Raw genomic sequence first — 42,496 nt, forward strand, 5'->3', positions numbered from 1 at the left:
CTAAACACGGGGGCTGCGCGGCGGACACGCCGACGTCACAGCTACTGCCACGCCATTTTTGCAGAACTTGACGCACACAACTCGGGTTCTGAGAAATTTCCGATATTCAGTTAGATCGGCTGGAGCACCTGCCGACACTGCGACCGTGCGTGGTTCCCGTTTGTCGTCTCTCCGTCATACACCCTGCCTATAGGCTGTGCGAAAGACCCGCTTCCGAGCAAACCGGAACAGGCGGGCAAACAGCCAGATTAGGACATGACCGGGACTTGGAATCGCATCGACCCCATCCGTCAGATCGAGTTTGCAAACGCCGTCGCTGTTGAGATCGAGCGCGTGCTGGCGCGGCAAGGCAAGGTGACGAACAGCGATGCGGTCGTCGCAGCGGGCAGGGTCGCCGGGGCCGTTGCCGCCGCCGTCGCCCTGCTTGCGCCGACCGACATCAGGGCGATCGACACCATGCAGGAAAGATTGCCCGGCATGGCGTCGCGGTTCGTGCGGATATTGGCGGCCGAAGCGACGGAACGCCGTACCCGGACGCCTCTGTCGACGGCGCACGAAGGCCAAGGGGCAGACATCCAACCCCTGGCCGGAACGGGCGACCTCGACGCGATGCGGGTCGAGGACTGGGCCGGTCGGGTCGCCGGGTCGACCTTCCTGCAGGAAAATCTCGGCATATCGCGCTCGACCCTGCATCGCTGGCAGCGGAGCGGCACGGTCGTTGCGTTGCGCACCGGTGGCCGCAAACATGTATTTCCTCTGGCGCAGTTCGTCGACGGCAGGCCGGCTCCGGGTATCAACGAAGTGTTATCCGCGATGCCCGATCCGCGGCGTGCCTGGTCGTGGCTGGTCGGCCCTGCGCCCGGCCTTGCCGGACGTATTCCCATTGAAATGCTCAAACAGGATCTGGTGGCGGAAGTCGTTCTTGCCGCACAGAACGCAGCGATGGCGAAGTTGGCTTGATTTTCGCCGCCAACGTTAGAAGTCTATTCCAAAAAATAACACGTAAAAGGAATGTCAACCGGACTATGACCGGTTTGCCGGCTAATGGAATAAGTATAGTTTCGTACAATTGTGACAATGTCTCGTTTGTGCCGGGAGCAAACGTGAATAAAATATGAAGTGATATTTGTGCAACATGGATTTCTTCTGTTATTCAAACATTGATTATTTTTGGAATCGTCATTGAGACTGGAATGCGGATGAGTATGTTCGCCGCCTGAAGAGGGGGTGCGGTGCGCGCCTTTTTCGACGTGGGTGAGGCGTTCAGCCGTTCAACCCATGAATCCAAAGCCATTTTTAACTTTGACTGGAGAGGTCAGAAAATGAATATCAAGAGCCTTCTTCTCGGCTCAGCCGCGGCATTCGTCGCGGTCTCCGGCGCGCGCGCCGCCGACGCTGTTGTGGTCGCCGAGCCGGAACCCGCTGAATACGTCAAGATCTGCGACGTCTACGGCGCCGGCTACTTCTATATCCCCGGCACCGAAACCTGCCTGCGCATCGGCGGCTATGTCCGCTATGACGCCAGCTTCGGCGACGGTGGCCGCGTTTTCGACGGCGCGACGACCCACGACCTTATGGACGGTGACGAACAGCAGACCTGGAACAAGAATGCCCGCTTCAATTTGAAGACGTGGACCGGCCAGGAAACCGAGCTCGGCACGTTGAAGACCTACACCGAGACCCGTTTCAACTTCGGCAATACCAAACACACCGTGAGCGGTGTTGATTTCAGCGTGCAGGACAACAAGGCGGTTACCCTGAACTTCGCCTGGATCCAGCTTGGAGGTTTCCGCGTCGGCAAGGATGAAACTGTCTATGATTCGTTCATCGGCTACGCCGGCAACGTCGTCCAGGACACCATCATCCCGTACGGCACCAAGGACACCAACCTGATCAGTTACTATTTCGACGGCGGTAACGGCTTTACGGCAGTCGCCTCGGTCGAAACAGGCTCCGGCGCTGACCAGTCGATCGACAGCTACGTTCCGTTTGTCGTCGGCGGCGTGAAATACAAGGGTGACTGGGGTGCGATCACCGCCGTCGGCGCCTATAACAGCACGTCGGAAGAATGGGCCGGCAAAGCTCGCCTCGACGTCAAGCCGATTACTGACCTGACCCTGTTCGTGATGGCGGGCTACGGCAGCGACGACAACGTTGCAAAGAACTTCTACAAGCCGTGGACTGGCAACTTTGCCGTCTGGGGCGGCGGCAGCTATGCCGTCAACAAGAAGACCTCTTTGAACGCCCAGGTCTCCTATACCGACGACAAAGATTTCGCCGTTGCGGCCAATGTCGCCTACACCATCGTTCCTGGTTACACGATCACCGCCGAAGTCGATTATTACGACAATTTCGATGCCGACGATGCCGACGCAATCGGCGGCATCTTCCGCTTCCAGCGCTCGTTCTGATCAAACGACGATCTCGCCAAAACGGCCCGTAGCGATACGCTACGGGCCGTTTTGGCTTGCGGCGGATAAGTCGCTCATCTTGATTTCGCCATGCAACCGGTGACAAGCTCTGGTCATGGAATGGCGCGACGAGGGAATCATTCTCGGCACCCGCAAGCATGGCGAAACCAGCGCCATTCTCGAGGTGATGACACGTGCGCATGGCCGCCATCTCGGTCTCGTGCGCGGCGGCCGTTCGCGCAAGCAGCAGCCGGTCTTGCAGCCCGGCAACCGCGTCGACCTGTTGTGGCGGGCGCGGCTCGACGAACATCTCGGCACCTTCCAGGCCGAGGCCATCGAAATGAACGCCGCCCGGCTGATGGACAGCGCCGTTGCCGTTTACGGCTTGCAGACAATGGCCGCGCATTTGCGTCTTCTGCCCGAGCGCGATGCCCATCGCGGTCTCTATGAGACGCTCGCGGTCATGATCGCCCATCTCGACGATGCCGATGCCGCCGGCGAGCTGGTGGCCCGCTTCGAGCTGCTGGTTCTCGACGAACTCGGTTTCGGCCTCGATCTCAGCCAGTGTGCGGCGACCGGCACCAGGCAGGACCTTGCCTACGTCTCGCCGAAATCCGGCCGCGCCGTGTCGCGGGCGGCGGGCGCGCCGTGGCGCGACAAGATGCTGGCGCTGCCTGCCTTCCTGCAGCGCGGTTCGGGCCTGCGCGCCGATCCGGCGGCGATCGACGACGCCTTCCGGCTGACCGGCTTCTTTTTGACCCGCCATGTCTACGAGCCGCGCGGTATCGAACCACCCGGCGCCCGCGCCGGCTTCCTCGCCGCCTTGCGCAAGCATTATGCGGGCGGCAAGGCATTTGCCGGGGAAACCGCCATCGGCGAAGCCATCAGGTGAGCGAAATGGAACTCCTATCCCGGTCGGGTTTCGCTGCTCGGCCTCGACATCATTTGACGCGGCCGATCACCCCAGGGACCGGCGAGGTGGTGTGCGAGGGCAAAGTGGTGCACAAGGGCCGCACGCTGGCGGTTTCGGAAGCGGCGCTGAAGGATGCCAACGGCAAGCTGCTGGCTTTCGGCACCGAAACGTGCTCGATCTTTCCGGCGGCCAATCTGGCGGCACGTTGAATGGACCGGCCGTCTGGCCGCCGCATTTGAATGTCACTGAACATTGAATGTCAGTGACGACTGGCCTGGTTTGGGGGAACCGCCATGTTTGAAAGCCTGATTGGCCTCGTCGCCATCATCGCGCTGTTCGTCATCATTTCACGCCAGCAGAGCCGTATCGGCCTGATCGAGCGCGAGCTTGGCGCGTTGCGCAGCCTCGTGCTTTCGGGCGCGCCTGTCCTGCCGCCGCAAGCCAAGGAACCGGCTGCAAACGACAGCAAACCGGCGGATAGCGCAATCCCGCCGGCGGCGGCAGCCGACATGGCCGCATCGCCAGGGGCCGAGACCGCAGCGGTCGCATCAGCTGCAGAGGCAGAAGCCGATACCGCGGCGCCGTCCGCACCGGAGCCGGCGCAACCGGCGGCAGCGGCGAAAGCCGCCCGCCAATCCGACGTCGAAACGGCGCTCGGTACCCGCTGGGCGGTCTGGGTCGGCGGCATCGCGCTGGCGCTGGGCGGCCTGTTCCTGATCCGCTACACGATCGAGGCCGGCATTTTCGGGCCAGGCGTGCGGCTTTTCATGGCGGCGGCACTTGGGCTGGCGCTGGTCGGCGGCGGCGAGTTCATCCGGCGCACCGGCTTCAGGGTGCCGGTGCAAGGTGCCGCCGGTGCCTATATCCCGGCGATCCTGACAGCGGCCGGCGCCTTCATCCTGTTCGGCACGGTCTACGCCGCGTACAGCATTTACGGTTTCATCGGCCCGGCGCTCGCTTTCACGCTGCTCGGCGCCATCGGCGTGGCGACGATCGCGGCAAGCCTGGTCCACGGTCAGGCGCTGGCCGGCGTCGGCCTGCTCGGCGCCATGGTGACGCCGCTACTCGTCGCCTCGCAGGCGCCCAATCCGTGGGCGCTGTTTGGCTATCTGGCGATCGTGCTCGCCGCCACCGGCGTCATTGCCCGCATCCGCGACTGGAGGCTCTTGATGGCCGCAGCCTTCGTCGCCACGGGCATCTGGACCATCTTCTACATGACCGAAGCGCCGGGGACGAACCTTTCCGTCATCCTCTTTATCGACGTGGTGACACTGGCCGTGCTCGCCTTCGTTTGGCTTGGCCGTCGCAGCGAAGCGGTCGCCGACACCGGCTTCGACTGGCCGTCGATCGCGCCGGGGTTCTTCGTCGCTCTTTCAGCGCTGGCCCTGTTCGTCGATCCGGTCTTTGCCGCCGCCGGCGATGCCTTGCAGGGAGCAGCCCTTATCGTAGCCCTGGTGGCGATAGCGCTCTACCGGCCGCGAGCGCTTGCACTGCTGCACGCCGCCGGGCTGGCGACGGTGCTGGTCTATCTCGGCATCATTCCGCCGACCACGGTCGCCGCCGATTTTTCGGGCGGCGCTCTCGGTGTCGATGGCGTGCCGGTTGTGGCGTCTGATGCCTTGATGCTCAGGATCGGCATCGCGCTGGGCCTGGTCTTCATCGGCGCCGGCTTTTGGGCAGCGCGCCGTTTTGCGGCTCCTGGCTGGCTGCGCGCCGCCACATGGGCGGCCTGGAGCGCTGTCGCGCCACTGGTCATCCTGCTGGCGCTCTGGTTCACCTTCGGCAATCTCGACCGTGACCTTGCTTATGCGGCCGCAGCGGCCGTTTTGGTCGGGATCTTCGTCGCCGGCGGCGAATGGATAGCGCGCGGCGAAGCGCCGCCGCTGACCGGCGGCGCTGCCGTCTCCTTCGCGCTCGCCGGCGCGGCGATCGCCGGCCTGCTGATGCTGCACATGGCCTTTGGCTCCGGCTGGACAACCGTCCTGCTCGGAGCAGCCGCCGTTGTGCCGGCACTGGCGACGCGCTGGCGTAGCTATCCGGTGCTTGGCTGGATTTCGGTCGGTGCGGTGATCGCAGTGCTCGGCCGTGCCGCCTTCGACCCGACCATCGTCGGTGCCGAGTTCCTGTCGAAAACACCCGTGTTCAACTGGCTGCTGCTCGGATATGGCGTGCCGGCGCTCGCCTTCGGCTTTGCCGCCTGGCAACTCGCCCGCACAACCAATGGCCGGCCGCGCCTCGCCATGGAGGCCGGCGCCGCGCTGTTTGCTCTGCTCGCCGTTGCCATGCTGGTGCGTCATGCCATGCATGGTGGCGTCATCGACAGCGGCTCGATGACACTTGCCGAACAGGCGATCTATACGCTGATCGCCATCGGCGCCGGTGCAATCCTGGTCGCCATCGACATGCGCTCGCCAAGCTCGGTGCTACGTTACGGCTCGATGGCTGCTGGGGTGCTCTCGGTCGCCTTCATCGTCATCCGGCATTTTGTGGTGCTGAACCCGCTGCTGACGGATGAATCGACCGGCGGCATTCCGGTGTTCAACCTTCTGTTCCTCGCCTATCTGTTGCCGGCAGTCGCGACAGGCGCACTGGCGCTCTATACCCGCGACAAGCGGCCGAAATGGTATGCGGCCATGCTTGCGGTTGTGGCGGCGGTGCTCGCCTTCGTCTATGCCACGCTGTCGGTCAGGAGGCTGTTCAAGGGCGAGTTCATCGGCCTGTGGAGCGGCCTCGGCCAGGTCGAGACCTATACCTATTCGGCGCTCTGGTTGGCCATCGGCGTGGTGCTGCTCACCGCCGGTGTCTGGCTGAAGTCGCAGGTGCTGCGCATAGCGTCTGCGGCGCTGATCGCGGTCGCCGTGCTCAAGGTCTTCGTCTTCGATATGTCGGAGCTGGAAGGCGTGTTGCGGGCGCTGTCCTTCATCGGCCTCGGCGCGGTGCTCATCGGCATCGGCTTGTTTTATCAGCGGCTGCTGACAAGGGCGGCGAAAGAAAAGCTCGAGACGAGCAATAGCTGACGATTTCAATTTGGCCGGGAATAAAGCTGGCATCGGCAGCGTTATTCAGTTGCTTGGGTGACCGGGGCGGCGGACCGCTTCGCGCTGGCCGCTTGCGCCGCGCCGCAAAGGCGCGTTCAATCACCACGGACAGGGGCTCCAGAACCAGCGGTCATGGACGAAAAGAAGGCAGCAATCCTTGGTGAAATACCGCGTTTGCGCCGCTATGCACGCTCGCTGTTGCGCGACCGCGATTCCGCCGACGATCTCGTCCAGGATTGTCTCGAGCGGGCGCTTGTGCGGCTCGACAATTGGCAGACAGGAGAAAGCCCCAGGAGGTGGCTGTTTACGATCATGCATCATTTGTTCATCGACCAGATGCGCAAGGTGAACCGGCGCGGCGAGGCGGCGATGCTGCCGCTCGAGGCAAGCGAGGCGCAGGCAGCACCCGCCGAGCAGGTCGAGAGCATCGCCTCGCGCGAGATCGTCGACGCGCTGCAGGCGATCAGCCCTGACCGGCGCGCGGCACTTGTGATGGTCGCCATCGAAGGGTTTTCCTATGCCGAAGCCGCCAACATCCTTGGGGTTCCCGCCGGCACCTTGATGTCCCGCATCGCGCGCGGGCGTGAGGAACTGCGCGCGCTGCTGGATGATACCGCGCGCCGCCGCTCGATAAGGATCGTCGAGAAATGAGCCGGCGCGATTTCTCCGAACGCGACATCCACATGGCTCTCGATGGCGAGTTGCCGGGCGACGAGCGGACGGCCTATGAGGCATGGCTCGAGGCCAATGCCGAGATGAAGGCCAAGAGTGCACGCTACGCCGCCGACCGGGCAGCATTGCGCGCAGCCTTTAACGGCGTGCTGGACGAACCCGTACCGGTGCGGCTGAACAAGGTGGTGCTTGGCGAGGCGTCGGTGGTCAGAGCGGCGCCGTCGCGCTCGCGTTGGTGGCTTGCGGTCGCCGCTGCCGCCATGCTGGTGATTGGCGGTGCTGGCGGCTATCTTGCCGGCATCGGCGGCCTCGGCCTGGAAAATACGGCCGAGGACCAGCTTGCCGAAGAAGCGATCGCCGCCCACGTCATCTATGCCGCCGAAAAGCGGCATGCGGTGGAAGTGCCGGCAAGCGACAAGGATCATTTGCAGAGCTGGTTGTCGAACCAGGTGGGTTTGAAGCTCGTCGCGCCGGATCTGGCAGCGCAGGGATTCCAACTGGTCGGTGGCCGGCTGCTGCCTGCCGGCCAGGGCAAGGCCGCGATGCTGCTTTACGAGGACGACAAGGGCGCGCGCATTTCGCTCTTCGTCACCGCCGAATCGGCTGCCAAGGCCAAGGGCACCTATGGGTCGGAAGAAGATGGTCCTGCGGCTGTCTACTGGCTGGACAAGGGTTATGGCTGCGCCGTCGTCGGCTCGCTGCCGCGCGAGCGGCTGGCCGCGGTGGCCAAGAGCGCCTATGGCCAGCTTCTGGCGGCCTTGCAAAGCTGAGCAGGATCTCATTTTTCCGGAGCCGCGCCGATGCCGAAACACGGAGGTCGCTCAAAGCCTTTGCGCGACCTGCCTGCTGTCAAAACTGTCACAATTCGGCCCTAATCGAGGTGCGATAGCGCTTGCTTAATGCTGGCACTTCGGCTGGTGTGACCGATGTTTAGACTAGGGTCGTTTCCACAACCCAATCGAGGTTTTCTGAGCCCGCATGCCTGCCGAGATTCGCAAGGCCCGCGCGTCCGACGTCGATGACCTCGCCGCCATCGAAAAAGCTGTTTTCTCGAGCGACCGCATTTCTCGCCGTTCCTTTCGCCAACTGATCGAACGCGACACCGCCGAACTGCTGGTTGGCGAAAGCGATGGCCGCGTCGCCGGCTATGCAGTCGTGCTGTTTCGCAAGGGCAGCGGCGTCGCGCGGCTCTATTCGATCGCCGTCGGTCCATTTTTCGGCGGCCGTGGCGTTGGCCGCCTTCTGCTGGAAGAGGCCGAGACCGCTGCTTTCGAGCACGGCCGCATGATGCTTCGTTTGGAAGTCCGCGAGGACAACCCGCGCGCGATCCAGATCTACGAGCGGAGCGGCTACCGCAAGATCGGCCGCGAACCGGACTATTACGAGGATGGCGCCACGGCGCTGCGCTATGAAAAGACCTTGCGTGGCGACATTCCGGTCGCCACCGAAGTGCCGTTTTATCAGCAGACTTGCGAATTCACTTGCGGACCATGCTGCCTGATGATGGCGATGGCTTACTTCGGCCCCGGCTTCGTGCCGGACCCGGTGATGGAAATCCGGCTGTGGCGTGAGGCGACGACTGTTTTCATGATGTCCGGCCCCGGCGGCTGCGAGCCGTTCGGGCTGGCCGTCGCCGGCTATGAGAGCGGGCTTGCTGCTGAGATCTATGTGTCCTTCTATGGCGCGCTTTTCCTGCAATCGGTGCGCAGCGAAGACAAGCGCCGGGTGATGGAGCTGGCGCAGGTCGACTTTCGCCGCCGCGCGGAACTTTACGGCATCCCGGTGAATTACCGTTCATTCGGGCTTGACGACATTCGCACCGCGATCGCAGAGGGAAAACTGGTACTGGTCCTGATCAGCGGCTTCCTGATGTTCGGCAAAAAGGTTCCGCACTGGGTATTGGCCATCGGTGACGACGGCGATCACATCCTGATCCACGACCCTTGGGTCGAGGACGAGCGGCAGGAGACGATCCTCGATGCTGCCAACATTCCCGTGCCTTACGGCATCTTCATGAACATGGCGCAATTCGGCCGCGACGGATTGCGCGCCGCCATCACTCTCGGAAAGCGCGACAGCCAATGACCTGGGTCATCCTTACCGGCCGGCAGAACGATCTCGACCAAGTGGCGACGCCGCACAAGATCATCACCAATCGCGACTACCTTGCCCATCCGGCACTGTTTCGCGGGCAGCGGCCGAAGGTCATCAACCTGTCGAACAATTACGGCTACCAGAGCCGCGGCTATTACGCCTCGCTGCTCGCCGGTTCGCGCGGCCATAAGGTCATCCCGACGGTCGAAACGATGATCGACCTGTCGGAGCGCAAGCTCTATGAGCACGCGTTGCCGGAACTCGAACTCGCACTCAACAAGTGCCGCAAGGACCTGGGCGGCGCTTTCCCGCAGAAGGTCTGCATCTTCTTCGGCATCGGACCGTCCAGGATCTGGGACCGCTTCGCCAAACTGCTGTTCGACTGGTTCCGTGCCCCGGCGCTTGAGGTCCACATCAGGGACAGCGCCGAATGGGCCTCGATCCGCAAGATTGGCTTCCATCCCCTGGCCAGGATGACCGAGGACGAGGAAACGCACTTTCTCCAGTGCCTGGAGACCTACACCAACCGCGAGTGGCGTGACACCAAGGGCCGCACGCCGGCGCGCTACACTTTCGCCACGCTGGTCGATCCGCATGAGGAACTGCCGCCGTCGGAGATTTCGTCGCTGCGCCACTGGGCCAAGATCGCTGAAAAGATGGGCGTCGAAATCGAGCCGATCACCAAGCGGGATCTGGCCAAGCTCGCCAACTACGACGCGCTGTTCATCCGCGAGACCACCTCGATCTCCAACCACACCTACCGCTTTGCCCGCCGCGCCCAGCAGGAAGGTATGCCGGTCATCGACGATCCGCTGTCGATGATCCGCTGCACCAATAAGGTCTATCTCAACGAGCTGATGACCTACAACAAGGTACCGGTGCCGCCGACGGTGATGATAGCCGGCATCTCGGATCTGGAAGTTGCGGCGCAGACGCTGGGCTTCCCCCTGGTGCTGAAGATCCCGGACTCCTCGTTTTCGCGCGGCGTCAAGAAATGCGGCACCTTCGAAGAGTTAAAGACGCTCGCAACCGAATGGCTGGAGGATTCCGACCTCCTGATCGCGCAAAAATTCATTCCGACGGAATATGATTGGCGCGTCGGTGTCCTCGGCGGCCAACCCTTGTTTGCCGTCCATTATCTGATGGCCAAGAAGCATTGGCAGATCGTCAATCATAAGGCCAACGGCAAGCCCGACCAGGGCGGCATCAAGACCTTCACCCTGAAGGAAGCGCCGGCCCATGTCGTCGAGACGGCGGTGAGCGCGGCGCGCTGCATCGGCGACGGCCTCTACGGGGTCGACCTCAAGGAGACCAGGGACGGCGTCTTCGTCATCGAGGTCAACGATAACCCCAACCTCGACCACGGCTGGGAAGACTCCGGCGAAAAAGACGAGGTCTGGGTGCGGCTGACGCAGTGGTTCCTGGAGCGATTGGACCGGCCGGGCCGATGACATCCGAATTGAGGGGAAAAAGATGCTGTTCTTCGTAACCGAGGATTTTCGCGGCTGCGACCGTAAGGAGATCTACCGCCGTTTCCGCGACCAGGGCCGCCTGAAGCCGGACGCGCTGCTCGTGCACCACAGCTGGATCGCAGCGGATATGAGCCGCTGCTTCCTGCTGGTGGAGGCCGATGACGTCACACTCCTGCAGCGGTGGGTCATCGAATGGGCGGATCTGGTCGAATTCGAGATCGTTCCCGTGGCGACGAACAAGGATATGGTGGAGGCGTTGAGCGGACATCTCTGACCTGCGCGCGCTTCGACGAGGTATATCCAGACATTGTATTGATGGCAGATGTCCAGGCTGAGCCGATGACTGGCTCGCCCGGCTGTCGCACTTAGCCGGATTGCCTGATCGTCGCGTTCGACGTCAGCAGCCGGTTGATGTCCGACGCTTTCGATGGCACGCCGATCAAATAGCCCTGGGCCTCGACGCAGCCCTCCTTTTGCAGGAATTCAAGCTGCGCTTCGGTCTCGACACCCTCGGCGGTGACGGTGATGCCCAGCTGTGCGCCAAGCCCGATGATGGTGCGCACGATCGCCGCGGTATCGCGACTGTCGATGTCACGGGTGAAAGAGCGATCGATCTTGATCTTGTCGACGGGAAAGCGCCTGAGGTAGCCGAGCGAGGAATAGCCGGTGCCGAAATCGTCCAGCGCTATGCGGACACCCAGATCGCGCAGCTGCCTCAGTGTCTTGAGCACCAGATCGCTCTCGTCCATCAGCACCGTTTCGGTGATTTCCAGTTCAAGCCGGTTGGCCGGCACGCCCGAGAACGCCAGCGCCGAGATGACGCTGCGGGCAAAGGTGCCGCTTTTGATCTGCACGGCGGAGACATTGACTGCGATGCGCAAAGGCGCCCAGCCTGCCGCGGTCGTGCAGGCTTTCCGCAGCGCCCATTCTCCAAGCGGCACGATCAGCCCGGTCTCCTCGGCGGCCGGAATGAAGTCGTCCGGACGCACCAGGCCGCGCACTGGCGAACGCCAGCGCATCAAGGCTTCGGCACCGACGATTTCGCCGGAGGCGATGTTCATGATCGGCTGGAAATCCAGCTCGAATTCCCGGCGTGACAGCGCCGCCCTGAGATCGATTTCGAGCGCCCGGCGCGCGCGCACCATCGCATCCATGGCTGGTTCGAAGAAACGGTAGAGGTTGCGCCCTTCGCTCTTTGCCCGATAGAGCGCCATATCGGCGTTTTTCAGCAAAGTGTCGGTGTCCTTGCCGTCATTCGGAAACAGCGCGATGCCAACACTGATGCCGACGCGCATGTCGTGTCGCTTGTCGCGAAACGGCTTTCCGATGATCTCGACGATGCGTTTGGCCAGTTTTTCCGCATCGCCCGGGCTTTTGAGATTGAACTGGATTATGACGAATTCGTCGCCGCCGAAGCGAGCGACAACGTCCGTTTCATTGCGCAGGCACCGTTGCAGCCGTTCGGCCACGCATTTCAGCAGCCAGTCGCCGGAAGGGTGGCCCCAAGTATCGTTGACCGCCTTGAAGTGATCGAGGTCGAGCGAGAATATCGCCAGCGATCCGTCTTTCGTCTCGCTAAGGGCTTGGTCGAGCCGTTCGCGAAGCATCGAGCGATTGGGCAGGTTGGTCAGTGTGTCGTGATGCGCAAGGTGGGTCATGCGCTCTTCCACGCGCCTGCGCTCGGTCACGTCGTCGAATGTCGCGACCCAGCCGCCGCCGCTCATCGGCCGGCGTGCAACCAGCAGCGTTCTGCCATCGGCAAGATGGCGATGCGTTACGTGTGTTTTGCCCGCCCGCAGGCAGGCTTCGATTTGCGAAATTTCGCTGTCGGGGTCGAGCTTTGTGTAAATGCCCAGTTCCAGCAGCCGCTTAAAGGCATCACGGTGGCTCATGCCAAGCGGGAGGTCGGCCGGCCTGACATGGTAAAGTTCCAGAAAACGTTCGTTGCGCACGATCAGCTTGCCGTCCGCGTCGTACATCAAAAGTCCTTGCGACATGTTGGCAAGTGCCGCGTCGAAACGGCGGTGCTGCTCCTTCAACTCCTGCTCGGCGCGCCGTTGCTCGGTGATATCCTCGTAGATCGATACCCAACCGCCCGACGCCAGCGGCCGGTGCGAAATGTTGACGATACGCCCGTCTGCAAGCGTTTCCTCATAGGTGGAAGGTTTTGCCTGGTCGATATAGGGCTTGCGAATGGCATAGAGTTGCTCAGCGCTTTGCGAGGCGATGCCGATGTCCACGCTGTGCTGGAGGATGTCGAAAAACCGGATGCCGGGCCGTACCACTTCGGCGTCGAGGCGAAAGATACTGATGTAGTTCCTATTGCAGATGATCATCCGTTCATCGGCATCGAACATGCACAGGCCATGCGACATGTTCTCGACCGCTGCCGAAAAACGCTCGTTCTGTTCGCGCAGTTCGTCTTCAATCCGTTGCGGCAGACCAACGCCTTTGACCCGTCGTCGGCGGACGGACGAACCTGCCTTGATACCGGCAACGGGCATGTAGCGCGCCTATGGACCGTGGTTAACCACGGCACTCTTGTCCTTGCCGGTTAATTTACCGTTTTCAGCCGGCTGGAACGGCAGTCTGGCGTCGCGACTTCTCGATCGCCGCAAACCGTTTGAGAAAGGCATTCTGCGCCCAGGTCACCGAGCGCGGCGTGACATCGAAGCGCTCGGCATTGAAGCCGCGCGGCCGGCCGAAGAACTCCGTCGCCTCTGCCGTTGAAAAACCCGCAAGCAGCGTCGCTTCGAAATAAGCGGCGATCTGATCCGCTCGCTTGATCTCCTTGCGCAGTCCCGCGTCGAGTTCCGCTGGCAGCGAAAAGCGCAGATGGATGGCGCGCTGCAGCCTGATCTCGCAGTCCCTGTAGCTGCCGCCCATCACGGACTTGAACGGCGAGATCATGTCGCCGATGACATATTCCGGCGCGTCGTGCAGCAGCGCCGCCAACCGCGCATCGGCGTCGGCATCCGGCACCAGCTCGCCGACAAGCGTTTCGACCAGCAGCGAATGCTGGGCGACCGAAAAGGCGTGCTCGCCTCTGGTCTGGCCGTTCCAGCGCGCGACGCGGGCAAGGCCGTGAGCGATATCTGAGATCTCGATGTCGAGCGGCGAGGGGTCGAGAAGATCGAGCCGTCGCCCGGACAGCATGCGCTGCCAGGCGCGCGGCGGCGCCCCGGCGCGATCGGCCGCCATCAGGCCTCCTCCGCGCCGACGGCTTCCAGCGGAAAGCTGAATTTCGCCCAGGGCGGGATGGTGAGCGACACGGCGACGTCGTCAGCCAGGATCGGCAGGCCGGCGTCGAACGCTGCCTTGACCCGGTCAATGCGGGCAATGGCGAGGCCTGTCGTGCCGGCGGTCGAGCCAAGCGTGCCGACAGGCCGCCCCTCCACGGTCAACTCTGCGCCCGAGGCGGGCAGGGAGCGTCCGGCCGAGACAATCAACACCCGGCGCCGGGCAGTGCCGCGATGCTGCATGCGCGAGACGACCTCCTGGCCGACATAGCAGCCCTTCTTGAAGCCGACGCCGCCGATCTCGTCGAGCAGCACGTCATGCGGAAACGCATCGCCGAGCTGATAGTCGCTGCCGCTTTCGGCAATGCCATGGGCGATGCGAAAGGCTTGCCATGCGGCAAGGTCGCCTCCTTCTGCGGTGCCATCATAGAAGCGCTTGACGATAGCATCGACGAACCGCGCATCAGCAAACGGTGCCGATTCAAATTGCGAGGCAGTTGAAGCGCTTTCCCATAGGACGGTCACAACCGGGTGATCTAGCTTGGCAATTTGGACTTTGGCGCGCAACTTGTAGAGCGTCAGCCGGCGCATGAAATCGTCAGCGGTCTCGGCACGGCATTCGAGGCGGAAAGCATTTTCGCCGGCGCGCGAGATCAAGAAGTCGAAAAGGATCTTGCCTTGCGGCGTCAGCAGGGCGCCGGGCTTTGCTTCGCTGCTCCCGAGCACGTCGAGGTCGGTAGTCAGGATGTTCTGCAAAAAGTGCGCGGCATCCGGCCCGGACACGGAAACGAGTGCGCGATCTCTGAGCGAGGCAAAGGACATGGTGGGAAAACGAGCCTGATCTTGCAAAACTGTCGGCCATTACGTAAGCCGCTGGCACTTCCCCCGCAAGAGACCTGATCCGCATGGCCCCCATCTACGATCTCATCCTGACAGGTGGCACCGTGGTCAACCACGACGGCGAGGGTTTTCGCGACGTCGGCATCAATGGTGGGCGCGTCGCTGCCATCGGCGATCTCCGCCAGGCGTCGGCCGGCGAGACAATCGACTGCCGCGGACTGCATATCCTGCCGGGCGCCGTCGATAGCCAGGTGCATTTCCGCGAGCCGGGACTGGAGCACAAGGAAGATTTGGAGACGGGCTCGCGGGCAGCGGTGCTTGGCGGCGTCACCGCCGTCTTCGAGATGCCGAACACCAATCCGCTGACCACCAGCGAGGCGACTCTTGCCGACAAGGTGCGGCGGGCCACCGGCCGCATGCATTGCGACTTTGCCTTCTGGGTCGGCGGGACCCGCGACAATGCAAAAGACGCCGGCGATCTCGAGCGGCTGCCGGGTGCGGCCGGCATAAAAGTGTTCATGGGCTCGTCCACCGGCGACCTGCTGGTCGAGGACGACGAAGGCGTTGCCTCGATCCTGAGGAACACACGCCGCCGCGCCGCCTTTCACTCCGAGGACGAGTTCCGGCTGCGCGAGCGGCTCGGCGAGCGCATCGAGGGCGATCCGTCCTCACATCCGGTGTGGCGCGACGAGATCGCCGCATTGCGCTGCACCGAGCGCCTGGTGCGCATCGCGCGCCAGGTCCGTGCCCGGATCCATGTGCTGCACATCTCGACCGCCGAAGAGATAGGCTTCCTCGAACAGCACAAGGATGTCGCGACTTGCGAGGCGACGCCGCATCATCTGACGCTGAGCGCAGATGACTATGCGCAGTTAGGCACGCTGATCCAGATGAACCCGCCGGTGCGCGCCGCGCGCCATCGCGAGGGGGTCTGGCAGGGCATTGCGCAAGGCGTTGTCGATGTCCTCGGCTCCGACCATGCGCCGCACACGCTGGCCGAGAAGGCAAAACCTTATCCGGCGTCGCCGTCAGGCATGACCGGCGTGCAGACTTTGGTGCCGATCATGCTGGATCATGTCAACGCCGGCCGGCTGACGTTGCAGCGCTTTGTCGACCTGACCAGCCATGGCCCACAGCGCATTTTCGGCATCGCCAGGAAAGGCCGTATTGCCGCCGGCTACGATGCCGATCTGACCATCGTCGACCTGAAGCGCCGCGAGATCATCGCCAACGCCCAGCAAGGCTCCAAGGCCGGTTGGACGCCTTATGACGGCAGGCAGGTGACCGGCTGGCCGGTCGGCACTATCGTTCGGGGCCGGCGCGTGATGTGGGAAGGCGAGATTGCCACGCCAGGCCAAGGCAGGGCGGTGGAGTTTTCCGAGGCGTTGGCGGGCTAAGCTCCCTGCCTCAATAAGGGCCAGGCCTGACCACTCAATCCCCAGCGACGAAGAACGTCCATTGCCCGGTCGGCGTGATGCCGACGCGGTAGAAAATGTAGGCGCCGAACTGCTTCATGTTGTCATAGTCGCTGGCAGTGACGATCTTGAATAACTCGACCCGCTGCCTGGCATCGAGCTTGTCCAACGGCAGGGCGAAAAAATACGGCCAGACGTAGAGATCCTGCGGCGTGCCTGCATCGACATGGACATAGCCGGCATTGAGCACCTCTTCCAGGATGGCGAGGATTTCCTGGCCTTCCGTGTCGCCTGAAAGCCCTTTCAGGAAGGCGATCGGGTCGCCCTCCATGTCGCCCAGCGACAATTGGGTCATCATGTCGCCCGTGCCGATCAGCGGCCGCAGTCTTTCGATGTCGCCGCTTTTGCACGCCTCGACGATCAGATCGTGCATGCGCCTGACCGGTTCCGGCAACTTGGCAAGGTCGTAAACGACTTCGGGCACAGGCGCGTCCGGATCGACATGCGGATTGGCCATGCCGCCATCGTCCGCTGGCCCTTTCGGTTCGGTTTGCCTTGGCTCGTCGGACGGAGTCGGCTGGCTGGCTGCAGGTGGCGTCGTGCCGAGCGGGCCGGGCATCGGCACGGTACTTCCGGGCGGCGACATGTCGCCGTCGGGCGGCGGCGTGACCGGCGAAGGCAGGTCTTCGCGCTTGATCTCGCTGAGGGCGTGAGCGGGACTGCTCGCAAGAAACAGTGCAAGGGGAATCGTGGCGCAGGAGGCGATAAGCCAAATGCTGAGGACCAGGCCGCGCGGCTTGCCTGATATCGAAAAATTCACCGCCTGCTACTCCCTGGTTCCAGGCCCACTCATGTGCCCGGACATGATGTGCCCGGACATGATGTCCGGCGACGCGCCGTCGTCAAAGAACCGGGGTCAGTGCCGCAGCCTTTCGGGCTCGAAGGCCCCGGCAATCACCTTTTCGCGCATGCGATCGAGCAGGGCAAGCGCCGAGGTCTCGCCATTGGTTCGCAGCATCTCGCCGAATGCCGTTTCGAGGGCTGCCTCGGCGATGATTTCCGGCTCGATCCCCGCCGACAATCCTTCCGCCCAGGCTTCGCTGTGGCTTTCCACGGCGGTCAGGCGCTTTTCTTCCCTGACCAGCGCGTCGATGTCGTTGACGCCATGTTCCATTGCGATGTCCACCCTTTCAAGCGGTGATCCGTTGGATAGGGATCAAGCTTGAGTTGTCCCTTTTACACGCAGGCGAAGTAAGTACTTGTAAATGCGACTTTTTTTGGTCGTTTTCTACAAAACCCGTCGCATTAAGCAAACCTGCGTCCGATCCGTTTCAAACTTAGCCGATTAGGCCGGCCAAGGGGACGGAAACCTTCAGTTTGAGTTAATTTCACATCTGCGCGCTAACGTTTCGTTAACATAGTTGCAAAAGTGCAACATCAGGTTTGCACCAAGACCTCACCCGAGGCAAGCGGAGAAGTGTCGAACGCGTCCGCCGCCAACAGCGCCGACGCTTGATTCCGCTTTGCCGGAACGGCAGCTGCCGCCGTCAGTTCCCGTAGCGCGAGGCGATGTCGCGAGACAGCGTCTCGCCTTCCTTCATGTAGCGGCTGATGGCTTCCGTCGCCGAGGCGGTGCATTGCGTATAACTGCCGCCGAAGGATCGGTAGCCGCGGTTGAAGCTGGCGATGAAGCGGGCGCGCCGCTCAGGGTTCGGATTTTCTGATGCGATCAGTTTTTCCATCTCGGCCCGCCACCGGTCGCCCTTCTCGCCGCATAGATTGCGCAGGAAATGCAACGAGCCGAGCACTTCCGCCAGCCGCAACAGCCCGGGCTCGAACGGCGCCTCGGCGGCAATGGCAGGACGCAAGCCGACAACCACACTAACGGCGAGGCAGGCGGCGAGAAACGGTGATGTGCGGTTCATGAGCCCTTGTGCTGAAACAATTTGTTGCCTGCAAGGCGATTCTCAAGCTCAGTTCGCGCCGCCCTTGCTGGTGGCCAGCAGGTCGTCGGCGATATCAAACACTGCATCGGCAAGCTGCATCGCTGTCATTTCGGCCAGTGTATAGAAGGCGGCGGTTTCGGCGTCGTCACTGGCCACCGCCTCGCCGCCGGCATAGTTGGCCCCAAACACCGTCAGCCGGTAGTCGACCGGATGCCCGTCGCCGCTGCCGTCGATGTGGATTTCCCGCAGCGGCCGGTAGTTGCGCGCCTGCAATCCGGTCTCTTCCAGCAATTCGCGCCTTGCTGCCTGTTCCAGCGTCTCGCCGGCTTCGACCTTGCCACCGGGAAAGGCATAAAGGCCCTGCGAGGGCGGTCTGGCCCGCTTGACCAGCAGCACCGTGTTCTCGCGCACGACGCAGACCGAGACTGCCGGAATGATCTTACGTGCTTCCATGGGTTCCCGATCGCTCGATTGGCATAGCCCGTTGTGGACCGGCCGTCGGCGAACAGCTTTAGCGGTTGCGAAAGGCAGGTTCCATGGTCACTTTCACATGTCACCCATTCGAGAGTTGAATTCATGTGCGGACGCTTTGCCTTGACCGCCACTCCGGACCAGACCGCCGCCCTTCTCGGTCTGGCGGAGTTGGAGGAGTTTCCGCCCCGCTACAATATCGCGCCGACGCAGCCGGTGCTGATGGCGCTCGCCGGATTGCCGCAGGCGCCGGGCTCGAACCTGCCCGACCGCCGCTCGATGCTGGTGCGCTGGGGCCTGATCCCGGCCTGGGTCAAGGATACGCGTAACTTCCCGCTGCTGTTCAACGCGCGTTCTGAGGGGGGCTTCGGAAAAGCCGTCGTTTCGCGCTGCCATGCGCCATCGCCGCGCCCTGGTACCGGCTTCGGGATTCTACGAATGGCACCAAACCGCTGGCAGAAGAGGGCAGCCCTATTGGATGCGGCCAAAGCATGGAGGGCTTGTCGCCTTCGCCGGGCTGATTGAGACGTATGCCGAGCCGGGTGGCTCGGAAATGGACACCGGCGCCATTCTGACCGCCCACGCCAATGCCGATACTGCCCATATCCACGACCGCATGCCGGTGGTGATCCATCCCGAGGATTTCGCGCGCTGGCTGGATTGCCGCACGCTCGAGCCGCGTGATGTGGCCGATCTGCTGAGACCCACCCGGCCCGATTTCTTCGAAGCGATCCCGGTTTCCGACCTCGTCAACAAGGTCGCCAATACCGGGCCGGAGATTCAGGAGAAGGGCGTCGTCGAGCCTGAGCCCGAGAAGGTCAAGCGCCAGAAGTCCGGCGCGAACGACAGTCAAATGACATTATTTTAGCGAAAGCTACTATTTCCAGGACACCGTGAGCGCCTCAATCTTCACCCGACGGCATTCTCAGGCAGCGCGTGGCGACACGATCTTCTGTGCCGGCTTCTTCTTCTTCGCGGTGTGCAGAAGAGCTGCGACGATTGCTGCCGGGCCGATCGCCCGGTAATGGCTGGCGAGCGCCGGTTGCTTGGCGCGGTTGGATTCTTGCTTAGGCATTATTCTCTTCCCTGGTAACGTCTTCGTGTCTGCGTTTGCTGGCCGAATCCGACCAAATCGTGACGCTTGCTGATCTAGCCGGCGAATGTTTCATGACAGTGCCGATCTGTTTAATAAAATGTTTCAGTGGCTCATTTCCTGTGAGCCAACGATATTTTTGGCGAAGGTAGCGACTTGACGGCAACACCGGGCAAGGCGATAAAGCCGGCCATGAAAACGTCTTTCGCCATTTGTGGCATTTGCATTATCGACTAGCCTCGCGCTGGTCCTGGACGTTTTCGCCTCATCTCCTCCCAGATTGGACAAACGCCCCGGCCAGCAGGCTGGAGCTCGATTTTGCGCCTCGGCGTGACCGACTCCATCCAGAGCACGATCCCAAAAGATCATGCTCAAACAAAGTAACGCACCGGAACGCACGTATGTCTGAAGCATCGAAGAGCCTGCGCCTCTACAACACGCTAACGCGGAGCAAGGAGGATTTCTTCCCGATCGATCCGCGCAACGTGCGCATGTATGTCTGCGGCCCGACGGTCTACGACTTCGCCCATATCGGCAATGCGCGGCCGGTGATCGTCTTCGACGTGCTGTTCCGTTTGCTGCGCCATCTCTACGGGCAAGCGCATGTCACTTACGTCCGCAACATCACCGACGTCGACGACAAGATCAACGCTCGCGCGCTGCGCGATTTCGGCGGCGAGATTGCCTTGGGCAAGCTGTCGCTGAACGAAGCGATCAGGCGGGTCACCGAAAAGACCGCCGATCAGTTCCACAAGGACGTGGCGGCGCTCGGTTGCCTGGAACCGACGGTCGAGCCGCGCGCCACCGAGTTCGTCGAGCCTAGGCCCGACGGCAAGGTCGACATGATCCTCTTGATTCAACGCTTGATCGAACGCGGCCATGCCTATGTCGCAGCTGGAGAAGTCCTGTTCGACACCGCTTCCATGCCGGACTACGGACAGTTGTCGAAGCGCAATCTCGACGAGCAGCAGGCAGGCGCCCGCGTCGCCGTCGATGCGCACAAGAAGAACCCGCAGGATTTCGTGCTGTGGAAATTGTCTTCGCCCGAGGAACCGGGCTGGGAGAGTCCGTGGGGCAGGGGTCGGCCGGGCTGGCACATCGAGTGCTCGGCGATGTCGGCCGCCTATCTCGGCGAGGTGTTCGACATCCATGGCGGTGGTCTCGACCTGATCTTTCCACACCACGAGAACGAGATCGCCCAGTCACGTTGCGCCCACGGCACCGAAACGATGGCCAAGGTGTGGATGCACAACGGTTTCCTGCAGGTCGAGGGCCAGAAGATGTCCAAGAGCCTGGGCAATTTCTATTCGATCACCGAACTGCTGGAGACGGAGACTTTTGGCGGCCGCAAATGGCCGGGCGAGGTGCTCAGGCTGGCGATGCTGATGACGCATTATCGCGAGCCGATCGACTTTTCCGTACGCAAGCTGGAAGAGGCGGAGAATACGCTGCGCAAATGGAAGCGAGCGGCCGATCTGGCGCCGCCAACGGCAAAATCGGTGCCGGCGGATGTGATCGAAGTGCTGTCGGATGACCTCGCCACCTATCCCGCATTCCAGTTGCTGACCCAGTTGGCTGGCGATGCTGTTGATTTCGACGCTGGTAGCAGCAACGCAGCCGCCGAAGACAACGATGCTGCCACTTTGCTGAAGGCATCGCTGCTGTTCCTCGGCTTCGACGTCGCAACAGCCAAGGTGGATGAAGACGCCATTGCCAAAGCGATCGCCAAACGCCTCGCGCTGATCGCCGCCAAGAACTGGGCCGAGGCCGACCGCATCCGCGACGAGTTGCTGGCGCAAGGCATCCAGTTGAAGGACGGCAAGGACCCTGTCACCGGCGAACGCATCACCACCTGGGAGGTAAAAAGATGATCGATCATCTCGGCATCACCGTTTTTGATTTCGACGTGTCGAAAGCTTTTTACGACAGGGCGATGGCGCCGCTTGGTGCCTCGCTGCTCTACATGGTGCCGCAGGAATATACCGGCGGCGCCAAGGTCGGCGGCTACGGCCGCGACCGGCCAGTGTTTTGGCTGCATGCCGGCAAGGACAAGCCGAAGGATCATCAACACGCCGCTTTCACGGCGCGCAGCCGTGCCGAGGTCGATGCCTTTCACGCGGCGGCAATCGCCGCCGGCGGCAAGGACAATGGCGGGCCGGGCCTGCGCCCGCACTATCATCCGAACTATTATGGCGCCTTCGTCTTCGATCCCGACGGCAACAATGTCGAGGCGGTCTGCCATGCTCCGGAGTAAAATGCGATGAGCCTTGACAACAGACCGGTGTATACGGGCGGCTGCCAGTGCGGCGCAGTGCGCTTCCGCGTCGAAGGCGCGCTCGGCGATGCCTCCGTCTGCCATTGCCGCATGTGCCAGAAGGCGAGCGGCAATTTTTACCTGCCGCTGGTGTCGGTGCGGGGCGCAGGACTCGACTGGACGCGCGGCGAGCCCAAACGCTTCCGCTCGTCCAATGCGGCGTTGCGCGGTTTCTGCGCCGAATGCGGCACGCCGCTGACCTTCGAAGCGCCCGACGGCGTGGCGCTCGCCATCGCCGCATTCGACCACCCCGAGGAGATCGCGCCGACGATCCAATGGGGTGTCGAAGCCAAGCTCCCCTATGTGGATCATGTCCGCGAATTGCCCGGTGAGGAAACGATGGCCGACGTCTCGTCTGCCTCCTATCTCGCCGACCTCGTCTCCTACCAACATCCCGACCATGACACCGAACAATGGCCGCCGGAGGAAAGATCATGACCGAAACCGTTCGTACCGGCGGCTGCCAGTGCGGCGCCGTGCGCTTCCGCATCCACGGCGCGCTCGGCCGCCCCTCGATCTGTCATTGCCGCATGTGCCAGAAACAGTTCGGCTCGTTTTTCGGCGCGCTTGTGACAGTGCCGAGCGACGGCGTCGAATGGCTGCGCGAGGAGCCGAGTTATTTTCAGTCGTCGGTCAACATCGATCGCGGCTTCTGCGCCCGCTGCGGCACGCCGCTGACCTACCGCCAGCCCGGCGCGCTCGAGATCGCCATCGGCGCCTTCGACGACCGTTCCGATCTGGCGCCGCAGATCCAGGTCAACTACGCCGCCAGGCTGCCTTGGGTGGAGACGATCTTCGACGCGCCAATCCACGACGATCCGGATTTCTACGCGCGACAGGAGTCAATCATCTCCTTCCAGCATCCCGATCACGAGACGGCCAACTGGCCGCACCAGGGCCTGAAACTATGAGCAGCGAATTCCGCACCCTCTATCCCGAGATCGAGGCTTTCGAGTCCGGCATGCTAGACGTTGGCGATGGCCATCAGGTCTATTGGGAGCGCTCCGGCACCCGCGGTGCCAAGCCGGCGGTATTCCTGCATGGCGGACCGGGCGGCACCATTTCGCCAAAGCACCGGCGGCTGTTCGATCCGACGCTGTACGATGTCATCCTGTTCGACCAGCGTGGCTGTGGAAAATCGACGCCCAATGCCTCGCTCGAAGCCAACACCACCTGGCATCTGGTCGCCGACATAGAGCGGCTGCGCGACATGTGCGGCTTCGACAAATGGCTGGTGTTCGGCGGCTCGTGGGGTTCGACGCTGGCGCTGGCCTATGCCGAGACACACCCCGAGCGGGTCAGCGAACTGGTCGTGCGCGGCATCTACACGCTGACCCGCGCCGAACTCGAATGGTACTACCAGTTCGGCGTCTCGGAGATGTTCCCCGACAAATGGGAGCGGTTTTTGGCGCCCATTCCGGAGGCTGAGCGCGGCGACATGATGGCCGCCTACCGCAAACGGCTGGTCGGTAGCGATCCTGTGGCGCAGGTCGAGGCCGCTCGCGCCTGGAGCCTGTGGGAGGGCGAGACGATCACTTTGCTGCCGGAACCGGAAACCAGCGGTCCCTTCGGCCAGGATGATTATGCCCTGGCCTTCGCCCGCATCGAGAACCACTATTTCGTCCATGCCGGCTGGCTGGAAGAGGGACAGCTGCTGCGTGATGCATGGAAGCTTAAGGATATACCGGGTAGCATCGTTCACGGCCGCTACGACATGCCGTGCCCGGCGCGCTATGCCTGGGCGCTGCACAAGGCGTGGCCGAAAGCGGATTTCCATCTGATCGAAGGTGCCGGCCACGCCTATTCGGAGCCGGGCATCCTCGACAGGCTGATCCGCGCAACGGACGTGTTTGCCGGGAAATGACGATGGCTCGCGAGCGCCTTTATCTGTTCGACACGACGCTGCGCGATGGTCAGCAGACGCCGGGTATCGACTTTTCCGTCGAGGACAAGATCGCCATCGCCAAGCTGCTCGACGAGTTCGGCATCGACTACGTCGAGGGCGGTTACCCTGGCGCCAATCCAACCGACACCGCCTTTTTCGCCGAGCGTCGCACGGCCGATGCCAAGTTCGTCGCCTTCGGCATGACCAAGCGGGCAGGAGTGTCGGCCTCGAACGACCCCGGCCTCACCGCGCTGGTCCAGTCGAAGTCGGATGCCATCTGCTTCGTCGCCAAGAGCTGGGACTACCATGTCCGCGTCGCGCTCGGCTGCACCAATGAGGAGAACCTCGAGGCGATCAAGGCCTCGGTCGAGGCGGCGCTCAGTGCCGGCAAGGAGGCGATGGTCGACTGCGAGCATTTCTTCGATGGCTTCAAGGCCAACCCCGATTATGCGCTGGCCTGCGCCAGGACGGCCTACGATGCCGGCGCGCGCTGGGTGGTTCTATGCGACACCAATGGCGGCACGCAGCCCTCCGAGGTGCGCGCCATCGTCGAAAAGGTGATCGCGGCCGGCATACCGGGCGACCATCTCGGCATCCACGCCCATGACGACACCGGCCAGGCGGTGGCGAATTCGCTTGCCGCCGTGGAGGCCGGCGTGCGCCATATCCAGGGCACGCTGAATGGCATAGGCGAGCGCTGCGGCAACGCCAATCTGATCTCGATCGTGCCGACATTGTCGTTGAAGCCTGCCTTTGCCGGCCGCTTTGCAACAGGCATTTCAGCGGAGGCGTTGACCGGTATATCGCGCTTGTCCCGCGCCTTCGACGAGTTGCTGAACCGTGCGCCGGAAGCGCAGGCCCCCTATGTCGGCGCCTCCGCATTCGCTACCAAGGCCGGCATCCATGCCTCGGCGCTGGCCAAGGAGCCGGCGACCTACGAGCATGTGCCGCCAGAGACTGTCGGCAACCGCCGCCGCGTCATGGTTTCGGACCAAGGCGGCAAGGCGAATTTCATGGCCGAGCTGAAACGGCGCGGCATCGACATGCCCCGGGACGACCATCGCCTCGACGCGCTGATCGCCGTGGTCAAGGAGCGTGAGGCGGAGGGCTACGCTTACGAAGGCGCCGACGCCAGCTTCGAGCTTCTGGCGCGCAAGATGCTGCATGGCGTGCCGGAATTCTTCCGCGTCACTTCATTCCGCTGCATGGTCGAGCGCCGCTTCGACGCCAACGGCCAGCTGAAGACGGTCTCGGAGGCGATTGTGAAAGTGCTGGTCGAGGGCGAGGAGAAGATGTCGGTCGCCGAAGGCCATGGCCCGGTCAACGCGCTCGACATTGCGCTGCGCAAGGATCTCGGCAAATTCCAGAGCGAGATCGCCGATCTTGAGCTGGCCGACTTCAAGGTGCGTATCCTCAATGGTGGCACCGAGGCGATTACCCGCGTGCTGATCGAATCGCATGACGGCACCGGTGCGCGCTGGTGGACGGTCGGCGTCTCCGAAAACATCATCGATGCTTCGTTCCAGGCGCTGATGGATTCGATCGTCTACAAGCTGATGAAGAACCGCGACATGGCCGGGCTGATCGCGGCGGAGTGAGGAAATGGGCTTCACGATAAGCTGGGTCGCATTCAATGGTCTGCCACTCGCGAAGGCAGCGCTGGCTTTCGGTCTGGCTCAGAGCGGACAATCGGACGAGGTTTTTGATTTTGACTACAATGGCGTGACGGTTGGTCAAAATTGGTCTGTCGTCATTTTTAACGACGTGAACATGGACCTGGTGGACGAGAAGCGCCTGGCTAACCTTTCGACGGGCAGGGACATTGTCGTCGTTCACAATATCGATACGGTCATGCTGCAATGGGCCGAACAGTGGCGCGACGGGCACGAAGTCTGGAGCATACGACACACCAGCGCAGACGGTGCGCGCAACCTGGAAGCGACAGGAAACCTTCCATCCTGTTTCGAGGAGATCCGCCGCGAGCGCTTCGCAGATCAGGATCGCGAGGACGCAGGTGCTGCCGCCATAGACTTTATCGCCGATATTCCGATCGAGGTGGCAGAATGCGTGACGGGCTTTCGTCACGACACCGTTGGAGCGGAATTCATGGAATTGGTGCCTGCGCCCGGCGAGACCAAATGACTGCGGGCTTCGCGCATTTCAATGAACTGGTGAAAACTCCGGGTTCTTGAACCATCAGCGAGACTCCATTGATCCATCAGAACTTTGCGATGGTCTTGCCGGGGCCGCTGGCGCATAGCCTTGGGCCATGGCTACCCAAGTACTTCAAATCGAGGCCGATACCAAAGCTCGTCGCGGCTTCTTGCTGGCGCTCGGCGCCTACCTGCTTTGGGGGCTGCTGCCCTTCTACATGAAGGCTGTCGCGCATCTGCCGCTGGCCGAAGTCATCGCCCACCGCATCGTCTGGTCGGTGCCGATCGCGGCCGCCGTCCTGGTCTGGGCGGGCCGCACTGCCGATTTCAAAGCGGCCGTTCGTTCGCCGCGCATCATTTCGATGGCGCTGCTGACGGCGGCGCTGATCTCGGTCAACTGGGGCATCTATGTCTGGGCGATCGCGGTCGACCGCACGATCGAGACCGCGCTTGGCTATTACATCAACCCGCTGGTCAGCGTCGTTGTCGGCGCGCTGCTGCTCGGCGAACGGCTCGACCGCCTGCAGATCGCGGCGGTGGTGCTCGCGGCAATCGCCGTCGCGGTGCTAACCATCGACGCTGGCAAGCTGCCCTGGGTGTCGCTGGTGCTGGCCTTTTCCTTTGCCGCCTATGGCTTCTTCCGCAAGACGCTGCCAATTGGTCCAAGCCAGGGCTTCCTGCTCGAAGTGCTGCTACTGTCGGTGCCGGCGCTCGGCTACATCCTCTTCCTGATCGCCACAGGACAGGATCATTTCGTCTCCAGCTCCTTGAACGACACCGCCTTGCTGGTCGGCTGCGGACCGGTCACCGCCGTGCCGCTGCTGTTGTTTGCGTTCGGCGCCAGGCTGCTGCGCCTCTCCACCATCGGCATCATGCAATATATCGCGCCGACAATCGTCTTTTTGATCGCGGTGCTGATTTTCGGCGAACCCTTCGGCAGCGTTCAGGCCATCGCCTTCGGCCTGATCTGGGCGGCGCTGGCGATGTACTCCTGGTCGATGTTTTCTTCGGCGCGCAAGACCGTCGCCGCATCCGCTCGATCCGCGTAACGAAGAAAGGCGGCTGGCGGGCCTAATGCCGGCAGCCGCCTCTTTCACGGTCGCTCAGCGCTTCGGCCCGAAGCCTGGATAGGGCTGCAGCGGCACGACGGCGGCAATGTCCATCATGCCGGCCTTGACCAGCGGCAAGGTTGCGAGATGGCTGCGCACGTCGGCATCGCTGCCGGCCTCGAACATCATGCCGCTGCCGGGAATGTCGCCTCGATTCCACACCTGACGCACGGCGCCTTCGGCATAGAGCGTGCGGCGCTGCTCGGCCTCGCCGGGCAGCAGAGGCACGAAATCGGCGTCGGTGAACTTTTCGGTGTTGCGCACAAGAAGGGCAAAGAACTGCATCGGAATCTCCTGATGTTGGCCGTTGGAATGGCGAAAATATTCGCTTCGGCTGGCCAGACAGTCCAAGACTGATTAGGCTAAAGTTGAGACCTCACGGGACTTGAGCATCGGAGCAACAATGTTCGACCTGCGCCAGCTCCGCTATTTCATCACGGTGGCCGAAACCGGCAATGTCGGGCGTGCCGCCGAATTGCTCCACATCTCGCAGTCGCCGCTCAGCCGCCAGATCATGCAGCTGGAGCAGCAACTGGGCATCACATTATTCGAGAGGGCGAGGCAGCGTGTTCATCTCAATCCCGAAGGCCGCGCCTTTCTTACCGAGGCGCGTGCGCTGCTGGCCCATGCAAGACGGCTGGAGGAGCTCGGCCGCAATCTCGCCAGCGGTACGGTCGGCCGTCTCGCCATCGGCTATGTCGAAGGTGCGGTCCATGCCGGGCTTGTCGCTCGGATGCTGCGCCAGTTTCGCCGCGACCGGCCCGAATTTCATCTTCAACTGAAGGGCCAGCGTTCCGCCGCGCAGATCGAAGCGCTGCGCGAACGATCGCTCGATCTGGGCCTCGTCTACACGCCTCCTTCTGCCGACGATCCCGACATCGCCGCCTTGCTCATCATGCGCGAGCCTCTGGTTCTGGCGATGCCGGAAAGCGATCCATTGGCCGAAATCGCGGAGATACTGCCGCAGCAACTGGACGGACGCACCTGGATCACGGTGGTGCGCCAGCCTGACGACACCAACCGCAGCCAATTTCTCGCCGCCTGTGCGAAGGCCGGTTTCCTGCCCGACATAGCCTATGAGACGACCGATCCGTTGACGTCGTTGGGCTTGGTCAGCGCCGGGCTTGGGCTGGCGACGGTGCAGGCCAGCCTGCGGAGTGCCGCGCCGCCTCAGATCGTGTTTCGCGATCTGCCGTGGTTCGAACGCACCGTCTCGATCCATCTCGCCTGGCGACGTCAGGACAAGCGGGCGGTCATCGCGGACTTAAGGAAGGCAGTAGGGAAGGAGTTAATGAAGGAGTTAATAGTGAATAGTGAATAGTAAAGTACAACACCTTCCGAACCGGCGCGCGTGTCTATCCCTACTCCCTACTCACTCTACATTTTATCAATCACCGACTGCACGCCCTCCGTCGGTGCATCGACGGAGGATCCCGCCACCATGATGGCGGCTACGATCGCTTCCGGGTCCTCGACCACCAGCGGCTTGACCCGCTGCGCGGTGTGGATGAAGCCTTCCGTTGCCATGTGGTCGAGCAGCGCCAGCATCGGATCCCAGAACCCTCCGACGTTGCCGAAGACGATCGGCTTACGATGATGTCCGAGCTGCGCCCAAGTCATGATCTCGACGATCTCCTCGACGGTGCCGATGCCGCCGGGCAACGCCACAAAGGCGTCGGATTTCTCGAACATCCTGTGTTTGCGCTCGTGCATGTTGTCGGTGATGACGAGCTCGTCGAGCCGGTCAAGCGCGGTTTCGGTCGCCTCCCGGTTGATCAGAAAACGTGGAATTATGCCCGTTACCTTGCCGCCGGCCTTTAATGCCCCTTCAGCGACGGCACCCATGATACCTTTAGTGCCGCCGCCATAAATCAGACGCAGGCCGGACTTGGCGATCGAGCGGCCAAGCAGGTGTCCGGCCTTGATATAGGTTTCATCTCGGCCCGGGGACGAGCCGCAATAGACGCAGACAGATCGAATCGTGTTCATGTTATGATTGGTGATAGGGACTATTGGCATGGTCAAGCCCCGGAGCGGGCTTTTTCTTGTCGGCTTTGGCAAAACAGGCTAGACCGAAATTAGGTGGCTAAGGGGCAGGGAAACATGGCAATTAATCCGTTGAAGGCGTTTTTGTTCGCGGCTGGCGGCTCCGTCGCTGCGGCGGGAACCGCCTATGTATCGGGCGCACTCGACCCGTATCTCAATTCTACCCCGCCTGCGGAAGTCGCGGCGCTGACGCCGCCGGTTTCGAAACCGGTCGCTCCGGCAACCGAGGGGCGGCTGCCGTCTGCGCCCGCCGCGTCCACCGATGCGGCGACGCCCGCCGCGCCGGCCGCTGCAGGTGCGATCGTGCCGACCTTCGACATCGTGCGCGTCGAAAGCAACGGCTCGATCGTCGTCGCCGGCAATGCAGCGCCCAACGCCAAGGTCGAGATTCTCAACGGTTCGACTGTGCTCGGCTCGACGGTCGCCGGTCCCGACGGCGCCTTTGCCATTATTCTCGACGATCCGCTGAAGCCCGGCGACTATACGATCACGCTTCGCTCTACGGCCGACAATGTCGTGACCGCCTCGGCGCAGACCGCCGTCGTTTCGATTCCCCAGAATTCCACCGGTCAAGTGCTGGCAATGGTCGAGGAGCCGGGAAAGCCGTCCGAACTGCTCACTGTTCCTGCCCCTGAGGCAAAATCTGACGCCTCGCCGCCAACCGGCGAACAGGCGGCCGTTCAGCCACCCGCCACCGGCACCGAATTGCCGGCTGCCGCAGCGCCGACCGCCCCGGCGGCTGATGTTCCAGCAGCGCCTGCTTCTGCCGCGCCGGCCGCTGTTGAAGCCGCACCGGCTCCGGCAGCGCCCGCCACACCGGCAGCGCCTGCTACTTCCACGGCGGAGCCCAAGGTCGTCGTCGAAGCCGTCGAAATCGACGGCAACAAGATTTTCGTTGCCGGGGTCGCCGATCCCGGCCGCAAGGTGCGCGCCTATGCCAATGATATCCTGCTCGGCGACGCGAAGACCTCGCCCGACCGCCACTTCCTGGTCGAAGCGACACGCGACGTCCCGGTCGGCACCTACACCATCCATGTCGACGCGCTCGACGCCGACGGGGTGACGGTGGTGGCTCGTGCCGCCGTGCCGTTCGAACGCGAGCCGGGCGAGGCGGTTGCCGCCGTCGCACCCGCCGAGCCAAAGCCTGCCGAGGTAAAACCAGCCGAGCCGAACGCTCCGGCCACCGAAGCCGCACCGGCGACAGCCGCCGAAACGCCCGCAACTGCCCCCATTCCTGCCACCGAGGCCCCGGCCGAAATGGCCGTCGCGACGCCTCCGGGCGAAGCTCCCGAGACCGTGGGCCCCAAGCTCGAACATGCCAATGGCGCAGTCATCATCCGCCGCCACGACACGCTGTGGCGGATTTCGCGGCGGGTCTATGGCCAGGGCATGCGCTACTCGACCATCTATCTCGCCAACCAGGACCAGATCAGCAATCCGAACCGCATCTGGCCGGGGCAGGTGTTCAAGGTGCCGGAGAAATCGAAAGAAGGCGAGCCCGCCGATCTCAAGGCAATGGGCGACCAGATGACGACGGCGCCAGTCAAGACTGAGTAGCCGTTCTGCCCATCAGGATAGCTTGCGGCAGGGCCAGTCATCGTTTATCGCCGATGGACGATGACTGAATCCTCTCTCGTAACGGACCGACGCCGCGCGGCAGATGAACACGCGCCGGCCAACTGCACGCCGGCCAACTGTACGCCGGATAGCCGCTCCGTCGCTGTCCGGCTCGCGGCCCTTTCGCATCCGGCGCGGATCGAAATTCTCAAACACCTTTCCGCAAGCCGTTCCTGCTGCTGTCGCGAGGTCGTCGAGCATCTCGACCTGGCGCAGTCCACCGTTTCCCAGCATTTGAAGATTCTGGTCGAAGCCGGGCTTATCCGCTTCGAGCCTGACCGCCAGCGCTCGCGCTATGAGCTCGACCGTGCTGCGCTCGCCGATGTTTCCGCGTCGCTGGCCGCGCTGGTCGATTCCTGCTGCTCCGGCCGCTAAGATATAAAAAGGTAAACAAGAATGGCCGAGAAAACCGTTTCCGCCGATTCCGGCTCGACCTTCAGAACGTTGCGCAATCTCTGGCCCTATATGTGGCCGGCCGACCGCGCCGACCTGAGGGCGCGGGTGGTGTGGGCAACCGTGCTGCTGGTTGCCGCCAAGCTGACCCTGGTGGCCGGACCCTATTTCTTCAAATGGGCGACCGACGCACTGGCCGGCGACGCCAAATCTCCGCCGCCGCTGCCGGCCTTCCTGCTGGCGCCGGTCATGCTGGTCGTCGCCTACAATGCCGTGCGGCTGGTGCAGCTCGGCTTCAACCAGTTGCGCGACGCCCTGTTTGCACGGGTCGGCCAGCATGCCGTGCGCCGGCTCGCCTTCCGCACCTTCGTACACATGCATGAATTGTCACTGCGCTTCCACCTCGAACGGCGCACCGGCGGCCTGTCGCGTGTCATCGAGCGCGGCACCAAGGGCATCGAGACGATCGTCCGCTTCACCATGCTGGCGACGGCGCCGACGATTGTCGAATTCGCGCTCACCGCCGGCATCTTCGCCGTCACCTATGGCTGGCTTTACGTGCTGGTGATCGCGGTCACGGTCTGGCTCTATGTCTGGTTCACCGTCAGGGCGAGCGATTGGCGTATTTCGATCCGCCGAGAGATGAACGACAGCGATAATGAAGCCAGCACGAAGGCGATCGATTCGCTGCTTAACTACGAAACAGTCAAATATTTCAACAACGAAGCCATGGAGGCCGAGCGCTTCGACCGTTCCACGGCGCGCTATGAGGTGGCGGCGACCAGGACCTGGACCTCGCTTGGCTGGCTGAACTTCGGCCAAGGCGTGATCTTCGGCATCGGCATGACCGTCGTCATGGTGCTGTCGGCGCTCGAGGTGAAGGCAGGCACGCAGAGCGTCGGCGATTTCGTCTTCGTCAACGCCATGCTCATGCAGCTTTCGGTGCCGCTGAATTTCATCGGCATGATCTACCGCGAAATTCGCCAGGGCCTGACCGACATCGAAAACATGTTCGATCTGCTCGACGTCAAGCGCGAGATCGTCGATCGGGCGGGCGCCAAGCCACTGGTCGTCGATGCCGGCAAGGTCGAGTTCCGTGACGTGCATTTTTCCTACGACCCCAACCGCAAGATCCTGAAGGGCATCAGCTTCGAGGTGCCGGCCGGCAAGACGGTGGCCATCGTCGGCCCCTCCGGAGCCGGAAAGTCGACCATTTCGCGGCTTTTGTTTCGTTTCTACGACATTCAGCGCGGCAAGATTCTGATCGACGGCCAGGACATTCGCGACGTCAAGCAGGAGAGCTTGCGCGCCGCCATCGGCATGGTGCCGCAGGACACGGTGCTGTTTAACGACACCATCGCCTACAACATCCGCTACGGCCGCATCGGCGCCAGCGAGGAGGATGTGCGCAAGGCGGCAGAACTGGCCCAGATCGGACCGTTCATCGAGCGGCTGCCCGACGGCTATCGCTCAATGGTGGGCGAGCGCGGGCTGAAACTGTCCGGCGGCGAGAAGCAGCGGGTGGCGATTGCCCGCACCATCTTGAAGGCACCGCCGATCCTGATGCTCGACGAGGCGACCTCGGCGCTGGACAGCCACACCGAGCAGGAGATCCAGGCGGCACTGGACCTGGTCAGCCAGGGCCGCACCACCCTCGTCATCGCCCATCGACTGTCTACAGTGATTTCGGCCGACGAGATCATCGTCCTGCAGGACGGCCAGATCGCCGAGCGCGGCACCCATGCCGCCTTGATGGCCAAGCGCGGCCTTTATGCATCGATGTGGGACCGGCAGCGCGAGGCAAGCGAGGCCGAGGAGCGGCTGCGCATTGCCCGCGAAAGCGACGAGTTCGGCGTCGTCGTCCGCCGCCGCACCTCGGAGGTGAGCTGAAATTCGTGCTTGACCTCAACTTAAGTTGAGATCGTAGGCCGTTTTGGATCGCAGCAAGATGCGTCGTTCAAAAACGGAGACAATCGATATGAATGGGATAAATCAGGCAGTTAGTGGCGGCAGCGTATTCCGGGTGGACAAGTTTGTCGTTCCGGCCAACGCTCGCGAGGAGATTCTTGCCAAGGTCCGGATGACGCATGAATTGCTGCGCCAGCAGCAAGGGTTCGTCCAGGATTTCCTGCTCGAGCAATTCTCGGGGCCGGGGGAGTTCAACCTCGTGACCATTGTCGAATGGGAAGGGCAGGCCGCTGTCGATAAGGTCGTGCCGATCATCAAGGCCGCGCATGAGCGCATCGGCTTCAATCCTCAGGAGACCATTGCGCGACTTGGCGTCAGGGCCGATATCGCTAATTACCAGCGGATTCCCGCGGTGTAAGCTCTCTATGGCCAGCCTGCTCCCGGCGCGGTAGCCTCGATGCTGAGCACCTGGCCGGTACGGGCATCGCTGATCATATGTTCGAAGCCGCGCCATTCGGCGGCCACGATGAACAGCGTTTTTCCCTCGCTGCCGCCGAGCATGCAGGCAAAACAGCCGCGATCGACGTCGACGCTTTCGAGCATTGTGCCGCCCTCGCGCACCCGCACGCAATGCCTGTTCGGAACGTCGGTGTACCAGGCGGCACCTTCGGCATCGAGGCAGATGCCGTCGGGAAAACCGTTGCCAAGATTGGCCCAGACTCTCCGATTGGAAAGGTGGCCATCGGCAGCGATGTCGAAGGCGGTCAGCCGGTTGGCGTGGGATTCGGCAACGACAAGCGTCTTGTTGTCGGGCGTCACTGCCATGCCATTGGCGAAGGCGAGATTCTCAGCCACCTGCCGAGCCGAGCCGTCCGGTGTAACCAGCACGATGGTGCCGGGGCCGAAATGCTGGCCGGAAGCCGGAGCCGGCCCACCACCATTGACGTAGATGTTGCCGCGCCCGTCGACGACGATCTCGTTCCATGGACACTTCGACAGATGTCTCAGACGGCATGGGTGACCAATGTCCCGTCAGCCTCCTGCCTGAGGATCAGCCCTTCGCGGCCGGACACGACAAGCAGCCGCCCGTCCGGCAGCCAGTCGATGGAGTAGGGCAGGGTGGCCGGCACGATGAGCGCGATCTCGCTGTTGCCTAGGGCGTCAATGGCGATGATCTGGCCTGTGCCCCAGTTGCAGAACCACAGCCGGCCATCGTGCCAGCGAGGCGACTCGCCAAAGGCCAGACCGTTCATCACCACTTGCGCTTGCCTGGCTGCTGATTTCTGCATGGGCCGAGAACCTCCGGGTTTGCGCAAATCGTCACGGCCGAAAGGCCGATGAGAGGCGCTGTCTTGCCAAGGACGGGCGTGGGGGCTTCGTGCCGACAATCGCAATCAACATATTTCCGGTTGACCACTTCGGCAGTCCGGATGCTGCCAAGGACGCCCCTGAGGCGGCACGACCGCCAACACCCGACCGCCTGATTGTCGCGTTGCGGCGAAGGGGTGTTTCCGCTATTGAGGCCGGACTTGGAACCAAGGTTGCCCTCATCCCATGAGCCTCGTTGACACGATCAAAAATGCGTTCGTTCCGATCCATCGCGAGGGTTATCCCTTTATCGCTGCGTTCGGCGCGGCGACGCTTTTTCTTGGCTATTTCTCCTCGACCCTGTTCTGGATCGGTCTCATTCTGACCGCGTGGTGCGCTTATTTCTTCCGCGATCCCGAGCGTGTCACGCCGATCGACGACCGGCTGGTTGTCAGCCCGGCGGACGGCATCGTCTCGGCCGTCGGCCCGGCCGTGCCGCCGCGCGAGCTTGGCCTCGGCGGCGGCGAAATGACCCGCATCTCGGTATTCATGAATGTCTTTTCCTGCCACGTGAACCGCGCCCCGGTGCGTGGCCGCATTTCCAGGATCGAGCATCGGCCAGGAAAATTCCTCAACGCCGAACTCGACAAGGCAAGCACCGAGAACGAACGCAACGGGCTGGTCATAGAGAGCCCCAACGGCACGGTGGCTGCGGTGCAGATCGCCGGCCTGGTGGCGCGGCGGATCGTCTGCTGGGCCGAGACCGGCGGCGCCATCGGCACCGGCGAGCGCTTCGGGCTGATCCGCTTTGGCTCGCGCGTGGACGTATTCCTGCCCTCGACGGCGACGCCGCGCGTTGCCGTCGGCCAGACGGCGGTAGGCGGTGAGACGGTGCTGGCGGAATTCGGCGGCGTTGCCGCAACGCCGCTCGTGCGGATCTCCTGACCGGTGGCCCCGCCGTTCAAGAAATTCGAGGCGCATGGCGGCGGCGGCCCGCGCATCCGTGAAATCCCGATGCGCATGGTGCTGCCCAATCTGGTCACCGTGCTTGCCATCTGCGCCGGCCTGTCCGGCATCCGCTTCGGCTTCGAAGGCCGCTTCGAGCCGGCGGTGGTGATGGTACTGCTCGCCGCCTTCCTCGATGGTATCGACGGCCGCCTGGCGCGAATGCTGAAGGCGACCTCCAAATTCGGCGCCCAGATGGATTCGCTGGCCGATATCGTCAATTTCGGCGTGGCACCGGCGCTAGTGCTTTATGCCTTTCTGCTCGACAGGGCAGGTTCGCCGGGTTGGATCGCGGCGCTGCTGTTTACCATCGCCTGTGGGATGAGGCTTGCCCGCTTCAACGTGCTCGACGAAGAGCTCGACCGTCCGCAGTGGCAAACCGAATATTTCGTTGGCGTGCCGGCGCCGGCGGGTGCGGTGCTGGTGATGCTGCCGCTCTATCTGTTCTTCCTCAGGCTTGGCCTTGAACCCAGCCGCCTGGCGGCCTTCATTGCCACCGGCTTTACAATATTGGTGGCGTTCCTGCTGGTCAGCCGACTGCCCGTCTATTCCGGCAAGAGCGTCAGGATACCGGGCGACAGAGTGCTGCCGATCATCCTCGCAGTCGTCCTCTACGTCCTGCTTTTGATGACCTATCCCTGGTATACGCTGACGGCTTCGGTTGCCGGCTATTTGCTGTTTTTGCCATTCAGCGTGCGCGCCTATTCCAGACGCGCCAAGCGCGAAGGCGAGAAGGTACCGTCCTCGGACATCGGCTGACAGATTTGGTGCCAATTTCGCACGCGGCGCTGTGGAACGCCCTTCAAAACCACGTTTTCGGAACTTGCTGGGCGCCTGACCGTTTGTGTCGGTAGGTCCGTTTGAGCGACTGCTCGTGATCGTCAACGTCGCGCAAGCTGCCGCATCGGGCCCAGAATCATCGGAATACGAGAAATGGCTGTCATCCTCATTGGCGCATTACTGACTGTCGCCGGCCTCGTATATATGGCGGTTGCAGCCATCATGCGCGGGCGGCTCAGTGAGCCGGCCGCTGTCTCCACCGCGCCGGATAGCCCGAGGCCCAATCTCGCAACACCAGGTCCGACTCTGGAGCCGCGGCGGCGCGGGCTCCGTTTTCTCGGCTTGTCACAGAATTGGCCGGGCCTGCTGATGATGGCCGTCGGCGTCATTCTGCTGTTATCGGTAGTGGTCCTCTAGAGTTTTGGAAAGGTCTGGAAAACCTCAGGCGGCAGCGCTCAGTCCCAGCCTCTCGAGCGCCAGCTTTCTTGTCGAGACATAGTCGGTCTTGCCCGAGCCCAGCACCGGGATTTCCTCGACCTTGACGATGTCGTTCGGTACCATCAGTTCGGCCGCCCCGGCCTTCTTGCCGAATTCGCGCAATTCGTCGGGATTGGCACTGTCGGCGGTGGTGACCAGGACGAGGCGCTCGCCGCGCCGTCTGTCCGGCACCGCCACCACGGCGTGATGCTCTTCCGGCCACAGCGACTGCACCAGCATCTCGACCGCACCAAGCGATACCATCTCGCCGGCGATCTTGGCGAAGCGCTTGGCGCGGCCGCGAATGGTGATGAAGCCCTCGCGATCGACCGAGACGATATCGCCGGTGTCGTGCCAGCCTTCGAGCGGCTGTAGCTCGCCCGGCCGATCGGCGGTCATGTAGCCCATCATCAGGTTCGGCCCGTCGAGCCACAGCCGGCCGGCGTCGCTAATGCCTTCGACCGGTTCGAGTTTCATGCGCATGGCCGGCAGCAGCCGCCCGACCGTGCCGTCGCGACCGTGGATGGCGGTGTTGACGGCAACCACCGGTGCGGCCTCGGTCAAGCCAAAACCTTCGATGATCTCGGCCTGGAAGCGTTCGCGATAAACCCGGCGCGTCTCCGGCTTCACCGCCTCGGCACCGGCGACGACAAAGCGCAGGCTGGAAAAATCGCCGTCCTTGGCGGTGCGGGCATAGTTGGCGAGGAACGTGTCGGTGCCGAACATCACCGTTGGCCGGACCTTGCGCGCCACCTCCGGAATAAGCTTGTAGTGGAGCGGTGAGGGGTAGAGGAACAGTTTTACGCCGGTGACCAGCGGCAAGATGGTGCCACCGGTCAGGCCGAACGAGTGGAACACCGGCAGCACGTTGAGCAGGATGTCGACCGGCGAGATGGTGATGCGGGCTTCGGCCTGCATGGCATTGGCAAGAAGGTTCCGGTGCGACAGCACAACTGCCTTGGGTGTGCCTTCCGAGCCGGAGGTGAACAGGATCACCGCCGGCTTGGCTGCATCCTGGCGCTGCAACGGCCATCGCCACAGCAAGGCGGCAGCGAGCTTGTCCAGCACGGTCACGCTTGCGCGAACATCCTCCAGCCACAGCAGTTTCGCTCCGCCCTTTTCCACCGCCTCGACTATGTCGGCGAGGTTGGCCTTTTCGACAAAGGCGCGTGAGGAGACCACGGTGCGGATCACCGCCGTGCGGATGGCGGCGGTGACGCTCGCTGGGCCGGCGGTATAGTTGATCATTGCTGCCACTCGCCCAGCCGACAAAACACCGACGAACGCCAGCACGAGGCCATTGGCGTTGGGCAGGAGCAGCCCAACCGCTTCGCTCGGCGCTGTCATTGCCTCGAAGCGGCGGCCCAAAACCCTGGCACCGATAAACATTTTCCGGTAGCTCAGCGCACCGCCGATGATGTCTTCGATAATTGGGTGCGAAGCGCCGACACGGTCGGCGGCGTCACGCATGGCAAGGAACAGCCCTCGGTCGAGATCACTGCCAAAAAGCCTGGCCTCGGCGAAGCGATCGAACAGCGCATTGGTATTGGAGGCCTGATTGGGGTTCCGCGCCACCAGCTCGGCGATGGTCATCGGCTGCAGCGCGCTGATCGACAGCTGCGGGAACCAGTGGCGCGGCGCCTTGTCTGCCGGCGTCAGCGACGCCGGCAGGCTGCGCGCGCCGGCAACGAAGATCGGCACGATGCGAGCGTCGGCCTGCATGGCGATACGGGTGATGGCGCGGAACAACCGAAACGACTTGACGTCGGGCTCGACCGCATTCGGCAGGTAAACGGCGAGCCGGCCCTTGCCCTTCAGCACCCGCACCAGTCTGCGGCTGACGAAGACATGCTCGGCGTTGAAGGCGATGGTGCGGCCAAGCTCGCGCCATGGTTCCAGCCAAGGCGATCTGGCCGAAGCCGGGTCGAGGATGTGCAGCGTGTCCTCCGGCAGCAGCGACAGCATCAGCGCCGGCTCGAGGCGCGACTGATGCCAGACGACGTAGATGATCGGGGCCGCCGACTTGCGGGCAATCTTGATGCGCTCGTCGTTGATGCGGTAGGCGAGCTTGAACGGCACGTAGAGCAGCGCCTGGCTCAAGCGCAGGCCGAGGCGGAACTTCTCCACCACGCCGATCAGCAGCCAGGCCGTGACAAGACCCGCAAGCAGCGCCAGTGTCAGGATCATCGCCGCATCTCCCAACAATCTCACGTCGCGGCTCTTCAGTGGCCGCTTCGGGTGAGAACCTAGCCGAAGTTGGATCAACGTCAATGCGGCTTCATTTTTCCGTCTCTCCTGCTATCAGTGGGCTCGGCTGCCTTCTCCACAAATCGCAGCTACGCCGCCTTCATCCTCCCGCTTATGAAGCGGAATTCCTGCGTCTTGCCGCCAAAGCCATACGCGGCCGCTGGCACTTCGTGCACGAGGGCATAGCTTTCCTCATGGATCTTGCCTAGCAGCCGGCCGAATGCGGCAAAAATTGCCTGGAGATAGGCCTCCAGTTCGAGCTTGGTGTTGGTGCCGTCGACGACCTTGATGTCGAGCCAAGCCGTGTTGGCGCCGTGCTGGGCCAGCGACTTGCCGCCGGCGAACCAGTGCTCGGGGTCGAGATAGGAAATCGCGACAGCTGTGATCGTCGCGTCCTTGCGCAGATGCGTGGCCGTCAGTTCGGTCACCTCCTTGGCAATAGCGGCGGACAAAGCGGCATCGGGCTTGCCGGTAACGCTGACGTTGATGATCGGCATGTTTCTTCTCCTCGGTTTCAAGCGGCGTCTCTTCGCCGTCGAGAAAATCATGCCATCGTCCTTGCGTCAGAAAAATCGAATTGTTTTTGATAAATACTTTGATATTGTCGAACTATGCAGGCGCTCGATCCCGACCTCCTCAAAACTTTCCTCGCTTTCGTCGATAGCGGCTCGCTGGCGCAGGCTGCGTCGATCGTCGGCCGCTCGCCGTCGGCGGTGACCGCGCAGATGCAGCGGCTGGAGGATGTAGTCGGCGAACCGCTGCTGGTGCCGCAGGGGCGAGGGCGTGGCCTGACGCCGGCGGGCGAGGATCTGGTCGGCCACGCGCGGCGCATTCTTGCTGCGCACCGCGAGGCGTGGCTGGCCCTCAAAGGGGCGCATGCCGATGGGCGCGTCGCCATCGGCACGACGCAGGATTTCGCCGACAGCGGCTTGCCGCAGCTTCTCAGGGCCTTCGCTGTCAGCCATCCGCGCGTCAGGATCGAATTGCGCGTCGGCCGCTCCGCCGAACTGGCGCAGGCTTTGCAAGCCGGCACCCTTGATCTGGCCATTGCCATGCGACAGGCGCCGACGCGGGACGAAGTCGGCGTGCTCAAAGAGCCAATGATCTGGCTTTGCTCACAAAACGGCTTGGCCACCCGCCAAGAGGAATTGCCCTTGGCGCTGCTCGATCCCCATTGCGGGTTTCGCGATGCAGCGACCAGTGCACTGGATGCGGCCGGCCGCCGCTATCGCATTGCTGCCGGCAGTGCCAGCCTTGCCGGCCTGCGTACGGCGGTACACGCTGGCATCGCTTTGACGTTGAGGACGGCGCGCTTCGCTCATTCCGGCATCGTCGAGGCGCCGCGCGATCTTGATCTGCCGCCGGTGCCGGTCGCCGAATTCGCCATCCGCTTGCGTGAGGATGCCGACCGGCCGGCGCAGGATCTGGCCGCGTTGTTCAGCGGCAACCTGGGCTTGGCCAGTTGAGTCAGCAAAGAAAAAGCCGACCTTGCGGTCGGCTTCTGAGTAGGACGGGCCGAGGGGTTTGGGGGGACTTGGGGGTGGCCCGTCGCAGCCATAATGCCTGAGCCCGATGATGGTTCCATGACTTTTCAAATTTATTTTCAGGCACGGATTTCGCGTGATCGGACCTCCAACTCGCCCTCGGGCGTGGCGAGGATTTTGGTCATGCATCCGCTGCGCGCTGCCTGGCCATCAGCCAGTCACGGCCGGCGTGAGCGAACACGGCGCAAAGCACGATTGCGCCGCCGACCATGCTGGCTGCCGGCGGGATTTCCGCCAGGAACAGGAAGGCGAACAGGATCGCGAATGGCACTTCGGCCGAACCCAGCAGTCCGGACTCGGCCGCCGGAATGAGCCGGGCGCCCTCCGTCCACAGGATCGAGGCAAGCGCGAACGAGGAGCCGAAGGTGGCTAGAAGCAATGCGTCCCTGGCCGAGACGGCCAGCGGATCGGTGACGAACCAGCCGAGCACGAACAAAAGGAATGCCGACACCGCACCCGCCCACACCACCGGCGTATCGCGGAAGGTGCGCACCATGATCATGTAGAGGGCGCTGCCGATCGTCATCAGCAGCGCCAGCCCGTCCCCGAACAGATGGCCGGTGCCGAAGCCCGACCAGACCATGATCGCCACCCCGCATAGTGACACGGCAGCGGCAGCAAGCGTCTGCAGCCGGAACGGTTCGCGGACCAACAGGAGGGCCAGCAGCGCGGTGACGAAAGGGGCGGTGGCGTAGATGATGGCGACATTGGCGACAAAGGTGAACTTGAACGCCGAGATGAAGGCGATGCTGGCGAGCGCGCCCTCGATCGCCAGCAGCCAGCCGCGCCAGCCGAGCCGCAGGCTGTCGCGACCGCCGGAGCGCTGGCGGCGCCATAGCACATAGAGGCTGATCAGGATCGAGCCGACGAAGCCGCGCCAGCAGGTAATGGTCAGCGGGTCGGAATGGATCGATTTGGTCAGCACGCCGGTGAGGCCGAAGACGGCCGCCGACGCCGAGACCAGGATGATGCCAAGGGTACGTTCGCGGGCGCTTTCCACTGTGCCTGACATGTCCAGCGATTCCGTCATTTCACCAGCCTACGCTGCCCCGTCCTGACACCATAGTGTCAGCTTGATCGAGGCGTCGTGCATCGAAACAGCAGACCGGCAGCCCAGGTGAACAGGCTGCCGGCGAAGCCCTTTCGCGGGTTTCCAGGATGGCGATATCGGCCATATGTCCGGCGGCCCTACGAATGTGTTGCGAGAGAGGGTGTGAAGGCGTTGGATGCTCCCCGTATCGTCAGGCTATACGGGGCGAAACCCTGCCAAGCGCTACGCCAGCGGGGACTTGCGTTTGGGGCAGGCGACACCGCCGTTAGGCAGCGAAGCCAGGCAACTATGGGAGGGAAATGAAATGGACGCGATCGCATTGAAGGCCATACAGGCGCCGCTGAAGGAGGCCTATCGCGACGACGCCTCGCGCGCGCTGATTACTCTCCGCGCCAAAGGCTCGATCGACGACCAATCGATCGCCTGCAAGGTCGAGACAGGCAGGGCGATCGCCATTGCCGGGCTGCATCCGGCGACCGGCGGCACCGGGCTCGAACTCTGCTCCGGCGACATGCTGCTGGAGGCGCTGGTGGCTTGCGCCGGCGTCACGCTGAAGGCGGTGGCCACGGCGCTGGAATTCAAGCTTGGGGCCGCCACGGTGGAAGCCGAAGGCGATCTCGACTTTCGCGGCACGCTTGGCGTGGCGAGGGATGCGCCGGTTGGCTTCCGCGCCATCCGGCTGACATTCGGCCTCGACACCGACGAGCCGCAGGAGCGCATCGATGCGCTGATCAAGTTGACCGAGCGCTACTGCGTGGTGCTCCAGACCATCAGCCAGAAGCCCGAATTGACGGTAAGCGCGGGACGCTGATGTGCCAATCTCTCCCCTTGAGGGGGAGATGCCCGGCAGGGCAGAGGGGGTTGGTCCGACGGGGCTCGGCCTGCTGCGGCAGATGGAGGCTGGCGCTCCACGCGTGGCGACCCCCTCTGGCCTGCCGGCTTTGCAAAAACTTGGCATCTCCCCCTCAAGGGCAGGGCTATCGCATATGAGTGATGGCATTGATGAGATAGTCGTCGTTCCAGGCGCATTTCTTGATGCGATGGCTGATGGGAAC

General features: G+C 62.9%; 42 protein-coding genes and 2 pseudogenes. 30 read left to right on the plus strand and 14 right to left on the minus strand.

Translation table 11 applies throughout. The annotated features are described in order from the left end of the window. Positions 1-255: 255 nt before the first annotated feature. The 10 genes from NKH29_RS29890 to NKH29_RS29935 all read left to right on the plus strand — a co-directional run bounded on the left by NKH29_RS29890 (position 256) and on the right by NKH29_RS29935 (position 10,874). Positions 256-960, plus strand: a complete 705-nt coding sequence (locus NKH29_RS29890) for an antitoxin Xre/MbcA/ParS-like domain-containing protein (RefSeq protein ID WP_352494848.1) — start codon at positions 256-258, stop codon at positions 958-960. A 362-nt stretch (positions 961-1,322) separates the two neighbouring features. Then, the gene (locus NKH29_RS29895) at positions 1,323-2,411 is read left to right on the plus strand and encodes a porin (RefSeq protein ID WP_352481853.1); all 1,089 of its coding nucleotides are present in this window, start codon (positions 1,323-1,325) and stop codon (positions 2,409-2,411) included. A gap of 115 nt (positions 2,412-2,526) precedes the next feature. Beyond that, positions 2,527-3,303, plus strand: a complete 777-nt coding sequence (gene recO, locus NKH29_RS29900) for a DNA repair protein RecO (protein ID WP_352788928.1) — start codon at positions 2,527-2,529, stop codon at positions 3,301-3,303. A gap of 5 nt (positions 3,304-3,308) precedes the next feature. Then, entirely contained in the window at positions 3,309-3,533 is a 225-nt protein-coding gene (locus NKH29_RS29905; RefSeq protein WP_352494851.1) for a PaaI family thioesterase, read from the plus strand. A gap of 84 nt (positions 3,534-3,617) precedes the next feature. Next, positions 3,618-6,341 carry a DUF2339 domain-containing protein gene (locus NKH29_RS29910; RefSeq protein WP_353001228.1) on the plus strand — a complete coding sequence of 908 codons (2,724 nt, stop codon included), beginning with the start codon at positions 3,618-3,620 and terminating at the stop codon, positions 6,339-6,341. 153 nt (positions 6,342-6,494) lie between these two features. After that, positions 6,495-7,013 (plus strand): sigma-70 family RNA polymerase sigma factor, encoded by a 519-nt coding sequence (locus tag NKH29_RS29915; RefSeq protein WP_023719875.1) that lies wholly within the window; start codon positions 6,495-6,497, stop codon positions 7,011-7,013. After that, positions 7,010-7,804 carry an anti-sigma factor family protein gene (locus NKH29_RS29920; protein WP_352481851.1) on the plus strand — a complete coding sequence of 265 codons (795 nt, stop codon included), beginning with the start codon at positions 7,010-7,012 and terminating at the stop codon, positions 7,802-7,804. The genes NKH29_RS29915 and NKH29_RS29920 overlap by 4 nt, the downstream gene beginning before the upstream one ends. A gap of 208 nt (positions 7,805-8,012) precedes the next feature. Beyond that, positions 8,013-9,119: a peptidase C39 family protein gene (locus NKH29_RS29925; protein WP_023719873.1), complete on the plus strand. Its 1,107-nt coding sequence runs from the start codon at positions 8,013-8,015 to the stop codon at positions 9,117-9,119. Beyond that, positions 9,116-10,579 carry a RimK family ATP-grasp domain-containing protein gene (locus NKH29_RS29930; RefSeq protein WP_023719872.1) on the plus strand — a complete coding sequence of 488 codons (1,464 nt, stop codon included), beginning with the start codon at positions 9,116-9,118 and terminating at the stop codon, positions 10,577-10,579. The genes NKH29_RS29925 and NKH29_RS29930 overlap by 4 nt, the downstream gene beginning before the upstream one ends. A 22-nt stretch (positions 10,580-10,601) precedes the next feature. After that, a complete protein-coding gene (locus NKH29_RS29935) occupies positions 10,602-10,874 on the plus strand; it encodes a DUF3303 domain-containing protein (RefSeq protein WP_023719871.1) in 273 nt (90 codons plus the stop codon). 91 nt (positions 10,875-10,965) lie between these two features. Here NKH29_RS29935 and NKH29_RS29940 read toward each other — a convergent pair whose 3' ends face one another. The 3 genes from NKH29_RS29940 to ygfZ form a co-directional block, all read right to left on the minus strand. Continuing rightward, positions 10,966-13,104 (minus strand): putative bifunctional diguanylate cyclase/phosphodiesterase, encoded by a 2,139-nt coding sequence (locus tag NKH29_RS29940; protein ID WP_352588671.1) that lies wholly within the window; start codon positions 13,102-13,104, stop codon positions 10,966-10,968. A gap of 64 nt (positions 13,105-13,168) precedes the next feature. Beyond that, positions 13,169-13,801 carry a YfbR-like 5'-deoxynucleotidase gene (locus NKH29_RS29945; RefSeq protein WP_352588668.1) on the minus strand — a complete coding sequence of 211 codons (633 nt, stop codon included), beginning with the start codon at positions 13,799-13,801 and terminating at the stop codon, positions 13,169-13,171. Continuing rightward, positions 13,801-14,661, minus strand: a complete 861-nt coding sequence (gene ygfZ / locus NKH29_RS29950; protein ID WP_353001229.1) for a CAF17-like 4Fe-4S cluster assembly/insertion protein YgfZ — start codon at positions 14,659-14,661, stop codon at positions 13,801-13,803. The genes NKH29_RS29945 and ygfZ overlap by 1 nt, the downstream gene beginning before the upstream one ends. An 83-nt stretch (positions 14,662-14,744) precedes the next feature. Here ygfZ and NKH29_RS29955 point away from each other — a divergent pair, with 83 nt between their 5' ends. Beyond that, positions 14,745-16,076 (plus strand): dihydroorotase, encoded by a 1,332-nt coding sequence (locus NKH29_RS29955; RefSeq protein ID WP_353001230.1) that lies wholly within the window; start codon positions 14,745-14,747, stop codon positions 16,074-16,076. A 34-nt stretch (positions 16,077-16,110) separates the two neighbouring features. Here NKH29_RS29955 and NKH29_RS29960 read toward each other — a convergent pair whose 3' ends face one another. From NKH29_RS29960 to NKH29_RS29975, 4 genes are all read right to left on the minus strand, one after another. Continuing rightward, positions 16,111-16,914 carry a hypothetical protein gene (locus NKH29_RS29960; RefSeq protein WP_023719867.1) on the minus strand — a complete coding sequence of 268 codons (804 nt, stop codon included), beginning with the start codon at positions 16,912-16,914 and terminating at the stop codon, positions 16,111-16,113. Positions 16,915-17,010: 96 nt separating this feature from the next. Continuing rightward, positions 17,011-17,268 carry a hypothetical protein gene (locus tag NKH29_RS29965; RefSeq protein WP_023677749.1) on the minus strand — a complete coding sequence of 86 codons (258 nt, stop codon included), beginning with the start codon at positions 17,266-17,268 and terminating at the stop codon, positions 17,011-17,013. Between the two features lie 373 nt (positions 17,269-17,641). Then, the gene (locus tag NKH29_RS29970; protein WP_023719865.1) at positions 17,642-18,019 is read right to left on the minus strand and encodes a TIGR02301 family protein; all 378 of its coding nucleotides are present in this window, start codon (positions 18,017-18,019) and stop codon (positions 17,642-17,644) included. Positions 18,020-18,067: 48 nt separating this feature from the next. After that, positions 18,068-18,493: an NUDIX hydrolase gene (locus tag NKH29_RS29975; protein WP_352481843.1), complete on the minus strand. Its 426-nt coding sequence runs from the start codon at positions 18,491-18,493 to the stop codon at positions 18,068-18,070. 123 nt (positions 18,494-18,616) lie between these two features. Here NKH29_RS29975 and NKH29_RS29980 point away from each other — a divergent pair. Further along, a pseudogene (locus tag NKH29_RS29980) lies at positions 18,617-19,379 on the plus strand (SOS response-associated peptidase). A 57-nt stretch (positions 19,380-19,436) separates the two neighbouring features. Here the strand turns inward: NKH29_RS29980 and NKH29_RS29985 are convergent. Continuing rightward, positions 19,437-19,586, minus strand: coding sequence for a hypothetical protein (locus NKH29_RS29985; RefSeq protein ID WP_023677745.1), 150 nt, complete (start codon positions 19,584-19,586; stop codon positions 19,437-19,439). Positions 19,587-20,005: 419 nt separating this feature from the next. On the opposite strand from NKH29_RS29985, the gene cysS reads away from it, so the two are divergent. From cysS to rarD, 8 genes are all read left to right on the plus strand, one after another. Then, on the plus strand, positions 20,006-21,475 hold the full coding sequence (gene cysS, locus NKH29_RS29990; RefSeq protein WP_352494858.1) for a cysteine--tRNA ligase: 1,470 nt from the start codon (positions 20,006-20,008) through the stop codon (positions 21,473-21,475). After that, complete coding sequence (locus NKH29_RS29995; RefSeq protein ID WP_353001231.1) at positions 21,472-21,858, plus strand: VOC family protein; 387 nt, start codon at positions 21,472-21,474, stop codon at positions 21,856-21,858. The genes cysS and NKH29_RS29995 overlap by 4 nt, the downstream gene beginning before the upstream one ends. Before the next feature lie 6 nt (positions 21,859-21,864). Further along, positions 21,865-22,356 carry a GFA family protein gene (locus tag NKH29_RS30000; protein ID WP_353001232.1) on the plus strand — a complete coding sequence of 164 codons (492 nt, stop codon included), beginning with the start codon at positions 21,865-21,867 and terminating at the stop codon, positions 22,354-22,356. Beyond that, positions 22,353-22,829, plus strand: a complete 477-nt coding sequence (locus NKH29_RS30005; RefSeq protein WP_023719860.1) for a GFA family protein — start codon at positions 22,353-22,355, stop codon at positions 22,827-22,829. Before NKH29_RS30000 ends, NKH29_RS30005 begins: the two co-directional genes overlap by 4 nt. Then, on the plus strand, positions 22,826-23,782 hold the full coding sequence (pip, locus tag NKH29_RS30010) for a prolyl aminopeptidase (protein ID WP_023719859.1): 957 nt from the start codon (positions 22,826-22,828) through the stop codon (positions 23,780-23,782). The genes NKH29_RS30005 and pip overlap by 4 nt, the downstream gene beginning before the upstream one ends. Continuing rightward, positions 23,779-25,401 carry a citramalate synthase gene (gene cimA, locus NKH29_RS30015; RefSeq protein WP_198030508.1) on the plus strand — a complete coding sequence of 541 codons (1,623 nt, stop codon included), beginning with the start codon at positions 23,779-23,781 and terminating at the stop codon, positions 25,399-25,401. The genes pip and cimA overlap by 4 nt, the downstream gene beginning before the upstream one ends. Before the next feature lie 4 nt (positions 25,402-25,405). Continuing rightward, positions 25,406-25,945: a hypothetical protein gene (locus tag NKH29_RS30020; protein ID WP_051409686.1), complete on the plus strand. Its 540-nt coding sequence runs from the start codon at positions 25,406-25,408 to the stop codon at positions 25,943-25,945. Positions 25,946-26,072: 127 nt separating this feature from the next. Beyond that, on the plus strand, positions 26,073-27,005 hold the full coding sequence (gene rarD / locus NKH29_RS30025) for an EamA family transporter RarD (protein ID WP_353001233.1): 933 nt from the start codon (positions 26,073-26,075) through the stop codon (positions 27,003-27,005). A gap of 54 nt (positions 27,006-27,059) precedes the next feature. On the opposite strand, the gene NKH29_RS30030 is transcribed toward rarD, so the two are convergent. Beyond that, complete coding sequence (locus NKH29_RS30030; protein WP_353001234.1) at positions 27,060-27,350, minus strand: muconolactone Delta-isomerase family protein; 291 nt, start codon at positions 27,348-27,350, stop codon at positions 27,060-27,062. A gap of 118 nt (positions 27,351-27,468) precedes the next feature. Here NKH29_RS30030 and NKH29_RS30035 point away from each other — a divergent pair, with 118 nt between their 5' ends. Further along, entirely contained in the window at positions 27,469-28,386 is a 918-nt protein-coding gene (locus NKH29_RS30035; protein WP_352481839.1) for a LysR family transcriptional regulator, read from the plus strand. Between the two features lie 56 nt (positions 28,387-28,442). On the opposite strand, the gene NKH29_RS30040 is transcribed toward NKH29_RS30035, so the two are convergent. Next, complete coding sequence (locus NKH29_RS30040; RefSeq protein ID WP_023719853.1) at positions 28,443-29,054, minus strand: LOG family protein; 612 nt, start codon at positions 29,052-29,054, stop codon at positions 28,443-28,445. A 114-nt stretch (positions 29,055-29,168) separates the two neighbouring features. Between NKH29_RS30040 and NKH29_RS30045 the strand changes: the two genes are divergently transcribed. The 4 genes from NKH29_RS30045 to NKH29_RS30060 all read left to right on the plus strand — a co-directional run bounded on the left by NKH29_RS30045 (position 29,169) and on the right by NKH29_RS30060 (position 33,447). Further along, positions 29,169-30,668 carry a LysM peptidoglycan-binding domain-containing protein gene (locus tag NKH29_RS30045; protein WP_353001235.1) on the plus strand — a complete coding sequence of 500 codons (1,500 nt, stop codon included), beginning with the start codon at positions 29,169-29,171 and terminating at the stop codon, positions 30,666-30,668. 60 nt (positions 30,669-30,728) lie between these two features. Further along, the gene (locus tag NKH29_RS30050; protein ID WP_352494862.1) at positions 30,729-31,103 is read left to right on the plus strand and encodes an ArsR/SmtB family transcription factor; all 375 of its coding nucleotides are present in this window, start codon (positions 30,729-30,731) and stop codon (positions 31,101-31,103) included. 21 nt (positions 31,104-31,124) lie between these two features. Further along, positions 31,125-33,011 (plus strand): ABCB family ABC transporter ATP-binding protein/permease, encoded by a 1,887-nt coding sequence (locus NKH29_RS30055; RefSeq protein WP_352814829.1) that lies wholly within the window; start codon positions 31,125-31,127, stop codon positions 33,009-33,011. Positions 33,012-33,099: 88 nt separating this feature from the next. Next, positions 33,100-33,447, plus strand: coding sequence for a hypothetical protein (locus tag NKH29_RS30060; protein WP_023719849.1), 348 nt, complete (start codon positions 33,100-33,102; stop codon positions 33,445-33,447). Between the two features lie 5 nt (positions 33,448-33,452). On the opposite strand, the pseudogene NKH29_RS30065 reads toward NKH29_RS30060, so the two are convergent. Continuing rightward, positions 33,453-34,318 (minus strand): annotated as a pseudogene (locus NKH29_RS30065) (SMP-30/gluconolactonase/LRE family protein). A gap of 265 nt (positions 34,319-34,583) precedes the next feature. Between NKH29_RS30065 and NKH29_RS30070 the strand changes: the two are divergent. The 3 genes from NKH29_RS30070 (at position 34,584) to NKH29_RS30080 (ending at position 36,539) form a co-directional block, all read left to right on the plus strand. Then, positions 34,584-35,282 carry a phosphatidylserine decarboxylase gene (locus tag NKH29_RS30070; RefSeq protein ID WP_023719847.1) on the plus strand — a complete coding sequence of 233 codons (699 nt, stop codon included), beginning with the start codon at positions 34,584-34,586 and terminating at the stop codon, positions 35,280-35,282. Positions 35,283-35,285: 3 nt separating this feature from the next. Continuing rightward, the gene (locus NKH29_RS30075; protein ID WP_023719846.1) at positions 35,286-36,101 is read left to right on the plus strand and encodes a CDP-alcohol phosphatidyltransferase family protein; all 816 of its coding nucleotides are present in this window, start codon (positions 35,286-35,288) and stop codon (positions 36,099-36,101) included. A 174-nt stretch (positions 36,102-36,275) separates the two neighbouring features. Next, a complete protein-coding gene (locus NKH29_RS30080) occupies positions 36,276-36,539 on the plus strand; it encodes a hypothetical protein (RefSeq protein ID WP_023719845.1) in 264 nt (87 codons plus the stop codon). A gap of 24 nt (positions 36,540-36,563) precedes the next feature. Here NKH29_RS30080 and NKH29_RS30085 read toward each other — a convergent pair whose 3' ends face one another. Both NKH29_RS30085 and NKH29_RS30090 read right to left on the minus strand, forming a co-directional pair. After that, entirely contained in the window at positions 36,564-38,786 is a 2,223-nt protein-coding gene (locus NKH29_RS30085) for an AMP-binding protein (protein WP_352848718.1), read from the minus strand. A 149-nt stretch (positions 38,787-38,935) separates the two neighbouring features. Next, on the minus strand, positions 38,936-39,343 hold the full coding sequence (locus NKH29_RS30090) for a tautomerase family protein (RefSeq protein ID WP_352481829.1): 408 nt from the start codon (positions 39,341-39,343) through the stop codon (positions 38,936-38,938). Between the two features lie 114 nt (positions 39,344-39,457). On the opposite strand from NKH29_RS30090, the gene NKH29_RS30095 reads away from it, so the two are divergent. Next, positions 39,458-40,312, plus strand: coding sequence for a LysR substrate-binding domain-containing protein (locus NKH29_RS30095; protein ID WP_352494864.1), 855 nt, complete (start codon positions 39,458-39,460; stop codon positions 40,310-40,312). Positions 40,313-40,511: 199 nt separating this feature from the next. Here NKH29_RS30095 and NKH29_RS30100 read toward each other — a convergent pair whose 3' ends face one another. After that, on the minus strand, positions 40,512-41,420 hold the full coding sequence (locus NKH29_RS30100) for a DMT family transporter (RefSeq protein WP_023719842.1): 909 nt from the start codon (positions 41,418-41,420) through the stop codon (positions 40,512-40,514). Between the two features lie 325 nt (positions 41,421-41,745). Here NKH29_RS30100 and NKH29_RS30105 point away from each other — a divergent pair, with 325 nt between their 5' ends. Beyond that, positions 41,746-42,252 (plus strand): OsmC family protein, encoded by a 507-nt coding sequence (locus NKH29_RS30105; protein ID WP_352895206.1) that lies wholly within the window; start codon positions 41,746-41,748, stop codon positions 42,250-42,252. Positions 42,253-42,496: the final 244 nt, after the last annotated feature.

It is taken from the genome of Mesorhizobium sp. M1295 (assembly GCF_040318135.1).
Lineage (GTDB): Bacteria > Pseudomonadota > Alphaproteobacteria > Rhizobiales > Rhizobiaceae > Mesorhizobium.

Excerpts from the sequence above, each read along its gene's own strand:
- NKH29_RS29890 (WP_352494848.1), top strand. The coding sequence starts at position 256 with ATGACCGGGACTTGGAATCGCATCGACCCCATCCGTCAGATCGAGTTT.
- NKH29_RS29895 (WP_352481853.1), top strand. The coding sequence starts at position 1,323 with ATGAATATCAAGAGCCTTCTTCTCGGCTCAGCCGCGGCATTCGTCGCG.
- recO (WP_352788928.1), top strand. The coding sequence starts at position 2,527 with ATGGAATGGCGCGACGAGGGAATCATTCTCGGCACCCGCAAGCATGGC.
- NKH29_RS29905 (WP_352494851.1), top strand. The coding sequence starts at position 3,309 with ATGGAACTCCTATCCCGGTCGGGTTTCGCTGCTCGGCCTCGACATCAT.
- NKH29_RS29910 (WP_353001228.1), top strand. The coding sequence starts at position 3,618 with ATGTTTGAAAGCCTGATTGGCCTCGTCGCCATCATCGCGCTGTTCGTC.
- NKH29_RS29915 (WP_023719875.1), top strand. The coding sequence starts at position 6,495 with ATGGACGAAAAGAAGGCAGCAATCCTTGGTGAAATACCGCGTTTGCGC.
- NKH29_RS29920 (WP_352481851.1), top strand. The coding sequence starts at position 7,010 with ATGAGCCGGCGCGATTTCTCCGAACGCGACATCCACATGGCTCTCGAT.
- NKH29_RS29925 (WP_023719873.1), top strand. The coding sequence starts at position 8,013 with ATGCCTGCCGAGATTCGCAAGGCCCGCGCGTCCGACGTCGATGACCTC.
- NKH29_RS29930 (WP_023719872.1), top strand. The coding sequence starts at position 9,116 with ATGACCTGGGTCATCCTTACCGGCCGGCAGAACGATCTCGACCAAGTG.
- NKH29_RS29935 (WP_023719871.1), top strand. The coding sequence starts at position 10,602 with ATGCTGTTCTTCGTAACCGAGGATTTTCGCGGCTGCGACCGTAAGGAG.
- NKH29_RS29940 (WP_352588671.1), bottom strand. The coding sequence starts at position 13,104 with ATGCCCGTTGCCGGTATCAAGGCAGGTTCGTCCGTCCGCCGACGACGG.
- NKH29_RS29945 (WP_352588668.1), bottom strand. The coding sequence starts at position 13,801 with ATGGCGGCCGATCGCGCCGGGGCGCCGCCGCGCGCCTGGCAGCGCATG.
- ygfZ (WP_353001229.1), bottom strand. The coding sequence starts at position 14,661 with ATGTCCTTTGCCTCGCTCAGAGATCGCGCACTCGTTTCCGTGTCCGGG.
- NKH29_RS29955 (WP_353001230.1), top strand. The coding sequence starts at position 14,745 with ATGGCCCCCATCTACGATCTCATCCTGACAGGTGGCACCGTGGTCAAC.
- NKH29_RS29965 (WP_023677749.1), bottom strand. The coding sequence starts at position 17,268 with ATGGAACATGGCGTCAACGACATCGACGCGCTGGTCAGGGAAGAAAAG.
- NKH29_RS29970 (WP_023719865.1), bottom strand. The coding sequence starts at position 18,019 with ATGAACCGCACATCACCGTTTCTCGCCGCCTGCCTCGCCGTTAGTGTG.
- NKH29_RS29975 (WP_352481843.1), bottom strand. The coding sequence starts at position 18,493 with ATGGAAGCACGTAAGATCATTCCGGCAGTCTCGGTCTGCGTCGTGCGC.
- NKH29_RS29985 (WP_023677745.1), bottom strand. The coding sequence starts at position 19,586 with ATGCCTAAGCAAGAATCCAACCGCGCCAAGCAACCGGCGCTCGCCAGC.
- cysS (WP_352494858.1), top strand. The coding sequence starts at position 20,006 with ATGTCTGAAGCATCGAAGAGCCTGCGCCTCTACAACACGCTAACGCGG.
- NKH29_RS29995 (WP_353001231.1), top strand. The coding sequence starts at position 21,472 with ATGATCGATCATCTCGGCATCACCGTTTTTGATTTCGACGTGTCGAAA.
- NKH29_RS30000 (WP_353001232.1), top strand. The coding sequence starts at position 21,865 with ATGAGCCTTGACAACAGACCGGTGTATACGGGCGGCTGCCAGTGCGGC.
- NKH29_RS30005 (WP_023719860.1), top strand. The coding sequence starts at position 22,353 with ATGACCGAAACCGTTCGTACCGGCGGCTGCCAGTGCGGCGCCGTGCGC.
- pip (WP_023719859.1), top strand. The coding sequence starts at position 22,826 with ATGAGCAGCGAATTCCGCACCCTCTATCCCGAGATCGAGGCTTTCGAG.
- cimA (WP_198030508.1), top strand. The coding sequence starts at position 23,779 with ATGACGATGGCTCGCGAGCGCCTTTATCTGTTCGACACGACGCTGCGC.
- NKH29_RS30020 (WP_051409686.1), top strand. The coding sequence starts at position 25,406 with ATGGGCTTCACGATAAGCTGGGTCGCATTCAATGGTCTGCCACTCGCG.
- rarD (WP_353001233.1), top strand. The coding sequence starts at position 26,073 with ATGGCTACCCAAGTACTTCAAATCGAGGCCGATACCAAAGCTCGTCGC.
- NKH29_RS30030 (WP_353001234.1), bottom strand. The coding sequence starts at position 27,350 with ATGCAGTTCTTTGCCCTTCTTGTGCGCAACACCGAAAAGTTCACCGAC.
- NKH29_RS30035 (WP_352481839.1), top strand. The coding sequence starts at position 27,469 with ATGTTCGACCTGCGCCAGCTCCGCTATTTCATCACGGTGGCCGAAACC.
- NKH29_RS30040 (WP_023719853.1), bottom strand. The coding sequence starts at position 29,054 with ATGAACACGATTCGATCTGTCTGCGTCTATTGCGGCTCGTCCCCGGGC.
- NKH29_RS30045 (WP_353001235.1), top strand. The coding sequence starts at position 29,169 with ATGGCAATTAATCCGTTGAAGGCGTTTTTGTTCGCGGCTGGCGGCTCC.
- NKH29_RS30050 (WP_352494862.1), top strand. The coding sequence starts at position 30,729 with ATGACTGAATCCTCTCTCGTAACGGACCGACGCCGCGCGGCAGATGAA.
- NKH29_RS30055 (WP_352814829.1), top strand. The coding sequence starts at position 31,125 with ATGGCCGAGAAAACCGTTTCCGCCGATTCCGGCTCGACCTTCAGAACG.
- NKH29_RS30060 (WP_023719849.1), top strand. The coding sequence starts at position 33,100 with ATGAATGGGATAAATCAGGCAGTTAGTGGCGGCAGCGTATTCCGGGTG.
- NKH29_RS30070 (WP_023719847.1), top strand. The coding sequence starts at position 34,584 with ATGAGCCTCGTTGACACGATCAAAAATGCGTTCGTTCCGATCCATCGC.
- NKH29_RS30080 (WP_023719845.1), top strand. The coding sequence starts at position 36,276 with ATGGCTGTCATCCTCATTGGCGCATTACTGACTGTCGCCGGCCTCGTA.
- NKH29_RS30085 (WP_352848718.1), bottom strand. The coding sequence starts at position 38,786 with ATGATCCTGACACTGGCGCTGCTTGCGGGTCTTGTCACGGCCTGGCTG.
- NKH29_RS30090 (WP_352481829.1), bottom strand. The coding sequence starts at position 39,343 with ATGCCGATCATCAACGTCAGCGTTACCGGCAAGCCCGATGCCGCTTTG.
- NKH29_RS30095 (WP_352494864.1), top strand. The coding sequence starts at position 39,458 with ATGCAGGCGCTCGATCCCGACCTCCTCAAAACTTTCCTCGCTTTCGTC.
- NKH29_RS30100 (WP_023719842.1), bottom strand. The coding sequence starts at position 41,420 with ATGACGGAATCGCTGGACATGTCAGGCACAGTGGAAAGCGCCCGCGAA.
- NKH29_RS30105 (WP_352895206.1), top strand. The coding sequence starts at position 41,746 with ATGGACGCGATCGCATTGAAGGCCATACAGGCGCCGCTGAAGGAGGCC.